The 50,728-nt window shown below is 60.9% G+C and carries 43 protein-coding genes and 1 tRNA gene (1 of these 44 cut by a window edge); 26 read left to right on the forward strand and 18 right to left on the reverse strand.

Annotation, left to right across the window (positions count from 1 at the left end; all coding sequences use genetic code 11):
* From N3J91_02665 to N3J91_02680, 4 genes are all read right to left on the reverse strand, one after another.
* On the reverse strand, window positions 1-2,321 hold the 5' portion of the coding sequence (locus N3J91_02665) for an ATP-binding protein (GenBank protein ID MCX8155352.1). It extends 364 nt beyond the left edge of the window; the window shows 2,321 of its 2,685 coding nt (coding positions 1-2,321); the start codon lies at window positions 2,319-2,321; its stop codon lies beyond the left edge, outside the window.
* Window positions 2,322-2,325: 4 nt separating this feature from the next.
* Window positions 2,326-3,747, reverse strand: coding sequence for a class I SAM-dependent methyltransferase (locus N3J91_02670; protein MCX8155353.1), 1,422 nt, complete (start codon window positions 3,745-3,747; stop codon window positions 2,326-2,328).
* Between the two features lie 33 nt (window positions 3,748-3,780).
* Window positions 3,781-4,938, reverse strand: coding sequence for an outer membrane protein transport protein (locus tag N3J91_02675; protein MCX8155354.1), 1,158 nt, complete (start codon window positions 4,936-4,938; stop codon window positions 3,781-3,783).
* Window positions 4,939-5,023: 85 nt separating this feature from the next.
* Entirely contained in the window at window positions 5,024-6,337 is a 1,314-nt protein-coding gene (locus N3J91_02680) for a beta-lactamase family protein (GenBank protein ID MCX8155355.1), read from the reverse strand.
* Between the two features lie 114 nt (window positions 6,338-6,451).
* Here N3J91_02680 and N3J91_02685 point away from each other — a divergent pair, with 114 nt between their 5' ends.
* Window positions 6,452-6,715, forward strand: coding sequence for a septum formation initiator family protein (locus N3J91_02685; GenBank protein MCX8155356.1), 264 nt, complete (start codon window positions 6,452-6,454; stop codon window positions 6,713-6,715).
* Here the strand turns inward: N3J91_02685 and N3J91_02690 are convergent.
* The gene (locus N3J91_02690) at window positions 6,712-7,197 is read right to left on the reverse strand and encodes an SRPBCC family protein (GenBank protein ID MCX8155357.1); all 486 of its coding nucleotides are present in this window, start codon (window positions 7,195-7,197) and stop codon (window positions 6,712-6,714) included. The genes N3J91_02685 and N3J91_02690 overlap by 4 nt on opposite strands.
* 25 nt (window positions 7,198-7,222) lie before the next feature.
* Window positions 7,223-7,774: a MarR family winged helix-turn-helix transcriptional regulator gene (locus N3J91_02695; protein MCX8155358.1), complete on the reverse strand. Its 552-nt coding sequence runs from the start codon at window positions 7,772-7,774 to the stop codon at window positions 7,223-7,225.
* 68 nt (window positions 7,775-7,842) lie between these two features.
* Between N3J91_02695 and N3J91_02700 the strand changes: the two genes are divergently transcribed.
* The 12 genes from N3J91_02700 (at window position 7,843) to N3J91_02755 (ending at window position 23,340) form a co-directional block, all read left to right on the forward strand.
* Complete coding sequence (locus N3J91_02700) at window positions 7,843-10,227, forward strand: PQQ-like beta-propeller repeat protein (protein ID MCX8155359.1); 2,385 nt, start codon at window positions 7,843-7,845, stop codon at window positions 10,225-10,227.
* Window positions 10,228-10,425: 198 nt separating this feature from the next.
* Window positions 10,426-12,009 (forward strand): PQQ-binding-like beta-propeller repeat protein, encoded by a 1,584-nt coding sequence (locus tag N3J91_02705; GenBank protein MCX8155360.1) that lies wholly within the window; start codon window positions 10,426-10,428, stop codon window positions 12,007-12,009.
* 5 nt (window positions 12,010-12,014) lie between these two features.
* Window positions 12,015-12,260: a DUF3311 domain-containing protein gene (locus tag N3J91_02710; protein MCX8155361.1), complete on the forward strand. Its 246-nt coding sequence runs from the start codon at window positions 12,015-12,017 to the stop codon at window positions 12,258-12,260.
* Window positions 12,257-13,927, forward strand: coding sequence for a sodium:solute symporter family protein (locus N3J91_02715; protein MCX8155362.1), 1,671 nt, complete (start codon window positions 12,257-12,259; stop codon window positions 13,925-13,927). Before N3J91_02710 ends, N3J91_02715 begins: the two co-directional genes overlap by 4 nt.
* Before the next feature lie 26 nt (window positions 13,928-13,953).
* Window positions 13,954-15,036: a hypothetical protein gene (locus N3J91_02720; GenBank protein MCX8155363.1), complete on the forward strand. Its 1,083-nt coding sequence runs from the start codon at window positions 13,954-13,956 to the stop codon at window positions 15,034-15,036.
* Between the two features lie 2 nt (window positions 15,037-15,038).
* Complete coding sequence (locus N3J91_02725; GenBank protein MCX8155364.1) at window positions 15,039-16,529, forward strand: aldehyde dehydrogenase family protein; 1,491 nt, start codon at window positions 15,039-15,041, stop codon at window positions 16,527-16,529.
* Entirely contained in the window at window positions 16,529-17,707 is a 1,179-nt protein-coding gene (locus N3J91_02730; protein MCX8155365.1) for an iron-containing alcohol dehydrogenase, read from the forward strand. The genes N3J91_02725 and N3J91_02730 overlap by 1 nt, the downstream gene beginning before the upstream one ends.
* Before the next feature lie 68 nt (window positions 17,708-17,775).
* A complete protein-coding gene (locus N3J91_02735; GenBank protein ID MCX8155366.1) occupies window positions 17,776-19,032 on the forward strand; it encodes a PQQ-like beta-propeller repeat protein in 1,257 nt (418 codons plus the stop codon).
* A gap of 200 nt (window positions 19,033-19,232) precedes the next feature.
* A complete protein-coding gene (locus N3J91_02740) occupies window positions 19,233-20,285 on the forward strand; it encodes a sugar phosphate isomerase/epimerase (protein ID MCX8155367.1) in 1,053 nt (350 codons plus the stop codon).
* Window positions 20,286-20,338: 53 nt separating this feature from the next.
* Window positions 20,339-21,484, forward strand: coding sequence for a Gfo/Idh/MocA family oxidoreductase (locus N3J91_02745; GenBank protein MCX8155368.1), 1,146 nt, complete (start codon window positions 20,339-20,341; stop codon window positions 21,482-21,484).
* Window positions 21,485-21,753: 269 nt separating this feature from the next.
* Entirely contained in the window at window positions 21,754-22,737 is a 984-nt protein-coding gene (locus tag N3J91_02750; GenBank protein MCX8155369.1) for a calcium/sodium antiporter, read from the forward strand.
* 108 nt (window positions 22,738-22,845) lie between these two features.
* On the forward strand, window positions 22,846-23,340 hold the full coding sequence (locus tag N3J91_02755; protein ID MCX8155370.1) for a hypothetical protein: 495 nt from the start codon (window positions 22,846-22,848) through the stop codon (window positions 23,338-23,340).
* Here the strand turns inward: N3J91_02755 and N3J91_02760 are convergent.
* On the reverse strand, window positions 23,337-24,977 hold the full coding sequence (locus N3J91_02760; protein ID MCX8155371.1) for a DUF2961 domain-containing protein: 1,641 nt from the start codon (window positions 24,975-24,977) through the stop codon (window positions 23,337-23,339). The two genes, N3J91_02755 and N3J91_02760, sit on opposite strands and share 4 nt — an antisense overlap.
* A 105-nt stretch (window positions 24,978-25,082) precedes the next feature.
* Here N3J91_02760 and N3J91_02765 point away from each other — a divergent pair, with 105 nt between their 5' ends.
* Window positions 25,083-25,721 (forward strand): class I SAM-dependent methyltransferase, encoded by a 639-nt coding sequence (locus N3J91_02765; GenBank protein MCX8155372.1) that lies wholly within the window; start codon window positions 25,083-25,085, stop codon window positions 25,719-25,721.
* A gap of 14 nt (window positions 25,722-25,735) precedes the next feature.
* Here the strand turns inward: N3J91_02765 and N3J91_02770 are convergent, their stop codons facing one another.
* The gene (locus N3J91_02770) at window positions 25,736-27,226 is read right to left on the reverse strand and encodes an ATP-binding protein (GenBank protein ID MCX8155373.1); all 1,491 of its coding nucleotides are present in this window, start codon (window positions 27,224-27,226) and stop codon (window positions 25,736-25,738) included.
* Between the two features lie 120 nt (window positions 27,227-27,346).
* Entirely contained in the window at window positions 27,347-28,165 is an 819-nt protein-coding gene (locus N3J91_02775; protein ID MCX8155374.1) for a carbon-nitrogen hydrolase family protein, read from the reverse strand.
* Window positions 28,166-28,228: 63 nt separating this feature from the next.
* Here N3J91_02775 and N3J91_02780 point away from each other — a divergent pair, with 63 nt between their 5' ends.
* The 4 genes from N3J91_02780 to N3J91_02795 all read left to right on the forward strand — a co-directional run bounded on the left by N3J91_02780 (window position 28,229) and on the right by N3J91_02795 (window position 32,564).
* The gene (locus N3J91_02780; GenBank protein MCX8155375.1) at window positions 28,229-29,533 is read left to right on the forward strand and encodes a hemolysin family protein; all 1,305 of its coding nucleotides are present in this window, start codon (window positions 28,229-28,231) and stop codon (window positions 29,531-29,533) included.
* The gene (locus N3J91_02785) at window positions 29,530-30,540 is read left to right on the forward strand and encodes a CNNM domain-containing protein (protein ID MCX8155376.1); all 1,011 of its coding nucleotides are present in this window, start codon (window positions 29,530-29,532) and stop codon (window positions 30,538-30,540) included. The genes N3J91_02780 and N3J91_02785 overlap by 4 nt, the downstream gene beginning before the upstream one ends.
* A 2-nt stretch (window positions 30,541-30,542) precedes the next feature.
* Entirely contained in the window at window positions 30,543-31,880 is a 1,338-nt protein-coding gene (locus tag N3J91_02790) for a hemolysin family protein (GenBank protein ID MCX8155377.1), read from the forward strand.
* Between the two features lie 99 nt (window positions 31,881-31,979).
* The gene (locus N3J91_02795) at window positions 31,980-32,564 is read left to right on the forward strand and encodes a DUF1080 domain-containing protein (protein MCX8155378.1); all 585 of its coding nucleotides are present in this window, start codon (window positions 31,980-31,982) and stop codon (window positions 32,562-32,564) included.
* Here the strand turns inward: N3J91_02795 and N3J91_02800 are convergent.
* Window positions 32,551-32,925, reverse strand: a complete 375-nt coding sequence (locus tag N3J91_02800; GenBank protein ID MCX8155379.1) for a YkgJ family cysteine cluster protein — start codon at window positions 32,923-32,925, stop codon at window positions 32,551-32,553. The two genes, N3J91_02795 and N3J91_02800, sit on opposite strands and share 14 nt — an antisense overlap.
* Window positions 32,926-33,051: 126 nt before the next feature.
* Here N3J91_02800 and N3J91_02805 point away from each other — a divergent pair.
* A tRNA-His gene (locus N3J91_02805) sits at window positions 33,052-33,129 on the forward strand.
* Window positions 33,130-33,132: 3 nt separating this feature from the next.
* Here the strand turns inward: N3J91_02805 and N3J91_02810 are convergent.
* Entirely contained in the window at window positions 33,133-34,326 is a 1,194-nt protein-coding gene (locus N3J91_02810; protein MCX8155380.1) for a LamG domain-containing protein, read from the reverse strand.
* Between the two features lie 323 nt (window positions 34,327-34,649).
* Between N3J91_02810 and N3J91_02815 the strand changes: the two genes are divergently transcribed.
* A complete protein-coding gene (locus N3J91_02815; protein MCX8155381.1) occupies window positions 34,650-35,816 on the forward strand; it encodes a hypothetical protein in 1,167 nt (388 codons plus the stop codon).
* 126 nt (window positions 35,817-35,942) lie between these two features.
* Here N3J91_02815 and N3J91_02820 read toward each other — a convergent pair whose 3' ends face one another.
* From N3J91_02820 to N3J91_02835, 4 genes are all read right to left on the reverse strand, one after another.
* Window positions 35,943-37,364: a right-handed parallel beta-helix repeat-containing protein gene (locus N3J91_02820; protein MCX8155382.1), complete on the reverse strand. Its 1,422-nt coding sequence runs from the start codon at window positions 37,362-37,364 to the stop codon at window positions 35,943-35,945.
* A gap of 12 nt (window positions 37,365-37,376) precedes the next feature.
* The gene (locus N3J91_02825; GenBank protein ID MCX8155383.1) at window positions 37,377-38,897 is read right to left on the reverse strand and encodes a hypothetical protein; all 1,521 of its coding nucleotides are present in this window, start codon (window positions 38,895-38,897) and stop codon (window positions 37,377-37,379) included.
* Window positions 38,898-38,908: 11 nt separating this feature from the next.
* The gene (locus N3J91_02830; protein ID MCX8155384.1) at window positions 38,909-39,700 is read right to left on the reverse strand and encodes a ThuA domain-containing protein; all 792 of its coding nucleotides are present in this window, start codon (window positions 39,698-39,700) and stop codon (window positions 38,909-38,911) included.
* Between the two features lie 138 nt (window positions 39,701-39,838).
* A complete protein-coding gene (locus N3J91_02835) occupies window positions 39,839-40,870 on the reverse strand; it encodes a sugar phosphate isomerase/epimerase (GenBank protein MCX8155385.1) in 1,032 nt (343 codons plus the stop codon).
* 179 nt (window positions 40,871-41,049) lie between these two features.
* On the opposite strand from N3J91_02835, the gene N3J91_02840 reads away from it, so the two are divergent.
* The 4 genes from N3J91_02840 to N3J91_02855 all read left to right on the forward strand — a co-directional run bounded on the left by N3J91_02840 (window position 41,050) and on the right by N3J91_02855 (window position 45,191).
* Window positions 41,050-41,658 carry a hypothetical protein gene (locus N3J91_02840; protein ID MCX8155386.1) on the forward strand — a complete coding sequence of 203 codons (609 nt, stop codon included), beginning with the start codon at window positions 41,050-41,052 and terminating at the stop codon, window positions 41,656-41,658.
* 47 nt (window positions 41,659-41,705) lie between these two features.
* Complete coding sequence (locus N3J91_02845) at window positions 41,706-42,083, forward strand: metallopeptidase family protein (GenBank protein ID MCX8155387.1); 378 nt, start codon at window positions 41,706-41,708, stop codon at window positions 42,081-42,083.
* 41 nt (window positions 42,084-42,124) lie between these two features.
* Window positions 42,125-44,290 carry a GH32 C-terminal domain-containing protein gene (locus N3J91_02850; protein ID MCX8155388.1) on the forward strand — a complete coding sequence of 722 codons (2,166 nt, stop codon included), beginning with the start codon at window positions 42,125-42,127 and terminating at the stop codon, window positions 44,288-44,290.
* 142 nt (window positions 44,291-44,432) lie between these two features.
* Window positions 44,433-45,191, forward strand: a complete 759-nt coding sequence (locus N3J91_02855; protein ID MCX8155389.1) for a ThuA domain-containing protein — start codon at window positions 44,433-44,435, stop codon at window positions 45,189-45,191.
* Window positions 45,192-45,234: 43 nt separating this feature from the next.
* On the opposite strand, the gene N3J91_02860 is transcribed toward N3J91_02855, so the two are convergent.
* The 3 genes from N3J91_02860 to N3J91_02870 all read right to left on the reverse strand — a co-directional run bounded on the left by N3J91_02860 (window position 45,235) and on the right by N3J91_02870 (window position 48,567).
* On the reverse strand, window positions 45,235-46,260 hold the full coding sequence (locus tag N3J91_02860; GenBank protein MCX8155390.1) for an aminoglycoside phosphotransferase family protein: 1,026 nt from the start codon (window positions 46,258-46,260) through the stop codon (window positions 45,235-45,237).
* A gap of 129 nt (window positions 46,261-46,389) precedes the next feature.
* The gene (locus N3J91_02865; protein MCX8155391.1) at window positions 46,390-47,493 is read right to left on the reverse strand and encodes an AAA family ATPase; all 1,104 of its coding nucleotides are present in this window, start codon (window positions 47,491-47,493) and stop codon (window positions 46,390-46,392) included.
* A gap of 21 nt (window positions 47,494-47,514) precedes the next feature.
* Entirely contained in the window at window positions 47,515-48,567 is a 1,053-nt protein-coding gene (locus N3J91_02870) for a phosphate acyltransferase (protein MCX8155392.1), read from the reverse strand.
* A gap of 84 nt (window positions 48,568-48,651) precedes the next feature.
* Here N3J91_02870 and N3J91_02875 point away from each other — a divergent pair, with 84 nt between their 5' ends.
* Window positions 48,652-49,446 (forward strand): M48 family metallopeptidase, encoded by a 795-nt coding sequence (locus tag N3J91_02875; GenBank protein ID MCX8155393.1) that lies wholly within the window; start codon window positions 48,652-48,654, stop codon window positions 49,444-49,446.
* Window positions 49,443-50,728, forward strand: a 1,286-nt coding sequence (locus tag N3J91_02880) for a PAS domain S-box protein (protein MCX8155394.1), incomplete at its 3' end; no start/stop codon positions are given. The genes N3J91_02875 and N3J91_02880, both read left to right, overlap by 4 nt.

Genomic DNA, 50,728 nt, shown 5'->3' on the forward strand with positions numbered 1-50,728 from the left:
AGCAAGTTGACCAGCACCTGCACCAACCGCACGCGATTGGCCCAGGCGGTGAGTTTCTCAGGCACATCCACCGTCATTTCCACGGTTCCCCGCCATTCATGGCTGAGAAAGCGCAGCGCCAGCTCGACGCACTGGCGGAGGGAGGTTTCATCGCTAACAGTGTCCCGCTCGTGCGCAAAGGGGCCCAGGTCGAGCACAATATTCTTCACGCGGTTGATGCCGTCCTCAATCTCCGTCAGCAACGTCTGCCAGGCGGCCCGGGTCTCGGGCGGCAACCCGGCCAGGCGCTGGCGCAGCGTGTACAATCCGGTGCGGGCGTAATTGAGGGGATTGTTGATCTCGTGAATGATGCCCGCGCTCATGCGGCCCAGCGCGGCCAGCTTTTCCGATTGCACCAACTGGGCCTCCGCCTCCTGCAACTGGCGATACGCCGCCTCCAGTTGCGCTTTCTGCCGCGCCAGTTCCCGGGCGTACAAATGGCCGGCCAGGAGGTTTTTCACGCGCAGATGCAGCTCCGTCAGGGAAAACGGCTTGGCCAGGAAATCCGTTGCGCCATCGCGCAGGGCATCCAGCCGGGTTTGATGATCCCCGTGCGCGGTGAGGAAGATGATGGGCAAAATGCGTGTGGCGGGGTTTTCGCGCAATTCCCGGCAGACTTGCAGTCCGTCCTTTTCCGGCATCATGAAGTCCAGCAACAACAAATCGGGTTGCAGACGCAGAGCCATCTCCACCGCCTGCCGGCCATCCACCGCCTCGGCCACGCGATAATGCGGACTAAGTTGGCGGCGGAGGAATTCCCGTAAATCCGGCTCGTCATCAGCCACCAGCAACAGCGGCTGGCTGCCCTCCGCCACCGGCGCAGGCGCGTTTTCAGAATCCGATACGTGATTCAGCGAGCTGAGCTCCGCCTGCCGGTTCAGGTTGCCGAGCCACTCCTCGGCCTTGGGTTCCTGGGGGTGGCGTCCGCCTGTATCCGCCGCTGCCAGGCTGGATTCCGTGGCGGGCAAAAACGGCAGGCGGACAGTAAAGGTGGTGCCCTGGCCCAGCCGGCTTTCCACCGCCACCGAGCCGCCCTGGACCTCCGTCAATTCCTTCACCAGGGCCAGACCGATGCCGGCCCCTTTGAACTTGCGCTGGCTGGACATGTCGGCCTGCCAGAAGCGGCTGAAAACGTTCGGCAAATCCTTCTCGGCAATGCCCACGCCGGTATCACGCACCTGCAGCACCAAATCGCGGTTCTCCCGCCGGGCCAACAACTCCACCCGCCCCCCCGTAGGCGTGAATTTCAGGGCGTTGAACTGCAGATTGAGCAGGATTTTCTCGAGCTTGTCCCGGTCCACCAGCACCCGTTGCAGCTCCGGCTCCACCACCGTGACGAGTTGCAGGTTGCGGCGTTCCGCCAGATGACGGGCGGCGGCGGCCAGCCCCTCAAGAAAGGCGGGCAAATCCACGGCGTCACGTTTCACCGGCAGGGTGCCGGCGTCCAGCCGCACCAGCTCCAGCAGATCATTGATCAGTTTTAATAGTCGCAGGCCGTTAGCCCGCATCAGGGTGAGTGTCTGGCGCAGATTGGGGTCCCCGCTCACCTCCGGGTGCTGCAGGACCTCCTCCAAAGCCCCCAGCATGATGGTGAGCGGAGTGCGCAGCTCATGGCTGATGTTGGCAAAAAATCGGCTCTTGTTTTCATCCAGTTCCAACAACTTGCGATTGTTCTCCTCGAGTTGTTTGCGGCTGAGATCCAGCTCGTAACGGTTGGCAAACTCCTTGAAGCGCAGCTCGCTCAGAAAATAACTGCCGGTGACAATGATGACTCCGGTTAGAGAGAGAAAATACATATTGTTGAAAAACATGCCGGTCTGGCGGTAGTCCCCATGTCCCAGGCAGGCCCCCAAATACATGATCAACACCATGCCCACCGCCACCAGGCTTTCGCGAAAGGTCCAGTGCAGCACAAAACCCAGCACCAGCACCACCAGATTCAGGCCGGCGTAATATGGGGAGGCCGCACCCTCCGTGCGGTAGATCATGTAGGCAATCGAAAGCGTGGGCAGACTCAGTAAAATCAAGCCCCACAGTTTATACCGGCGCTGCCCGCCGGGCTTCAGCATGATGATTAGGAAGAGCAATATCAGGAAGGAACACGCACACCGAATTAAGGCAAACTCGACCAGGTGTTGGGGATAGACAAACCAGTCCAGCAGAATGCCGAACGGCATGAGCACGATGCCCAGAATGCAGGCCACCTTGAAATTGTACACCGTGACCCCCCGCTCGTATTCTTCAAAGGCAGCGTGGATTTGTCTGGTATGCTCGTCCGGCATGGCTTCAGGGGGCGGGCTTGCGCACCTCCAGCATCAGGTTGGTGCCGGTCAAATCGCTGACCACCCGCGCGGCTTCAGGCGGGGCGGCCGCCGGTTTGAGCGCCAGCATTTGTTTGGGATCGCGGTAAATCAGGCGCCAGTCCAACAGGTACTCCAGCATGTGCCGGAATGGCTGGCAGGGAAAAACGTTGGTGGCCACCAACAGCCCGCCGGGGGCCAGCCACTGGTAAAACAGATTCATCAACTGTTGGCAGGTGCGGTCCGGCAGATAGTCAAACAGCCCGGCGCAATAGACCAAATCATAGCCGCCGCCCGCCTCGGCGGCGCCGCTTTTGCCCGCCTCTTTGAGCAGGCTCATCACTGACTTCTTCACCAACTGCAGACGACATTGCCGTTGATGCTCCTGGCGGGCCTTTTCCAGCACCTGTTGGGCGTGTTGGATGGTCTCCTGATTGAAATCGAGCAGGGTGAACTCCGCCCAGTCACTCAAGGCGCTTTCCCGCAAAAAATTTTGGATCTCGTGCGCCGGCCCGCATCCAAGGTTGAAAATGCGGGCGCAGCGATGCTGGAGGGAAACGCGGGCCGTTTCCTGCACCAGTTTTTCGGTCAAAAAACGAATGCGGTTGCGGTGGGCCTGCGAGGGATACTGGCGCAGCAGCCATACATTGACGGCCTGCGCATAGAGGGAAGGCCCCTCGTAGGGCGGGCGCATGATCATGTTCACCATCTCGTAGTCGCCCGCGTAGCCCAAAGGCTTGACGTAGGTGCGATGCCCGAAGGGCGAACACAAAAACAGGGGATGCAGCAGCCGGCGGCACAGGCTTTGGTGCGCCGGGTGTTCCTCGGGCGTGAGGCGCGCGGTGATTTCCTCAAAGCGCTCGTGCAACACATTGACCGACTGCACCACGGGCGCGTCCAAATTTTCGATGATGGCCTGCATCCGTTGCGCACGGGCCGCCGGCGGGAGCGATTTAAGCCCTAGTTCCACCTCCTCCAGCCAGAGGCGCAAATGGGTCAGAAGACTGTGCAAATCGCTGAGCACCACCTTGTATTCTGGGCGCAGCGCATAGAGTTTCTGCCATTGACGCAGGAATTCCTCAAAGTTGAGCGGTTGCTCCGCGCCGGTGGGGGGCACGGTGAGTTTGCCTTCAAACCAGTTCTCCGCCAGGGTCACTTCGCAGACCCAGGTGTTGCCGTTGTGCACGGCGCTGGTGACCACCGCCCGCCCGGCATTAAGCTCCTTGCCGTTGATGAACAGGCGCAGCGGATCCAGCACCTCAGACAATCGCAGCGTCAGATGCGGATCGCCTGTTTCAAACACCAGCCGCGTGCCCCCCAAATGCGATACCGCCCCGCGAACCTCCTGCCCTTGGGCGGCGCGGCCGGCCACCTGCCAGGGTTCGACTGTTGTTGCTGTGGCACTCATAATCCCCCACGTCAGAACATGCAGGTGCTCAATTCAAAACCGCCATTGGAAAGATAATACCACCGCATGACTGGTGAAATCATAGCGTCCATCGGCGTTTTGGCCGGCGGCGGAGACGGCACTACCGCGCACCGTGTGCGGCGGACCATACCCAAATTGATAGGCCAAATCCAACCCGGCACGCTGGCCCCGCCAACTGGCGCCGAAGGTGATGAAATGTTTGTCCGTATCTGCCACCAGCGGATTGAAAAAGGCGTCCGGCATGCAGCTTTCATTAAAAATATATCCGGCGCTAAGGCTCCAGCCCTTGTCCAGGTAGCGCGTCACTCCCACTTCATAATACCAACTGGAACGCCAGTTCAAAACAAACGGCGGCAACGGAAAAGCCTGATCCAGGCTGACCTGGTTGACGCGGCTCCATTCAGTGAAATCGGCATTGAATTCAAGATTCCATTTTTCTGTGGGGCGGTAGGAGATACCCATGACCACATTATGGGGAATGGGAAAACGCAGGCGCGCATCCAGGTGGCTGTATATCGGAATCAAGTCTGTATAACCCTCATAGGCCATGGTGGTGCGGCTGCGGTAGGCTGCGCCCAACGCCAGTTTGGCATGGGGTTGCCACCGCCAGCCGGCGGTATATCCCACATCCTCGTCATCGCCCTTGAAGCGAAACACATCACCGACATCCACGGGAAACACCCCTTGCTTCAAGTCCACCCGGGAATAGTTAAACGTGGGCCCCGCCGCCACAGACATGCCGGGCAGCACTTCCACGGCGATGACCGGATGGGCGGTCATATATTTCATTTTACTTTCCAGTGCGATGCTGCGAAAACCGGTGTCCTGCGCCCACTTCAACCCCAGCCCGTAGGGCGAATAAACACCCAAGCCAAAAGTCACCGGCCACTTTTCCAGCCCATAGGCTGCGAAAACCTGGGGCACCACATGCCACTTGCTCTGGTTTTCAAACCGACGCCCGTTGGCCTCAAAGCCGGGGGCCAGATAGATGTTGTAGCTGCCTACGCGCGCTTGCAGGCCTTTGAGCTGGGTCAGCCCTGCCGGGTTGTAATAAATGGCGGAGGGATTGTCCGCCGTGGCGGCAAACGCTTCGCCCCGGCCCGCGGCGAAGGCGTCCTGAGTGGAAAGCCGGAAACCAGCAGCCCAAACACCACTTGGAACAAGGACCATCGCCAGACATAAGCTGGAATAATGGCGTAGTTTCATCGGGGAGGAACTGTTTCATTTTTGCGGCTTTTTAGCAAGCCCAAGGGAGTCAACCCGGTGCGCTGGACAATCGCGGAAATTCATCGGTGTCCGGCCATTCCCTGACTTCTGCCGCCGCCCGGTGCAGCAGCCCGTCAATTTCTACGTCCGGCAGGCCTTCCTTTTCGCGCCGCTGGTTGAACAGGACAGCCCAGGCCATGCCCCGGCTGAGGTTGACCCAGAGCGTGAATGTGCCCGGCAAACTGCCGCTGTGCCAGAAATTGTAGCCGCGGGGGTCCCGGGTGGGGCGCACCAACCAACCGCACCCATAATAAACCTCGTTCACTCCGCCGCCGGCCTCACGGGCCACTGGCGGGGCAGGAGGAGAGACCATCTCCTGCCACCATTGCGGTTGGAGCAGGGCGTTGTCCCGGCGCAGGAGTGCCGCCGACAGGCGCATCAAATCCACAGCCGACCCAATCCATCCGCCGTGGGCGTCCATGGCCTCCAGGCAAAAGGAGCCATAGGGGGCGGATACAGGCGAGCTGATGCCCGCAAACACGCTGGGGGCCGTGCGCTGGTCGGCCATGTAATAACGGGCTTCCGCCGGGTGGGCCTGGTCTATCAGTGAGCGTCCCAATCGCAGGGAATGCAGGCCCAGGGGAGCCAGCACATCGCGGCGCACCCAGGCCTCGTAAGGGTGGCGGGTGACGGCTTCAATGATGCGGCCCAGCACGCAATAACCGAAATTGGAATAGGCATAACGTGTGCCGGGATCAAAATCCAAAGGGCGTCCGAGCATGTAACGTATGATATCCCTTGGACCGGGAGGCGAGGGGACTCTGCAAGCCTTGGCAATCGTCTCCGACATGAACATGGGATCACCACTTTGATCACGATCCCAGCCGCCCGTGTGCTGGAGCAATTGGCGGATGGTTATACGTTCCAGCCGGGGATCGCGGGTTTTCCCGGGCAGAGGCGCCAGACCCAGGCGTTCAAAGGCGGGTTCGTCCAAAGACAACCGCCCGGCTTGGGCCAGCCGCAGGATGGCCAGGGCGGTAATGGGCTTGGAGAGACTGGCCAGCCGAAACAACGTGGTAGGGCGGGCCGGGATTTGATCTTCGCGGTTGGCATAGCCGTAACCCTGCGCGTAAATCAGGCGTCCCTGTTGCAGGATCGCCAGCACCCCTCCGGGAATCTGCCGGGCGGCCATGAATTGTTCCATGCAGCGGTCGAACGGGGCCAGGGGAGAAAGCCCCTCGCCTCGCACCCAGGCTGGCACACCCAGGGAGGCCAGCGTGGCGCACAGAAATTGACGGCGCTTCATGCCCCCTCCCGCCGGGGACGGTTTGGGTGAACGTTTGGGGAGATTGGAAGCACCCATACAAAAAAATGAACAATTAATAAAAATTATATTTTCTTTTTTCAGGAAAGGCATTAAAAACATCGCAGCCCAATGAACGCTAATGTAGGCATTTGGGGCGCATTAACCCGCTTAATGATGTGGTTGTTCGTCGTGGCCGTGGGGGCTGCGGTGGCGATCACTTATCATCCTTTGCTCAAACAAAATGAGCGCATGCGGGCCGTTATTTTCCAACTGGATCAACAAATCCAGCAGGAGGAGGCCGAGCAAAAACGGATGCGCGCCGCCATCGAGGCCATGACCAAGGATCCGGCCACCGTGGAGCGACTGGTGCGGGAGAGGCTGGGTTATGCCAGGCCCGGCGAGACGGTGATTCGCTTTGAGGAAGCCAATCGCTAAGCCCGCTGCTCGGCTTGCTCGTCCGGCATCGGCAGGGAGGAACTTCCAAAGATTTGGGCAATGATCTGCTGCCGGTAGCTGAATATTTTTTCCAAATCCCGGCGTACCCACAAGGGATGAAGCAGCCAGCCGCCCCACACGGCATAAGTCACCTCGTCCACCAGCCGCGTGGAGGTGCCCTCCGCGTAAAAACGATGCTCGTGGCGCCACAAGCGGTAAGGCCCCCGGCGCTGTTCGTCCACGAAACGATGCGGCGGCTCCCAGACGGTGATCTCACTTTGCCAGCGCAAAGGGAAGCCGTGTAGTTTTAATTGATAATCAATCCTCAACCCCGCCCGCATTTCCAAATCGGTGGAAAGAATGGAGAAATGCAGCCAGGGCGGGGTGATGCGCTCGAGGTTGCGGGCATCGGCAAAGAAGGGAAAGACCTCCGGTAGCGGCCGCGACACCGTCTGTTCCACCTGGAGCTGGTAGGTTTTCATGCACTGGGGTTCTCGCTCTTGGGCTTCATGGGGAACCTGTGCTGGACTGAGCAGAGGACATCTCCCGCTTCTCCTCGGCCGTTTCCTGGGCCGTAAGAGCGGCCGGCGACAACTGGGCTGCACGGCGGCAGGCATCCGCCACCTTTTCCAACTCAGCCAGGAATTTTTCCCGGTCCGTTTCCGGCAGCGAGGACAGCACTTCCGCCTGCAGGGCCAGGGCCACCCGGCGCGCCTTGAGGAATTGACGACGGCCGGGGGGCAATAGGCGCACGCGGCGGGCGCGGCGATCCGTGGCTTCGGGGCGGCGCTCAATCCACCCACAATTTTCCATGCGGCGCAAAAGGGAGGCAATGGTGTTGGGATCGCTGCTCATGGCCAGCACCAGGTCACTTTGCCGCATCCCCGCGCGCCCGCCTTCATAGAGCGTGCGCAGGGCGGTGTATTGATCCGGAGTCAGCCCCAACACCGCACACCGGCGACGGAAGGCCTGATTCAGGCTGAACCAGGCACGGCGCAAAAGAATGGGCAGCCGCCGCGGGGGCGGTTTCTCTGCTTTGGTCGGGCAATTATTACGCACAGGTAATAATTATTTGCGGATGCGCGAAACGCAATACATTATTCGATACTAAAATATAGAAAAGAAGTATGCTTAATGACTTTGCGAGCGCAAATAAGACCAGCCTTGGACGCGGCCGGGGCTGGGCACGCCTCATGTTGACGGCCGGGTTGATATCCGGGCTGCTTGACCTGTCCGCAGCCACCGGCTGGCTGGCCTGGCGCGGTCCCGAACAAACGGGCGTTTCTCGCGAGACCAACCTGCCGGAGAAAATCGTGTTGAATGGCGAAAATCACCTGTGGACGGCGGATTTCCCCGGCAAGTCCACGCCGGTCATCGCGGATGGGCGGCTCTATATCATGGGTTACTTGGGGGAGGGGCCGGATCTGCAGGAGGGGGTGGCCTGTTTTGACGCCGAGACGGGGCAGAAACTTTGGCAGCGGCTCTATAATGACTACCTCAGCGATACCATTTATTTGCGTTATGCCACAGCCAGCCCGGCGGTGGACCCGGAGACCGGCAACATCTATTCCCAAGGGACTCAAGGCCTGCTGAGCGCCTTTGACCGGGATGGCCGGGTGCTATGGCAGCATCATTTGATGGAGCTGTTTGGCCGGTTGACCTTCCCCAACAGCCGCACTGCCTCGCCCCTGATTGATGGGGAGCTGGTGATCGTGCGCGGCATCACCGCCAACTGGGGAGCCCAAGGTCCCGGAGGCGATCGCATCTACGCTTTCGACAAGCGGACGGGCGAGCCGGTGTGGGCCAGCAGCCCGGGGGGGCGGCCCATGGACAACTCGTTCTCGCATCCTGTCCTGGGATGGTACAAAGGCTACCGCGTGCTCTACACGGCCTCGGGTGATGGCAGCGTGGTCTGCGTGAATGCGCGCACGGGCACGCCCTTCTGGCGGGTGCCGTTGTTCAAGGCGGGCATCAACGCCACCGTGCTGGTCCACAACCAGGACAAGGTGATTGCCGTCTTCGGCACGCCCTATGAATTGGGCCAAATGGTGGCGCTAAAGATTCCCGACATGGATCCGGCGGCGGCTTCCACCAATGGGGTGAAGGAATATCAACGCGCCGACCTGGAATTGTGGAGTGCCGACATTTCCTCCTCCACCAGCTCGCCAATCCTGGTGGGCGATACAGTGTACATCGTGGCCGAGAAAGGCGATTTGTGCAGCGTGGATGCCCGCACCGGCACAGTGCACTGGAAATTGAAGCTGGGAATTGAACAACGTAACTCGTGCCCCCTCTTCGCGGATGGCAAGCTTTACGTGCCCATTTTGGACGACCCGGCCGGCAAAACCGAGAGCCAGGGCGAGGCGGGCACTAAAGGCGCATTTTACATCGTGCGCCCCGGCCGCACAAATGCGGAGATTCTAACCCATCTGGAATTGGACGGGCGTTGCTTCGGCTCGCCGGCCGTGTACAAGGGCCGGGTTTACGTGCAGACGGCCAGCAAACTTTATTGCTTCGGGCCCAAGCAGCCATCCGCCCTGCCGCCGCCCCCACCGGAACCCGCCTGGCCGGCGCCCGGGCCGGCGGCCCAACTCCAAATCATCCCCAACGAAGTGCTGTTGCTGCCCGGTGAAATGAAGTCCTTCCGTGTGCGGGTGCTCGACGCCAAAGGTTTCGTGGTGCAGGAGCAGGTGGAGTCCAAGGCGGTCAAATGGACGCATTATGTGCCGCCCACAGCGCTGGTGCGGGCCACCCTGAACGCCACTTTTGACAGCGAGGGCCGACTGGTGGCTGCGCCCACCAACACCACCAGCGCGGGCGCATTTCAGGCCGAATGGAACGGCCTGAAGGGGTATGCGCGCGGACGCATCCTGGCCCGGCTGCCCATGTTTGAAGACTTTGAAAGTTTCAGCCTCAATTATACCACCACCAACACCATGGAGTCGCCCACGCCCTTTGCCTATCCGCCGCTGCCGTGGATTGGGGCGCGCACCAAATTTGAAGTGCGCGAAAAGGACGGCAACAAGGCGCTGGTCAAGACGATTGACAACAAGTTTTTCCAACGGGCGTTTGTGTTCATTGGGCGGCCCGAAATGCGCAACTACACCATTGAGGCCGACGTGATGAGCGAAGGTAACCGGCGCAAGATGTCGGATGTGGGGGTGATTGCGCAGCGGTATCTAATTGTCCTCAAGGGCAACGAACAGAAACTCGAAATCAACTCCAATCTGGAGCGCCTGCGCGTGCCGCCCACCGGCAGCCCGCCCAATTTTGCCTGGTCGGCCAACACCTGGTACCGCTTGAAGGCGCGGGTGGATAATCTGCCGGATGGCAGCGGCATTATTCGCGCCAAGGCCTGGAAACGTGGGGATCCGGAGCCGGAGGCATGGACCTTGGAGGCGCGCCACGCCACGGCGCACACTTCCGGTTCGCCGGGGTTGTACGGTTTTTCTCCGCAGGAAATGCGCGTGTACATAGACAATGTGCGCGTAACGCCCACGGAGGGGAATTAAGCCGCCGCGGGACACCCTGGCTGGGCCTGCAATGATGCCAATCGAAGCTACCATGTTAAGCATCCCTAACCACGACTGCAGCTATGAAAGCCGGGCAACCAGCAGTGGGGACTCGTGCGCCCCTGCTCGGCGGGAGCGGGGGAGGGGCCTTGATTCATTTTCACACATTCCTTTCAAACCTCTCAGTTAGTGTTTCCTATGAGCACCATCCATTATGACGTGAATAATTCCCTGGCGCTGGGGCTGGCCATCCTTCTGGCTGCCGGCGCGGCCCTGGCCCAAAAACCCACGGACTGGCCCCAATGGGGCGGCCATGATCCGGGGCGCAACATGTATTCCCCGGCCAGGGGGCTGCCCGACGTGGTCCATCCTGGCAAGGCGCCGGAGAAGAATGATTATTCGGGCGCCAAGAACCTCAAGTGGGCCGCCCGCCTGGGCACGCAGAGCTATGGCAACCCCACCATTGCCAATGGCCGTGTCTTTGTGGGCACCAACAACGATGAGCCGCGCGATCCGCAGCACAAGGGGGACCGCAGCATCCTCATGGTGTTTGACGAAAAAAACGGCGAGTTCCTGTGGCAACTGGTCATCCCCAAACTGGCCTCGGGCAAAGTCAATGACTGGGAGAGTTTGGGCCTGCTCAGCTCGCCCACCGTCCAGGGCAATCGGGTGTACATCACCACCACCCGTTGCGAGATGATGTGTTTGGATGTCGAGGGCCTGGCCAATGGCAATGACGGCCCTTATCAGGACGAAGCCCAGTACGTTGTTGGGCCGGGCAAGCCCAAGGCCACCCTGGGACCCAAGGACGCCGACATCATCTGGGTCTTTGACATGATGGACGAGCTGGGCGTTTTCCCGCACAATGGCTCCAACTCCTCCCTCCTCCTTGTGGATGATTTGGTGTTTGGCTGCACTTCCAACGGGCAGGACTGGACCCACTCCAACGTGCCTTCGCCGCTGGCGCCCAGTTTGGTGGCGGTGAACAAGATCACCGGAAAACTTGCCGGCGAGGACGTCGAAAAAATTGGCACCCGCCTGTTTCATGGCCAGTGGAGCTCGCCCTCGGCGGGCAAAGTGGGGGAGCGAACCCTGGTCTTTTTCGGCGGCGGTGACGGCATTTGTTATGCCTTTGACGCCAAACCGCGCAAGGACGGTGAGGATTACCTTTTGGAGCTGGTGTGGAAGTTCGACTGCAACCCGCCGGAATACAAGATGAAGGATGGCAAACCCATCAAATATCCCGATGCGGACGGCCCCAGTGAGATCAACGCCACGCCGGTCTTTTACAAGAACCGCATCTATGTGGCCATTGGTCAGGATCCTGAACATGGCGAGGGAGTGGGCCGGCTGGTGTGCATTGATGCCACCAAGACAGGGGACATCACGCAAAGCGGCTTGATCTGGGATTACAAAGGCATTCATCGGAGCATTTCGACCGTCTCGATTGATCCGCAGACCGGGTTGCTGTTCATCGCGGATTTTAGCGGCCTGCTGCACTGCCTCGATGCCGAGACCGGCAAACTGCAGTGGACCCATGACGTGAAGGCGCACGTGTGGGGATCCACCATGGTGGCGGATGGCAAGGTGTACTTGGGGGATGAAGATGGGGATTTGCTCATCATGGCCGCCACCAAGGAAAAGAAAATCATCAGCGAGGTGAACCTCGGCGCGCCCATTTACAGCACGCCGGTGGTGGCCAATGGCGTGTTATACGTGGCCACCCAGACCCATCTCTTCGCCTTTGAACGTCAGGACACAGTAGCTCGCCGCACGGAATAACTGGCATGCGTAAAAAACTTCTTCTCGGGGCGTTTCTGGTGGTAGTCTATTTGCTACACCAGGATTTTTGGAACTGGCGTAAAATTGAACCGCTGATTTTCGGCTTTCTGCCCATTGGGCTGGCTTATCACGCGGGCTATTCCATCCTCGCCTCCATCACCATGGCGGTGCTGGTGAAGTTCGCCTGGCCGGCGGAATTGGACAAAACCGAGGCGCAGTTGCCTGAGAGCAGGGAGGGCAGGGAATCATGAATCCGGCCATTATCGTTTTCATCTACCTCGCCATTGTTTTGTACATCGGCATCTTCGCCTTCCGCCGTGGCAAGCAATCGGGGGAGGATTATTTTTTGGCGAGCCGCTCACTGGGGACGTGGGTATTCCTCCTTTCTTTGTTTGGCACCAACATGACCGCCTTCGCCATTTTGGGCAGCAGCGGGCTGGCCTATCAGCGCGGCATCGGTGTGTACGGCTTGATGGCCTCCGCTTCCGGGTTTGTCATCCCGCTGACCATTTTTTTCATCGGCACCCGGTTGTGGGCACTGGGCAAGAAATTCGGGCACATGACCCAGGTGCAATATTTCCGGGACCGCTGGGAGTGCGGCCATATTGGCACTGCCATTTTTGCGCTGACCGCATTGATGCTGGTACCCTACATCATCATTGGGGTGATGGGCGGCGGACAGACCCTCGAGGCTATCAGCACGGTCATGGGGCCGGACAAGAAGCCCGTCATGGTGGAGGTGATGCGCGGCGGGCAGACCGTGCTGGAGCCAAAACATCTGGTCAGCTATGAGGTTGGGGGCGCCATTGTGGCGCTGGTGGTGATGAGCTACGTCTTCTTTGGGGGCATGCGCGGCACCGCGTGGGTGAACACCTTCCAGACGGTCATGTTTTTGTGCTTTGGCACGCTGGCCTTTATCTTGATCGGTCGCAACCTGGGCGGGTTTGAGGAAATTATTCATAAACTGGCTGCCAACCCCAAAACCGCCCCGCTGCTGACGCGGGAGCGCATCCCGGTGGAGGAATTCTTCAGTTATACCTTCATCCCGCTTTCCTCCATCATGTTTCCGCACATTGCCATCATGTGCATGACGGCCAAAAAGGCCTCGTCGTTCAAGCGCACCGTCATTTTCTATCCCATTTGCATCATGCTGATCTGGCTGCCGAGCGTGTTTCTGGGCGTGGTGGCCGCCGGTCAGTTCCCCGGCCTCAAACCAGGGGAAAGTGACGATGTCATTTTGCGCCTGTTGTCGGCCAATACCTCGCTGGCGTTGTCCGGCCTGTTGGGGGCGGCCATCATGGCCTGTGTCATGGCATCCGACAGCCAGATTCTCGCCTTGTGTACCATGTTCACCGAGGATGTGTTTGCCTATTACGGCGGCAAGCAGCGGTTTGGCGACAAGGTCCAGGTGTGGACCGGCCGGGCATTCGTGGTGGGGGTGACGGTGGTGGCCTACCTGATTGCCATCGAATTAAAGGACAAAGCGGGCATTTTCGAACTTGCGATTCGCTTCGCCTTTTCCGGTTTCGCGGCGCTGGCGCCGGTGATGCTGGCAGCCTTGTTCTGGAAACGCAGTACCAAATGGGGCGCGCTGGCGGCAGTGATCTGGGTGGCAGCGTCCATGGTGGGCACCTACTGGTTGTTTGAATACAGCATTGACCTGGCTCCCAAACCGGGCCAGCCTCCGGTGCCCATCTTTCCCGAGCTGGGCAATCTCTTCCTGCGCACGCCGGGCAATGTGACCATCTATGGCTACCTGCCCGTGATGTTCATGGTTTTGGGCTCGGCGGTCATGATGGTGGTGTTTTCCCTCCTGACCAAACCACCCTCTGCGGCCACTTTGAACAAGTATTTTCCGCCGAAACAGAATGCCTCCGCCCCTGTCACGCCACAGGCCGAGCCGGTGGCCGCCGCCTGAATATTTAATCACTCGAACTGCAAACTATGACCACGGTATCTGCTCAAGACATGGCCCAGGCGCAAGCGGCGCTGGATGCGCACACGCGCCAGATGATTGAATGGCATTTTTCGCCCGAAACCGGCTGCCCGTTCTGGTTGGAATGGGCCAGGCGCGCGGGGTGGGACCCCCGTCAGGAAGTGCGCACGTTTGCGGATCTGCTGGCGCGTTTCCCCCACTTTCAGGACGAATGGCTACGCGATCAACAGCCCGAGGTCTGGGTGCCGGCCGCTTATCGCGGGCGGCCCTACAACATTTTTGAAACCGGCGGCACCACCGGCATGCCCAAGCAGCGCATCGGCTGGGATGACTACAAAATTGATTACGAGGAGTTTAGCGCCAAAATTTCCGATGAGCATTTCCCGCGCGGCGGCGCATGGTTGATGGTCGGGCCCACCGGGCCGCGCCGCCTGCGGCTGGCGATTGAACACCTGGCCAATTATCGCGGCAGCCCCTGTTATTTCGTGGATTTGGACCCGCGCTGGGTCAAGCGGGTGATTGCGCAAAAGCAATTCGAAATTGCCCGTGCCTACATGGAGCATGTGGTGGAGCAGGCGGTGGTGTTGATGAAACACCGCCGGATCACGGCGCTCTTCACCACTCCCAAGTTGCTCGAGGCACTCGGCGAAAAGATCAATTTGTGGGAGGCTGGCATTCGCGGCGTGTTCTGCGGCGGCACTTCCATGCCGCCGCAACAGGTGCGCTTCCTCGTCGAGGAGGTGTTGGAAAACCGCATTGGCTTTTACCCCACTTACGGCAACACCCTGATGGGCTTGGCGGCCAGCGTGCCGCTCACGCCGGAAGATCACTACTCCATCACCTATTACGCGCCGCAGCCGCGGGCGGTCTTGCGGGTGGTGCACCCGGAAAACACCGCGCAGGTGGTGCCTTATGGGGAATGGGGGCGGGTGGAGTTGACCACCATGACCCGGGAGTTTTTCATGCCCCGCTTTCTGGAGCGTGACGAGGCCATCCGCCGCCCGCCCCGGCCGCCATACGCCTGGGACGGCGTGGCGGAGGTGCGTCCTTTTGGGGCCATGCAAAAGCAAATTGTGGAAGGAGTGTACTGAGCATGAGCGCACCTTCACCAAATGCTGTCCCCCACCTTCCCTGCCTGCGGTGGGGCCGCAGTTATGCCAGCCTGGAACTGAACGAGGTTCGGGATTGCCGCAGCGGGGCGGTGCGCGCGCGGGTCAGCGCCGTCAACGCCGGTTTGTTGCGCAAAGATTTCAAACGCGCCGCCGAGGGCCGTGCCGCCCTGCGGCGCTTCACCACGGCGCAGTTGTTGGAGATTTGCCGCCGCGCGGGTGAGGCGTTTTTGCACGCGACGCTGCCGCTGGGAGATCAGGGACAGCATCAGTCCCCGGAGGATTATGTGGCCACCTTGAGCGCCACCAGTGGTCTGCCGCACGTGCTGGTCCGACGCAACATGCAGCGCATCCACCAGGCACTGTCGCACATGAAGGATGTGTTAAACGGGCTGACCCGGGGTTTGCCCGCGGAGGTGCTTGATCGGGGCTGGGGCAGGGTGGCCGGTTCAATGTGCGCTTATCATGCCGTGACCGAGGTTCTGGGCGTGGTCATGCCGAGCAACTCCCCCGCCGTGAACAGCCTCTGGCTGCCGGCCATCGCCTTGAAAATCCCCGTGTTGATCAAGCCGGGGCGGGAAGAACCGTGGACGCCTTATCGCCTGATTCAAGCCTTCCTGGCAGCGGGCGCGCCGCCCGAGGCGTTTGGTTTTTATCCCACCGACCATGAAGGCACGGCAGAAATCTTGCGAAGCTGCGGACGTGCCTTGTTGTTTGGGGATCAAAATACCACCCAGCCTTATGCCAACGACCCACGCATCCAGATCCACGGTCCGGGATACAGCAAGATTTTATTGGGCGGGGACGAGGTGGAGCGCTGGTCCCAGTATCTGGATTTGATGGTGTCCAGCATTGCGGATAACGGCGGGCGGTCATGCATCAACGCCAGCGCCGTTGTGGTGCCGCGTCATGCTGATGCAATTGCCGCGGCTCTGGCCGAGAAGCTGGGGCCGGTGGGGCCGTCCGCGCCCGAAGACCCGGCCGCGCGGTTGTCGGCCTTTGCCAACCCCAAAATGGCCGAGGCCATTGAGGCCACGATTGAGGAAGGGCTTAAAACCCCCGGCGCCGCCGACGTGACGGCGCTCATCCGGCAGGGGCCCCGGCTGATGCACCACGAGGGGGCGGTTTATTTGCGCCCCACCATCGTGCGCTGTGAGAGTTTTCAGCACCCCCTGGCCAACCGCGAGTTTCTCTTTCCCTACGCCAGCGTGGTGGAAGTGCCGCAGGCAGAAATGCTGGCGCACATCGGCCCTTCGCTGGTGGTGACGGCCATCACCCGCGACACCGGCTTTCAGCAGGCGTTGCTGGATTCTCCGCTCATTGAGCGCCTCAATCTCGGTCCCATCCCCACCACCCGCATTGCCTGGGATCAACCGCATGAGGGCAATTTGTTTGAGTTTCTCTACCGGCGGCGCGCCCTGGAAATTGAAGAACTGCCCGCGGCGGGGGTTGTCACCACGGGAGGCTGTGCCTGATGGGCAACCTGCTGCAGGAGCTTGCCGACCGGCTGGCGTTTGATTGGCAGCCGCGCACACGCATGATTTACGGTCCGGGCTGCGTGGAAAGGGCAGGGGAGGTGGTGCGCACCCTGCCGGCCGCACGAGTGCTGCTGGTAACGGACCCGGGCGTGGCGGCCGCGGGGCATGCGGATCGTTTGCAAAACATTTTGCGCGCCGCCAGTGTGGAGGTGGTGCGCTTTGATGAGGTGCGGCCCAATCCCACCACCCGCTGTGTGGAGGCGTGCGTGGAGCGGGCCCGGGCCGGCCAGATAGATGCCTTTGTGGCCTTGGGCGGTGGCAGTGCCATGGACACCGCCAAGGGCGCCAATTTCATCCTGACCAACGGCGGGCGCATGCAGGATTATTGGGGCGTGGGCAAGGCCACCAAACCAATGCTGCCTCTGGTGGCCATTCCCACCACCGCCGGCACAGGCAGCGAAATGCAATGCGCTGCCCTCATTGCGGACGAACAAACCCACCAAAAAATGGCCTGCCTGGATCCCAAGGCGGCGGCAAGGGCCGCCCTGTTGGATCCTGAACTGACTCTCTCGCAACCCGAGCGTGTCACCGCCTGCACGGGCCTGGACGCCATTGCTCATGCCGTGGAGAGCATGGTGACCCGCCCCCGCAATGCCATTTCCCAACTTTATTCGCGCGAGGCCTTCCGGCTGGCGGCCCAGGCCTTTCCGCAGGTGTTGCGCGAGCCGCGGGACATCACGGCCCGCGGGGCCATGCTGCTGGCGGCGGCCTTTGCCGGCACGGCCATCGAAAACAGCATGTTGGGCGCGGCCCATGCGGCCGCCAACCCGTTGACAGCCCGCTTCGATTTGACCCATGGCCATGCCGTGGCGCTGATGCTCCCGCCCGTGGTGCGCTTTAATGCCGGGGAGGCGGCCGTTGCTCGAGCCTATGCGGAATTAGCCCGCTTGGGAGGGATGGGAGACCTGGCTGAAGAACTGGCCGTAGCCCTGGAGCAATGGCGGAGGATGGCTGGACTGTCCCCCTTGGGCCAGGCCTGTCCGGAAGCCGCCAGCCAGGTGGACCTCCTGGCGGCCGAGGCGGCCCGCCAGTGGACGGCCCAATTTAACCCCCGGCCGTTGACGATCGCCGATTTTGGGGCACTTTACCGAAAGGCGCTGGCTGTGGGCTCCTAAACCGTGGCAAAAATGAATGACATGCGGCGCTGGGTGGTCTAAAGAGTGCGCACGACATTTTAACCATTATGAAAAAAACCAGCATGACTTCCTCGCTCCTGGTTCTTACCGGCACGCTATGCTGCTTTCTGCTGGCGCAGGCCGCCGATTGGCCTCAATGGCGCGGCCCCCACCGTGATGGCCTTTCGCCGGATACCGGCCTGCTCAAGGAATGGCCGGCGGATGGCCCGCCGCTGGCGTGGAAGGCGACAGGGATTGGCGAGGGCTATGGCACCGTGGCCATCGTGGGCCAGCGCATTTATGTGCAGGGCGACAAGGGCGACAAGACCTATTTGCATGCGCTGAATCGCGCCGATGGCAAGCTGCTTTGGAGCACGCCGTTCGGCAAGTCAGGCGCACCCGGTTGGGGCGGTTTCGCCGGACCGCGCTGTACCCCGACAGTGGACGGCAACCTGGTCTTCGTGGTGGCGCAGTTTGGTGAGATTGCCTGCCTGGACGCCCAGTCGGGTAAGATTCTGTGGCAGAAGGATTACGAAAAAGACTTCCAGGGGGTGCGCCCCGAATGGGGCTTTGCGGCCTCGCCGCTGGTGGATGGTGACCGCGTGGTCTTCGCGCCGGGGGGCAAGCTCGGGAACATCGTGGCCCTCAACAAGCAAAACGGCGAGCTGGTCTGGCGCAGCAAGGATTTCCAGGATGAACACCATTACGCCTCCCTCATCCCGGTCGAGATTGGCGGTGTGCGGCAGTATTTGCAACTGACGGCCCGCAGCATCGCGGGATTGGCGGCGGCCGATGGGGCGTTGTTGTGGCGGGCGGATCGCCGCGGCGCCACCGCGGTCATCCCGGACCCGGTTTATTATGACGGCCATGTGTACGTCACCTCTGGTTATGGCATCGGCTGCAACCTGTTCAAGATTACGGCCGCCGGTGGCAAGTTTTCCGCCGAGCAGGTTTGGGCCAACAAGGTGATGGTCAACCATCACGGTGGGGTGGTGCGGTTGGGAGAGTATGTCTATGGTTTCTCTGACGGCAAAGGGTGGACCTGCCAGAACTTCAAAACGGGCGAGGCCACCTGGCAGGAAAAGGAGTTCGGCAAAGGCTGCCTGGTCTATGCCGATGGCCACTTGATCATCCGGGAGGAGCGCAAGAGCAAGGGGTTGGTGGCCCTGCTGGAAGCCAATCCGCAAACCTACAAGGTGAAAGGCAAGTTCACCCCGCCCGATCAAAGCGGCAAGGAAAACTGGCCGCATCCGGTGGTGCTGGATGGCCGGCTCTACCTGCGCGACCAGGACGTCTTGCTGTGCTATGACGTCAAAGCCAGGTAGCCCCTGAGACCTGGCCCTGCCCGTTTTTCCCGGGACGGAGAGAGGACGCGGAAACGCGTCCTCTCGCATTTTCCCGTTGCCTTCTCCGGGCGCCTTGGGCATCCTCGCGTGCAGCAAGCACACAGCACACGCATGGAAAACCAAGCGTGCCATCGCACCTTTTTAGTCAACGTCATGGATTTTGACGCAAGGCAAAACTTATGAGCGAACACGTCAACAATTACCCCAAACTGCACAATGCCATGTGGCCCGGCCTGGTGGGCAAAGGCAGCCCCGGTGCCGAGCCGTGTATTGACCTCGACACCATGCTCGACCTCACCGCCAAAGCGGAGGTGGACGGGATCAAGTTTGATGGCGTGGACATTTTCCTGTTTGACCCGCACATCAACATTGACGCCAGCGATGACGATCTCAAGCGCATCGCCGACAAAATTGCGGCCAAGGGCCTGGTGGTCGGCTCCGTGGTGGCGCCCATCTGGCCGCCCACCGGGGGCGGCTCGGCCATGGGCAGCGAGGAGGAACGCAAAAAATTTGTCGGCCAGGTGGCCAAGGGCTGCCGCATTGCGGCCAAGTTTCGCGAGTTGGGCATCCGTCCTTACGGCGTGGTGCGCATTGATTCGGCCTGCAGCGTGACCGACTGGGACAAGGACCCCAAAGGCAATACCAAGAAGATCATCGCCACCTTCAAGGAAGCCGCCAAGGTGGCCCGGGACCATGGCGAGCGGCTGGCGGCCGAGGGCGAGATTTGCTGGGGCGGCATGCACAGTTGGAAATACATGCTGCAGGTGCTGGAGGGCGTGAACATGCCCAAATATCTCGGCTTCCAGGCCGACATGGCGCATACCTTGTTGTATGTGCTCGGCTACAATGCCCCGGAGCATCGCCTGGTGCCGGCCAACTTCCGCTGGGAGCCGGAGGTTTTTCACAAGGCCATGAAAAAGCTCACCAAGGCCCTGCGGCCGTGGACGATTGATTTTCACGTGGCCCAAAACGATGCCACCGTCAAAGGCTCTGGGGAGCACGAAAAAACCGGCAAACACTGCATGGCCACCGATCCCAACGGCAAGCTCAACATCGCCCGCGACGCCGGCTACTGGATGCGCGACGAGCAGGGCCGGGTCACGAGGAAGTTCAAGCACATCTGCTGGGACGGCTGCATGTTCCCCAACGAGGTGATGATGCGGCAACAGACCTGGAATGACATCCTGGCCGCCATGATCCAGGTGCGCGACAACCACGGCTGGAAGGCCTGACCGTGCTGGCCGGAAACGACGCGAGGACAACCCCTTTTTAATCAACGCGAAATATGAAACCATTGAATGTAGCAGTCATTGGATGCGGCTTCATGGGCCGCGCACACACCAACGCCCACCGCAAGGTCTGGAACTTTTTTGATGTTCCCTACCGGCCGGTGCTCAAGGTCATTTGCGACGTCAACGAAGAGCGGGCGAAGAAATTCGCCGAGCGCTGGGGCTTTGAGGGCTATGAGACCGATTACCGCAAGGTCATGCAGCGCGACGATATTGACCTGGTGGACATCTGCCTCCCCAACAACTTCCATGCGGAGGTGGCCATCGCCGCCGCCAAGGCGGGCAAGATGATCATCTGTGAAAAACCGCTGGCCCGCGACGGTAAGGAGGCGCAGGCCATGGTCAAGGCCGTGGAAAAAGCCGGGGTGGCCAACTTTGTGTCCTTCAACTACCGCCGCATTCCCGCGGTCACGCTGGCCAAACAACTGATTGATGAAGGCCGCTTGGGCCGCATCTTCCACTATCGCGCCAAGTTTTTGCAGGATTGGACCATCTCCAAGGACGTGCCGCAGGGCGGCGATGCCCTGTGGCGGCTGGACGTCAAGGCGGCCGGCAGTGGCGTCACCGGCGACTTGTTGGCGCACTGCATTGACACCGCGCTCTGGCTCAATGGCAGCATTGAGAAGGTCAATGCCATGACCGAGACCTTCGTGAAGGAGCGGTTGCATCAGCTCACGGGCAAGGTGGAAAAGGTGGGCATTGATGATGCCTGTGCCTTCCTGGCCCGCTTCAGCAACGGCTCCCTGGCCACCTTTGAAAGCACCCGTTACGCCCGCGGCCACAAGGCGCTCTACACGTTTGAAATCAACGGCGAGCATGCCTCCATCGCCTGGGATTTGCATGATGCCCACCGCCTGCAATGGTTTGATCATCGGGACCAGGGCAAGGTGCGCGGCTGGCGCAGTATCCATGTCACCGACCACGGCGGCGATCACCCGTACATGGACAAGTGGTGGGTGCCCGGCCTGATGATTGGCTTCGAGCACAGCTTCGTGCATCAGCTCAATGACTTCTTCGTCGGTGTCGCCAATGGCAAACCGGCCAGTCCCACCTTCAAGGAAGCCCTTGAAACCCAGTACGTTTGCGATGCCGTGCTCAAATCGGCCAAAACTGGCCGCTGGGAAAAGGTGAAAAAAGTCTAGCCCCACTTCTGTCTGGGACCAGGCGTGATGGCACACAAGCACGCGGTCATCAGGCAGGGATAACCGATTGCCGCCGGGGGTGACGCCCGCTTTCGCCCCCGGCGGTTTTGTTTTAATCAACAGCCGGGGACGCTCATCTTTGCTGCCTCCGGCTTTGTTCAGCAAGGCACCGTGGGCTTTCCTGTGAGCAGGTTGCCCAAGTTTGCCGATGACCGCGATAACGGAGGTTTCTTTGGCACGGGCGGCTCGCTGTGCTAATACATTGAGGCATGATGGTTGACCTGGCCATGTTGTTGGGCGGGCTGGTGCTGGTGGTCAAAGGTGGCGATTGGTTTGTGGCTGCCGCCACACGCATTGCCGAGTTTCTGCGCATGCCCCGGGTGGTCATTGGCTCCACGTTGGTGAGCCTGGCCACCACCACCCCCGAGTTGGTGGTCTCCGTCACCGCCGGCATTAAAGGTGAGGCGGGGCTGGCCGTGGGCAATGCGGTAGGCTCAGTGCTTTGCAATATCGGACTGGTTCTCGGCGTCACCGCCGCCATCAAGCATGTGGACATTCACTGGCGCGCGTTGCGCGTGCCGTTGCTGGTGATGATCGGACTGGGGGTGCTGGTATTTTTGTTGTCACTGGATCAGCGCCTCGCACGTGCCCAGGGGGCCCTGTTGCTGGCCTTGGGGGCGGGGTACTTCATTCTGGATTTTGTCCGAACTTACCGGGACCGCAAACCAGAAGACCTCATGGAGGCGGAGGCGATTGAAAAGGAGGTCCAGGCCGCGGCACGTTTTCTGGAGACGAAAACCGGTGCCGCTGTTCAATTCATCACGGGGGCGCTGGTGGTGGTGCTGGGCAGCCGCCTGCTGGTGGACGGCGCGGTCAGCGTGGCGGGCAAACTGGGCATTCCGTCCATTGTGGTGGGTTTAACAGTGGTGGCCGTGGGCACATCCCTGCCTGAGTTGGTCACGGCCATCACCTCCGCCCGCAAACAGGTCTCGGACTTGTCGGTGGGCAACGTGCTGGGCGCCAACATCGCCAACCTGACACTCATCCTGGGCGCGGCGGCGGTGTTTCAGGATATTGCCGTCAATCGGGCGACCTTGTGGTTTAACCTTCCGGCCATGCTGGCCATGATGCTGCTCCTGGCGGTTTTTCTTCGCTCGGACCGGCGGGTTTCCCGGCGGGAAGGACTGGCCCTGATGATGCTTTATGGCCTTTACTTGGCGGGGGTGGTGCTCTTAACTCTGGCTGCCCGTTAGTCCCTCCGGTCTGCTACCCCAGACTCGTTCAACCGCCGGCAGGGATTTCCCAATCCTTTTTGGCTTTATTCCCTCCCCGCTTTACGGCAGGCTTAATTGAGACATCCTATGCGTTTGTACACCACCACCGAAACATTCTTGGCCAACCTGCCCTACGCCATCATGGTATTGACCGGCGGCGCGTTGCTGGCCGTGGGCTTCGGAGGAGGGCCGTGGGCTTGGGTGGGCGCGGCAGCTTACGCGCTGTATGGCCTGGGCGGCTCTTTGTGGACGATGATTTTTATTTGTCCCTATTGCGCCTATTATGCCACCCGCGGCTGTCCCTGCGGCTATGGCATGGTGGCCGCCCGGCTGGTGCCCAAGGCGGAGCGGGAATGCTTCGCGGAAAAATTCCGCAAACACATTCCAGTGCTGGTGCCTCTCTGGCTGATTCCGGCGGCGGTGGGCGGCTGGCTCCTGTGGCGTCAATTTGATGCCACGCTCGCCGTGCTGTTGGCGGTCTTTGTGGTGGACGCTTTTGTGCTCCTGCCGCTTTTTTCCCGCCGGCACGGCTGCTCGAAATGTCCGCAAAGAGAGACCTGCCCGTGGATGGGTAAGGCCTAGTTATAGAGTTGCGGCGCCTTCCGCCAGTCCTTGTCCTTGTCGTGGCCGTAGGCCTGAACGCGGGGCCGCCTCTCACGCAACCGCACTGATTCCAGCCCAAGGAAACACCCCTGGGATTGGGGATTCTGGCCCACGGCCTCCAGGCGCAACACGTATTGGCCCGGCTCCGGCCAGAAATCCAGCAAATGAAATTCGCGGGCGGCGACTTCGGCGGAATAAAAATCGAGCGGCCCGCCCAGTTTCACCCCATTCAGATAGGGCTGATAGCGGCCAAAATCATAGGAAGTCGTCCCGCGCAGCAGCAACCGTAGCGGTTCTTTGTTGGTGATGGTGAACGGAATTTCCACCCAGGCATTGCTGGCGGACGGCGGGCGGTAAAGCATTTGCGGCGTCTCATGCACGGCCAGCCGCTGGCTGATGGCGTCACCGGCACCATGATAAGCGGCCGCCAGGAAGTTGCGCGCAAACACCGTGATGCGCTCCAGACTGGGCAGCCGGCGCTCGCGGGCGTGGGGCGCTCGTGCGGCAAAAGTGGGCGTGCCGGTCTGATACCAAAATGCGACGCTGGAGATATCATCTTCGCGCTCATTCCAACTGGTGGATTTGTAGTCAGGATTTTCATCAGGGGAGATCCAGCCATAGTGTTCGAAAGCCACCTTGATGCCTTTTTGAAACACAATGGGATCCGCCAGGTGCCAGCGGTACGCACTGGTATGCCCGCCCACAATGCCCCACTGATCAAAATACGGCACGCCAAAGAATGGCGTGCTGGTGGTTTTGAGTCCCCAGGCCGAGAGAAAGTAATCCTCGGTGCCCGTCCCCCAGATGGAGGGCGCAGTTTCTCCATCAATCCATATTTTTTCGTCGCCCTCGCCAAACCACGCGGGGCTGCGGGTGCGCACGCTTAAAACGGTGCCCACGTAGTGACCGCGTCCGCGCGTCTCCAACACCACATAATCCTGGCCGGACGTGGCGGGGTATTCCTGCCGGTATTGCGCGTAAAAGTAGGGCGTGTTGGCGGGCAGCCGGTCCAGTTCGATCCAATCAATGTTGTAATACAGCAGACTGATCGGCTTTTCGCTTTCATTAACGATTTCGATGCGGGCGGATTTGCGAAACGGCATGCGCCAGAAGCAGTTGTAGGAATCAGCATCCTCCACCACCACGGGCAGGCTGATGACCTCCCGGCGTTCGCCAAAGGCGTTGGCGAAGAAATCACCCACCGGTGCCTCAACCGCCGGGCGGGGATGACCATCCCAATAAATGCGCAGCAACATTTCCTGATGATTGGCCGAGCCTTGGGGGGCCCAGGCTTGCGGCTCGGGGCCAAGAAAGGTGAACCAAATATGAGTGATGACGCCCGGTCCCTTCACGTTCATGACTACCTGGGTGGCCCCCGGCGGGACACGAAAATTGTCAAAATTGCTGCGTTCATCCTTGTCAGCCCGCGGCGGCGCCTGAGGGTCATATTTCCCATCCGGGCCGGCGCGCATGGTGGAAGTAGCCCGCCGGCTGCGGCCGGGCTGAAGTTGTATCAGGTCATCCAGCAATGCCCCCCAAAGCGCTGAAGGCACCGACAACCAAAGCATCAGGGATAAACACCATCCCCATTTGGCGAGGTAAAATCGTGTCTGCATAAGCGGTGAAAACCCATCCTAAGCCACCCGGGGGAAAAGATAAAGGCAAACTGGCATTTCCATGCTTGATAAAACCGGTGGAGCAGCGGAATATCCAGCCCACCTATGAGCAAAACGCAGATGCTATTTTTGACCTTGTGTGCTTTTCTGGCGGGAGCCATGACCCTGGCAGCGGCGGATGCCCGTCCCACCGATGCTGAACGCGAGAAGATGTTGAAAGAGTTCAAACGCATCCCCTTGAACACCACGGAAGGCGACGCGATGTTTCTGCGCGTCCTGGTGCAGTCGCGCAATGCCCAGCGCGGGGTGGAGGTCGGCTCGGCCACCGGTTACGGCGCCGTGCAGATGGGGATTGGTTTTGAGCGGACAGGTGGCAAATTAATCACGGTGGACATTGATCCCAAAATGGTGGCGGCCACCCGGGAAAACTTGAAAAAGTTTGGCTTGGAAAAGACCGTAACCGTGGTGGAGGGCGATGCTTTGCAGGTGCTGCCCAAATTGGAGGGCACGTTTGATTTCGTGTTTATTGACGCTCTTAAACGGGATTATTTGAAGTATTTCAAGGCCTTGGAGCCCAAATTGCGTAAGGGCGCGGTCATCGTGGCGGACAATGTCATCAAAAGCGAACGCGAAATGACCGATTTTCTGGCCTACTTCAAGGATAATCCTAATTATGATTCCGTGACCATCCGGGCCTCGATGGAAAAAGATGACGGGATGCTGGTGATCTTCAAGGTGCGTTAAAGCCGCAAGGCGCCTTAAAGCGAGAGCACGTGCCGCACCTTGGCCAGCAATTCCTTGCTGGTGAAGGGTTTTTGCAAATAAAACTCCTCGTCCTCCGTGGCCGGCCGCACAAAGCCGCTGGAGTAGATGATGCGCAAATCCGGGGAGATGCGGCGCAGGTGTTCGATCAGCTCCCGCCCGCCCATGCGCGGCATGACCAGGTCGGTAATGACCAGATCAATCTTTTCACTGGCGTTTTGTACAATCTCCAGGGCTTTCTCCCCGCAATTCGCGGTCAACACCCGATAACCAAAGGAGGAGAGCACCATTTGCGCCATCGTCAGCACCAGGTCCTCATCGTCCACCATCAAGATGGTCTCGTTGCCACGGAGGGCGGCTTTATCAATGAGGGTATCGCGAATGACCCGTTTGCTGGCCGGCAGATAGACGCGCACGGAGGTCCCTGCCCCGGGGGTGCTGGAGATGGCCACGCTGCCGCCATGATTGGTAATGATGCCATACACCCACGCCAGCCCCAGTCCCCGATGGCCCTTTTTGGTGGTGAAAAACGGCTCGAACACCCGCGGCAGCACCTCCGCGGGAATGCCCGGCCCGTCATCTTTCACTTCAATTACGAGGTAGGCGCCCGGCGACAGTTGCACGCCCTGGTCATGGGTGGCCTCGCGCAATTCCAGATTGCGGGTGCTCACGGTGATGGAGCCGCCATCCGGGGTGAGGGCCTGTACGGCATTTTCCAGAATCTTCACCAGCGCCTGCTGCATTTTTGCCTCGTCGTAGGTGGCGGTGAAGGGATGCGACTCGAATTCGGCCTTCCATTGAATGTTGGGGGCGGTGCCAGGCTTTTGGAATAACTCCATGGCCCGCCGGAGCAGCATGTTCAGGTTGCCCACCGTCTGGCTGCGGCTGTCTTTCTCCTGGCGGCTGAAGGCGGCCAAGTCATTGGCAATTTCCGAAGCTTTTTCCGCCGCCTTTTCCGCCTCCACCAGGCTGCCCCGCCAGGGATGCGCCGGATCCATCTGATCCAGAATGTGGCTGATGTGCACCAGGATGCTGGTCAGCGCATTGTTAAAATCCAACGCCACCGTGCGGGTCAATTGCAGGGCGCAATCCAGTTTCTGTTTGTGAGCCAGGGCCAAATCAGCAGCAGACTGGCTTTCGCGCTCTGGACGGCCGGCCGCGACTTCGGGGGGAAGCTGGAAGATGAAGTATTTTTGGCCGTCCCTGACGGTGTGACAAATGAGCACATTGAGCGTGGCCACACCGCCCCCGCGGATGCGCAAACGCAATTGGTTCTGCGAAGGAATACCCCGCTCCAGGCGGGCCAGGAATTGCTCGGCTGACAATTCATTGCCCGGACCCCAAATGGAAGAGAGGTAGGCCGATTCCAGCAGGCTGCCGAACAAGGCAGTGCACCCCTGGCTGGCACGGCGGATGACCCCCTGGGCATCCACCGCGAAGGCCGGCCAGGTGGCATTCTCTAATCCAAAATTAAGGTCCGCTTTCATGCGCCCTCGAGTTCAGCTTATCGGCAGATTTGGGTGGCGGCAAAAATTATTTTTCCTGCGCTCCTGCGGGAGTGGTTATAAGGCCGAAAAATGCTGACAACGCATCTTGTTGCCGCTGAATTACTTCGCCATGGAGGGGTCAAACCAGGGCCTTGGACGGGCGGCAACCCGGATTGTGGCTGTCAGCAGGGCTTCCGCTTCCACACCATAGGGGCCTTGCAATGCCACCTCCCCATCCGGCCGCACCAGCATGGAAGATCCAATACATTTTCGCCCGGCCCAAGGTCCGGCCGTAATGGGGCCGACGTTGCTTACGCCCGCGATCCACAAACCGAACTCCCTGGCGACAGGCCCGTAGCTTTCGCGCCAGAGACGTCCGTACGGCTCGCGCCGGGGATCATGATCCGCCGGCACTGCCCAGGCGCAGGGGCTGAGGATGACGTCCGCTCCCATCAACCCCAAAGCCCGGCTGAGCGCCAGCCCCGGGGCGAAGCCATCGGCGCAAATCATCAACCCAAGGCGCCCGAAAGGTGTCGGGGTCACCTGTAGCCGGTCGCCCAACCCGTATAGCTCATGGGCAATATCCAGCTCGTTGATTTTGCGATGATGCAACAGCACGCGGCCTTCTGGATGAACAAGGATGGCACTGTTGTACAGTTGATCACCAGCACGCTCCACCAGCCCTGCACAGACATAAAGGCCCAGTTCCCGGGCCATCCGGCATAAAAGCGCGCTGGTCTCCCCTTGGGGGATTTCCTCAGCGGCTTCTCTGGCTGCCGGATGAGTCCAACCCGTGGTGAAGGCCTCCGGCATAACGGCCATCTCGGCGCCCTGTCGGCGGGCTTCACGCAGCCAATGGCAGGCCCGGGCAAGGTTGCCGGCTTTGTCCCCCGGCATGACATGCATTTGAATCATGGCCAGGCGGAAAGTGGTGCTCATCTCCCTCATGGTGACGGGATGTCCTTCCCCGGGCAAGTCAATTGCCGGCCCCAGCCAGCAGGGATGAAGCCGCCAATTTTTCTTTTTCCCGGCTCGCTGGTGGGCGATAGTGGGGCCATGGTCTATGTGGTTTGCGTCACATTGCTGCTGTGCGCGGCCGCCAGTTTCTTTTTTGCCGCGGCGGAGGCGGCGCTGTTCAGCCTGGGCCGCTGGAGGGTGCGGCAGATGGCTGCGACGCAGCCGGAGCAGGGGCGGCTGATCGGCCGGCTGTTGGAGGCCCCGCAGGATTTGCTGGCGACCATGGCGCTGGGCAACACCTTGTGCAACGCTCTCATGGTGGCCCTGGTGGCTGGCTCGGGCGTGGAATGGCGGGCGCCCACCTGGCTGGCTTTGGCGGCCTTGCTGGTTCTTCTGCTCCTGGGCTGCGAACTGGTTCCCAAGACCTTGGCGGTGCGCGAGCCGGAAAGGTGGGCCTTGCGTGTGGCAACGCCGATGCACTGGCTCATGCGGGTGACGCGGCCTTTCCGGCAACTGGCCCGCTGGCTCAACCGCGGCATTCTGGCCGCCGCCGCCCGGCGCTCGATTGTGCCCACCGCCGGCATCACCGATGAGGAATATCGGGAGCTGGTGGAAATGGCTTGCCAGCAAGGCACGCTGGGCGCGTCGGAAAAGGAAATCATTCTGCAAATCATCGGCCTCGACCGGCGCACCGTGGGAGAGGTGATGAAGCCACGCAGCCGCATGGCGGCCATTTCGGATGACGCCACGCGCGAGGAGATGCTCGAGGCGGCCCGGCGGCATCGCCATCAGCGCCTGCCGATTTACGATGAATCACCCGATACCATTGTCGGCATTTTGAACACCCGCACCCTGCTCCTCAATCCCGACGTGGATTTGGCGGAGGCGGTTGAGTTTCCCTCGTTCGTGCCGGCGAGCATGAATTTGCTGCATCTTTTCAAAAGCCTGCAACGCCAGCGCCGCGGGCTGGCCATTGTGCTGGATGAATTCGGCGGCACGGCGGGCATCGTGACGATGGAGGATATCCTGGAGGCCATTGTGGGCGACTTGCGCAATGAGGGGGAGGCAACCGGATTTGTCATGGAAAAACTGGGGCCGCATCGCTGGCGGGTCAATGGCACGATGCGGCTGGAGGATTTTCAACGGGAATGCCCTGAATTGGGCGATTATCCGGGTGTGGAAACGCTGGGGGGGCTGGTAGTGGCCTTGCGTGAAGTGGTGCCCGCGGTGGGGGAAATCGTGGAGTACCACGGTCTCCGGTTGACTGTCACGGCGGCCGATGAGCGGCGCGTGCGCGAGCTGCTCATCGAGCGGTTGCACCCCAACCGGGGGAAAGGAGGCCAGTCATGAGCACCGGTGCCTTGCTGGCTTTGCTGGCCCTGACGCTGGCGGCCTCATTTCTGTTCTCCGGCATGGAGGCGGGCGTGCTGGGATTGAACCGCCTTCGGCTGCGGCAGCTCCAGCGCCAGGGCAACCGCCGGGCCCAATGGTTGCAGGCATGGCTGGAGCAGCCGGAACCATTTTTGTGGACGATCCTGGTTGGCAATACGCTGGCCAATTTCGGCGCCGCGGTGTTGTGGGTGCTTCTGTGGCAACGCGGCCTGGCCGGCCTCGACTGGCCGCCGCTGGCGCGGCAAATCCTCTTCTGGCTGGGGTTCCTGGCGGGGGTGTTTGTGTTCTTTTATGGTTTGTGCGATCTCCTGCCCAAGGTCATGTTCCGGCTGTTCCCCACGCGGTTGTGCCTGCTGCTGGCGCCCCTCTTCAATGTCGCCCGCGGCCTGCTGGCACCTCTGGTCAAGCTGGTGACCTGGCTGGCCGAAGGGCTGGCCCAACGTTCCGGCGGCCGCCGGTTCACAGGACGGCTGTTTGCCAGCCGGGATGAATTGCGGTACTTCGTGGAGGAACACGCCAGCAGCCTGACCACCGAAGAACGCGCCATGATCCAACGGGTCCTGGATCTGCAAAACCGCCGGGTACGGCAACTGGCCATTCCCCTCAGCGAGGCCGTCACCACCGAGGCGCAGGTCCCCTTGCGCGAAGCGTTGCATCAGTGTCGCGAGCATGGCGTGTCCCGGTTGCCGGTCTGGCAGGGGGAGGGGCAGGCGCGCCGTGTGGCCGGTATCTTGAGTTTGCGGGCGGTGTTGTACCGCTCCGATCTCAACCCGGATAAACCGGTGAAGGATTACCTGCGCCCGGCCATGTATCTGGATGAGGACCTTTCCCTGGAGGCCGCGCTGGGCCGCATGCAACGCGCCGGCGAGCGCGTGGCCATTGTGCTGGACGCCCGGCAGCGGGAGGTGGGCGTGATTTTCCTGCAGGATATTCTGCGCGCCATTTTTGGCGAGGTGCAATTGTAACCATGCCCGGCGTTGAAACCATTTTCGATTACGGCTGGCGCATCCTGGCGGTGCTGGTGCTGGTGTTTCTTAATGGCTTTTTCGTGGCGGCGGAGTTTGCGCTGGTCAAGGTCAGGGATACCCAACTGGATGCCTTGATCAAACGTGGCCAGCGGCGCGCCTTGAGCGTGCGGCAGGTGATCAGACGGCTGGACGCCTCCCTGAGCGCGTGTCAACTGGGCATCACCCTGACCTCCCTGGGGCTGGGATGGATTGGGGAGCCGGTATTCACGCGGTTGTTGATGCCGCTGCTGGATTTTTTCAACGTCACTGAACACTGGCGGCACTGGATCAGCTTCATGGTGGGATTTACCGCCATCACCTTTTTGCACATCACCGCCGGCGAACAGGCGCCCAAATGGCTGGCCATCCAAAAGCCCCTGCCGGTTTCCTTATGGGTGGCCGGGCCGTTGCAATGGTTTCACCGCCTGTCCTATCCCTTCATTTGGGCGCTCAATCATGCCTCCCAATGGATGCTGCGTCAGGCCGGATTGCAGCCGGTGGCGGAGGGCGATCAGGCCCATTCGGATGAAGAGCTGCGGCTGCTGCTCGCCACCGGCCATCGGCGGGTGGATTTCAGCCGGGAGATTGTGCTGAACGCCTTTGATCTCAAACGCCGCGTGGCCCGTGAGGTGATGCGGCCGCGCCAGCAAATTGTGACGCTGGACATCCATGCCACCATTGCCGAGTGTCTGGAGGTGGTGGAAAAAACGCGTTATTCGCGTTTCCCCCTGTGTGAGGACGGCGAGGTGGACAAAACGCTGGGCGTTTTGCACATCAAGGACCTTTACGCAGCACGCAAACTCGCCGCTACCGGCAAGGACCTGCTGAAGTTCGCGCGTAAAATGCTTTACGTGCCACCCACGGCGCGGTTGGAAGGGTTGTTGCACACTTTTTTGGAGCGAAAATGTCACATGGCACTGGTGGTGGATGAATACGGGGGCGTGCTGGGGCTGATCACGCTGGAGAATATCTTGGAAGAGCTGGTAGGCCAGATTCAGGATGAGTACGACCAGGAAAAACCACTGGTCTTGCAAAAGGCGGAAAATGTCTGGGTGGTGGATGGCGCCCTGCCGTTGCATGAGCTCTCTGAACTGGCTGGCGAGCCGCTCACCGGCGAAGGCATTGCCACCGCCAGCGGCTGGATCACACAGCGACTGGGGGGATTTCCCCAAGCCGGCGATTCCATCACCCTTTCGCAGTGCGAAATTACCGTGACCCAGATGGACGGCATGCGCGTGGCGGCCTTTCAGCTCATACGCCGTCCACCGTCCTCCCCGGAAGAGTCTTCCCCGGCTTGAAAACGGGTGGGGGCCTTCATTTGTGCAAGGCGGGGATTCCTGCTTGGGCCATGGCGGCGCTTGACGAAGCCGGGCAAATCCAACTTAATCAGGCCTTGTATGAAACACACCACGTTGCAACGGCATTTTTGGGCGTTAAGCATTATCCTGGGGCTTACCGCGTACAGCACCCAGGCGGCCAGCGGCCAATGGGTCAATCTCTTCAATGGCAAGGATTTGACGGGATGGATTCCCGTGCATGACGTCAAACCGGAAGTGGTGGAGGGCAACCTGCAAATTCACAAGGGCATGGGCTGGCTGCGCCTGGAAAAGCAGTACAAGGATTTCATCCTGGAGTTTGAGTGGCGCGCTTATGAGGAAGACTACGACAGCGGCATTTACATGCGCGCGCCGCTGGACGGCAAGCCGTGGCCGGATGCCGGTTTCCAGGTCAACTTGCGTTACAATGCCCTGGGCGCCCTGGTCAAAAACCGCAAAACCATCGTTCCCGCCGAAACCCCTAAGCTGCCCATCAATAAATGGCACAAGATGCGCATCGAGGTGCGCGGCAACAAGGCCAAACTGTTCATCAATGACGAGCCCAACTGGGAAACGGATCTGATTGACCGCCCCGAAGGCTACATCGGCATCCAGATTGAGGACAAGAAGTTCGATTTCCGCAACATCCGCATCATGGAGCTTTAAGGGGGCCTGCCGTGGGGGCGGCGGTGATGGGCGGGGCGCCCTGCCAGACCGGTTTGGCCTGACAACGCCGCATCAACTCCGGTCCTGCCTGCCAGCCGTTGGGGAAATCGCGGCATTGACGGGGCTTTACCGGGTGGACCACGCAATCCTTGCCTTTCAAGAAAACACACGCTCCGCCCGCCTCCTCCGTCAGGGCCAGGCCGCGGCGGTCCTGGCGCAGGCGGGTGAACTGCCCGATGAACGCCGCCTCGGTGAGGGATAAAAAGGCCGCCATGGCACGGATTTCCTCCTCCGACACTTTGACCTCGCCCGGCCATTGGCAGCAGGCGGCGCATCGCTGGCATTCCCAAAAAATGCCCATGGCTTCAACATGCCAGAACGGCAGGCGAAAGCCAAATCCCGACCCGGGCGGCGCGGCAGGCAGGTTGAAATTGACGGCTTGACGGGGCGGGGGGGCCGCGCCTAAATTGCTGCCGAGCTTTGGGTGGTGATAGTAGCTCAGCCTGGTTAGAGCCCCAGATTGTGGATCTGGTTGTCGCGGGTTCAAATCCCGTCTATCACCCCATTTTCATTTCCACCCCGCCGGCAACGGGATCGGCGCGCGCAGGGCCGCCAGCCGTTGCAACTCGGCTTCGGTCAAGGCCCGGTTGAACACGGCCACGCCGCCAATCCATCCCGTAAAGCCCACGCCGCGCGAGCTGTGGATGACCCGCCCAATGGTGAAGGGGCCGCCGCTGCCGTCGTTTTTGGGGGTGTAAATGTCATGCGGAAACCACCACGGATTCAGGCGCAGAGCGGTCAGATCGCGTTGGGTTTCCTGCCAAAGCCCCCCCGCGGCCCGGCGCAGGGTCACCTGCACCCGGGTGTAACGGTATTCGCGCAGCTCGATGCGTTCCTCCGGCGTTTCAGACAAAATCTTCACCCAGACCGGCGTGTCTTCGGGCGGGTTGTAGTATTGGTCTTTGGGGAAGGTGGAGTCTTCTTCCGGTTCCTTTTCCGGGGTGCGGGCGTAATGTCCCTGCAGGTAGGCCTCGTAGGCGGAAACGAGCAGACGGTCCTTTTTCGGATTTTCCAGCCAGCGGTCGCCGGCCCTGCCATTCAACCATCCAGTGATTTCATTTTTCTCGTTGTCAAAGGTCATGGCAAAACACTGCCAGGCGGCGTCCAGAACATCCGGGGGAGAATCACCGGGCACAGCCGGTGAGCGCTCGGCCGAGTTGCACTTGTGCAGCGCGTATTTATTGCGAAATGAGCTGGCGCCGTTTTCGGAGACATGACCGCAGGCGCTGCCCTCCACGTTCAAGCCGGCGAAAAGGCCGTATTGGCGCTGGCCTCGCTGCACTTTTTGGATGGTGGCTGTTTCCGGCTGTTTGAGGTCTGTGCCTTCATGCCAGATACCGGCCAGCGCATGATTGCCGCTTTCCCGAATCGCCCACACCACCACGCTGACGGATTTACCGGGACCTTTGATGTCCAGGGACGAATCATGGAGGCGTGCGCGTGGCACAAAAAGAAACGGCCGGAAATTCGGGTCTGTTTCTTTGACGATGCGAATGGCGTTGCCAAAGGGGCCGCGGCCCAGAAGGGGAAAGTCAGCATAAGTGGCCTCGCGTCCCTGGCCCCAAAACTCTTTGACGTAGTTGGCGGCATCCAGGGGGAAATGGTTGGTGGCGCCGGGGGGCACGTGAGCGATAAACCGTCCCTGGCCGTTGGTTTCGCGCTTCACAAAATCCCAGAACGCGACGCAGCCGGGGATGCTCATGACCACGGCCACGCGCTGGGGTTGGGAACTCGGAGGGGGTGGCCATTCAGCGGCTCGTACCACCAGCCCCTGAAGAGTGCAGAAAAGCCAAAGGCATACAGCCGCCACAGCTCTGGATGCTTGTTGTTGATGCATATCAAATCATGGCAACAAGTTGAGTGCCTGCTTCCTGTTGCGCCTCCATTTTTTTCATCCCATGCACCGGGACAAGCACGAAAAGAAAGAGACTCGGCTGCGCGACGGCCTTCCGGTGGCGACTGGCTGGGACCTCCGCTGGCAGGTGAGGCTTGCGCCGAATCTTTGGGTTTGAGAGTCTCACAGGCATGAAAAGCCCCAAATTCCCTGTCCGCCTTCTTTGCTGGATCAGCCTGGTTTTGTGGTGGTTTGCCCACCCTTGGGACGCAGCTTCGGCAGCCGGCCCCAAGAAAGTGCCTGTGATCGTGGTGACTGACCTTTATCATCCGCCTCAGGATGTGGGCGACAATTTCGATCTGATAGCCGCGTATGCCCTGCCGGAGGTGGACTTGCGCGCGGTGATTCTGGATGTCACGGAGGGTTTTCGCAAACCCGTGGCGGACGTGCCGGGGATGTATCCTGACCGAAATGGACCGCGCGATCCGGGTTTCATCTCAGTCCTTCAGCTTAATTTTATTTTCAATCGCCACATTCCTTGCGCCGCAGGTCCCTTCACCATGATGAAGACACCGGCAGATAAAATGGAAGCCGTGCCGGCGTTTCAGCAGCAAGGCATTGAGCTGATTCTCAAAACTCTGCGCGAAAGCGATGAACCCATCGAAATGGCGTCCTTTGGCTCGGCGCGTCCCATTGCGGCAGCCTACAATCGTCAACCCGAACTTTTCCGCCGCAAGTTGCGCCGGCTTCACCTCTCTGCCGGGGCTTCCGAAGCCGGGGTGGAGGAATGGAATGTGCAACTGGATCGGCAGGCCGTGGTCTGTCTCTTGCGTTCCAAACTGCCCGTGGCCATCTACCCGTGCTCGGGCGGCAAGGATGGTTATTCCTCGCACAACAGTTATTGGAAACTGCCGAACTTGAATTTCATCGAACAGATGGATCCGGCGCTCAAGGCCTATCTGGCTTATGCTTTTGGCAGGCTGCATCGCGCGGATTTTCTCCGCGCCGTGCAAGCGGAGGTGCCGGCAACCTGGCGGCCCGAGCAACTGGCGCAGCCGCACAATGTATGGGAGACCGCCGTTTGGCTGAATATTGCCCGGCGCAAACTGGTGCGACGCGAGGGCGCATGGCGCATCGTGCCGGCGTCCGAGGTGCAACCCCACGATACGGTGTTGCCCAACGAGCTGCGGCCATGCCATCTGCAAGTCAAAGATAATGGGGAGTTCAGTTTTGAGATCACTTCAAAGTCTTCCAATTTTTCGATTTATGATCGCGGGGATCCCAGGCTGAATGAAACGGCGCTTCGTGAAGCTCTCCCTGCGCTTTACTTGTCGTTCAAACCCTCGAAGGCCGATTAGACCACCTTTCGCAGGAAAAGCAGCAGACCGGGACCGCGGACACAGGAAAAACGAGCATCAGCGGGCGCGGCATCAGGGGCGATGGGGCATGCCTGCGTGCGCAAAAATCCTTATCCGTGGCTGCGGTTATTGGCGCGGTGGGGGGGTGGCCTTGCGCACGTCCCAGCCGTTGACGAGATATTCGCCATGGACGCCGCATTCAAATTGCAGCGGTTTTTCCAAACCTTGGATTTTTCCCGTCTGGGGATTGGCAAGGCGGGGGGCATCGGACACGTTGATCAGGCGGTTGTTCTCGATCACGGCGCCATAACTGGGCTCGTTGCGCAGCAGCGGGCGGGGCTGGCCGATGCACTCGATGAGGTTGTCGCGAATAACGATGGTTTTGAAGTCGGACTCTGGATTGAAGCCAAACAAGCCCTCCTTGCGCGGGGTGGTAGTGGTGCGAGCAATGATATGGTTGTTGCGGACTTCGAGCCGGGCATAAGGCTCGTTCATCCAGATCACGCCCCGCCCGGGGTTGCTGATCAAGTTGTTGTGAAAGAGCGCCGGGCCTTTGGCGGCAACTTGGCCAAAAGCGGAGATGAGGTTGCCGTGGTCCTTTTGAGGATCGAAATCGAAGAGGTTGTGGCTGATTTCCACCCCGTTGCGCACAAATTCGATGGAATAGCTGTCGCGCATCCAGTTGTGATGAATGTAGAAGGTGCGTCCGCTGGCTGGCACCGGCCCGCCGGCATATTTGGGAATGGAAATGGTGCCGTGGCAGACATTGTGGTCAATTTCCACGTCTTCATCGTTTTCAAACGGAAACTCCAGGGAAAAATTGACCTCGATGGTGTTGTGATGGATGCGGCAGCGCCTGGCCTGCCGGACTTTGACGCCGTAATATTCATCGGCGCTGCCCATCTGGGTGCGGAGAAAACGATTGTGAGCGATTTCGTTGTCGGCCATCCAGACCGCAAATATTCCGCCCCCCGTGATGCCGCCCTTGATGCCCGGCTCGCCGCGGTTCCAACGTCCGCCGGCGTCAATGAACTCGCAATCGTGAATCCTGGAATGACGCAACAGGAACGTGCGGATGCCCGACCAAAGCGTGTCCTGAATGCGCAGATGGTGAAGGTGGATGTGCTGGTTGTCCCAGCCATAGATGGCCCCGTGCAACTGCGGGCCGCGGAGGGTCAGATCGGAGAGGGTGATGTTGGTGGCTTTGTCCCGCAGACGGATCAGATAGGCCGTGGTGTCCAGACCGACATTGGTCATCTCCGGATCGGGCAGGGTCTTGGTGGACGGTTTCCAGGAAGCGACATGAGTAAGCACCGTGCTTTCCCGTCCGGCTCCTTTAAGCGTTACGCCTGATTTCAGCTCGAGCGGCGCTTCCAAGGCAAACGTGCCGGCCGCAATCTGAATCGTGTCCCCGGCTTGGGCCTTTTGCACCGCCTCCATCAGGGCGGAGACCGTTGCCACCGGGCCTGCTGCGAAGGCGGAGCAGACGAACATCGTTGTAATAGAAATCAAAAACGCGAAGCCTTTGGCGCATCGGTGCAAGCGCATGATGAAGGCAAATCAGTTTATGGATGCAAGTTTGACTTCCACGCCCCAGTCGCCGTCCTCCAACCGGCGTCCCGGGCGTCCGCCTTCGTCCTTGTTATTCCATCCCCAACCATAGACACGGTAGGCGTCCTCGGATTCTTTGCGCCAGCTCAAGGGCTTGCCCGAAAGACAATCAATCGGCAGGGCAGGCAGGAATTGGGGGACAAGCTCTTGCAACTGGTTGGGCAGGCGTCCCCGGGCCAGGCGATGGCGCTCTAAGGCGCAGGCCACCAGCAGTGAATCGCCCAAGACCTGCCAGCGGGCCACCTTGACGGCGCCATTGTAGAGTGCGGGCATGAGTTGGCGGATTTCCAGGCCGTAGGGGTTGCCCGTTTCGTCTCCAGCGGACACATTTAATGCCTGCAGCCGATCCCGGTCCATGCGCCGGGCCGGTACGTTCTCCGCCGGTAAAACCTTCTCCTGGTAGAAGTGGACCAACTCCACCAGGTTACGGTAGTAAAGTCCGCGGGGCAGCAGTTTCATGGCCCGGCGGCCGGCGGTGGTCAGTTCTGATTCGTCGGGTTGTGCATGGACTTGTCCCCGGCTCAGCAGGTCGGTTTGATGCACGGCAAAGTTGCGCTCGCCGCGCAGAACGGCGGCAAACTCCTTCAGATATTCGCGCCGGCCCAAATATTGCGTCAGCCAGGTCAGTTGGGCGTCGTTCCACCGGCGTTGGCGCAATCCTTCCAGGACGGCATCCACCAGAAGCTGATCGGTGGCAAGGCGCACCAGCAGGGAAACCAGCAAAGGATCCGACTGAAGGGTGTCGCTGACAAAGTAACCCAGTTGCAGCTCGGCGAAGGCCTGGTCCACCTGGCCCAGATGCAGGAGGGCCAGAATCCGCAGCTCAAGGGTGGCCACCAGACTGCGGCATCCCACCAGATGGGGATAATGCACAGCTCCGCCCAGCTCATAATGCAGCGGGTAACGGCAGGTGGGGCGCGATTTCATGGCCTCCTGCAAGGCCTGAATGTCCGCGTCGTAAATGCTCAAGGCGGTGCGCACTACTTGGGCCGGGGACGAGCCGGCGGGCGCCTGCGGAAAGGCGCGATGGCCGGTGTAATAGGCGGCCCAGCGCTCCAACAGTGTGCCTGCACCGTCGCTGCGCACCGGGCCGCTGGCGCCGCGCCGCCGCTCGGGATCTTCGGCGCCCGGCGCAAAGAACCAGCGCTGGGTGCCGTTGGTGATGCTGGCTGCTTCGGGCGTAAACCACCGGGCAATGAGGGGATGCCGGGCAAAGTTTTTTTCCTCCGGCACGGCCGCGGGAGCCAGAGCCTGCACGTCAAGTTTCTCTCCCTGGGCTTCAAGCTGCGCCTTGTACCCCTGCCAGTGGCGCCAACTGCGCCAGCTTTCCCATTGCAGATAGAGATACCAGCCGGCCACTACCAAAATTACCAGGCCGGTGAACCCCAGGAGCAGCTTGAACCACAAGGGGCGTTTTCCTTTGGCCGGGCCCGGGGAGGCGGGCGGGGGTGATGCAGGTGTTTCGCTCATAACCAATGGATCTAACGCACGGCGGGCAGCCCGGCTGCCCAGGCACATCCACGACGCAAAAGCTCGCCCACGGCCACCTGGTTGGTGTAGGCCTGCGCATCATGCCCCAGCACGGTGTGGAAGACGCGGCCGCGGCCTGGCTCGAGGATAAACGCCATGGGGTAGTATTGCTGGTCCACTTTCGAGCGCGCATGTGCCAGCACACGAATGGGAGGGTTGCCGGTCAAACAGGTGTACAACTCGTCCACGGTCTCAAACGCCTGCAGGCCGCGGGTGATGGGATGGGTGGGATCAGCGATCTCCACGGTGAATTTTCCATGCGGGTCATGCTGGCGTCCGCCGTCCGGTCCGAACCAGACCCGTCCGGCGAGGGTCACAAATTCGGGCCATTCGTTATACCAGGCGCCGCAGGCAAAATGAGTCATCATCATGCCTTTGCCGCCGGTCACGAAGCGCAGCAGGTTGGTGCGCGCCGCCGGGCTGGGGCCGTTGGTCTGCCAGTTTTGGAAATGGAGGAGCACCACGTCATACTGCGCCAGTTGGGGGGAGGCTAGGGCTTCGGGGGATTCCACAATGCACACCCCCAGGCGTGGGTCTTGTTCCAGGATTTTTTTCAGCACGGGAGCCGTTTGGCGCCAGAGATGGCCCGGATAATCCACGCCGGTGACCAGCAGGACTTTGGCGGCTTGGGGGGGCGGCTCCGGCAGGGTGATGGGGGCTGCCCCCAGCAGGGTGACGACACCGGCCATCCCCACAGCCAACCACCCGGCCCGGCGGAAGATGCCCCGGATTGGATTTTGCATGGCTTCATCAGACCGTGATGGGCGCTCCAAGTCAATCCTGAGTTCCACCGGCAGCGTACCAGCGGGGTACCGGAAAAGCAAAACCCCGTTTCCGGTTCAGGAAACGGGGTTGAAGGGCAATATCCGACAAGCCCGGCTTTAGGCGCCCATGCCGTCCTCGAACGAGCCGGCGGCGGCGGGCCAGCAAAGATGATCGCGCACGTAGGCGATGCCGTTGGCACTGGTGTAGTCCAGGTCTTTGTGCGCGCTCTCGGCCTCGACCACCAGCGGGGCGGTGGGGCGGTTCATGACCTTGCAATAACGGGAAGGATAGCCGATGTGGATGAGCAGCTCGGCGTAACGTTGCATGTTGATATCGCCGCTGGGCAAATCCACAAACTGCATGGCGCGGCACGGCCAGTTGCCGTTCATCATGCGCAGCGGCAGGCCGGGCCGGATGACAAAGTTTTTGATGTGGGCGGCGTACACCCGCGGCCCCACCTTGAGGAAGCGGGTCTCCCAGCTTTCCCCTTCCCAGCAGTGCGACGGGTCGGCATTGACGGCGAGGCATTTGTCGCCGTCGCAAATCTGCACCAGCATGTTGAAGTCATCGGCGCACATGGCGGCGGTGCCGGGATGGATTTCGTGGCAGAGGTAAATCCCCAGTTCGTTCGCGTGCTTGCGGATTTTGGCGGTCTTTTTCACAAACCGCTCCTGGCCTTCCTTGATGAGGTCATAGCCCGGCCCGGCCCAGAAGCCCCACGGATAACCGCTGGCCACTTCCCAACCAAAGGCCACCCCCCAGAAGGTGGGCAGGATTTTAACGCCCAGTTCGGCGGCCAAATCCATCAGCTTGAGCAGGTAGTTTTCCGCCCATTTTTCAATTTCCTGCGGGGACTTTTTGGCCACGTCCGCCGGAATGAAAGGACGAATGGACGGGCTGCCCGTCCAGGCGGTGGTGTGCACCCACAGGGGGCAGTGGCAGGAGATGCCGTCCAGCGTCATGCCGCGGGATTCAAAGGTTTCCTTGATTTCCTTGGCGGACATGAAGAGCTTGCCGCCCTGAAGCATGTAATTGGACGGCTGCGCGCCGGTGGCGCCGGAGGCCTTCGCGTAGTCCAGAAACTGGGCCAGGGTTTTTGCGCCGTGTTGGGCGCCCTCGATGCTGGGATGATAAACGGATTGAGCCATAAGTCTTATGTTTGCTGCGTTAATTGTGCCTGTTACTGATAACGGTTTGGCCGTCCCTTTGCCAAGCAAAAATGGCAGTAGGCGGGATTTTTATGCCTGGGGACGACCGGCGGCGGGCCTGCAAGGGGGGCTTGCCAGCAGAGGGGGAGGGGAGTATCGTTTTAGTGGTCAACAACCTTATGAAAGCCAACCGCCTCGCCAAGTATTTCGGTCCAAGTGTCCTGAGCCTGGCCCTGACCTGCGGGACGGCCAGCCCGTCGCCAGCGGCCACTGCTCCCGCTGCAAAACCCGCCCCCAATCCGGCGGCCGCCTGGGCCAAGGCCAAATTGGAGTTAAACGAGAACATTCGTGCCATCAACCAGATCATGGCCACGCCCGGGCTGCAACTGGTGGGCATGGACAACCTGGCGCGGCAGACGGGGGTGGCGGCCGATACGATCGAGGCCACACGGCGCAAGAGCGCCATGAGTTACGGGGACCTGGCCGCCGGCTTGTTGCTGGCCAAGGCCGCCAACGTGCCATTCGAGCAGATCAAGCAGGAGCGACGCGGCCGTAGTTGGGCCGATATTGCCGCAGCCCGGCGCATTGCGCTGGCCGGGGTTAATGAAAAGCTGGCCGCGGTCAAGCTGGCGGTGGATCAATTTGTGGCCAAACACCAGGAGGATGAAGCCAACCGCGCAATGGCCGAGGAGCGGCGCATGATGCGCTTGCACGGTGTGCCGCCTCCTCCCCCACCGCCGCCCCCACCGGCCGAGCTGCCTTCCCAGCCCCGGCCGCCGGAAAGATAACCTTTTTGCGACCGGGAGGGGATTCAGGGTTTTTAACGCTCGTGCTTATGCCCGAATGGGAATGGTTGGTGCAGGTGGCGGAAGCGGAGGTGCGCCGCACCCTAAAGGCCTTGCCAGCCGACCTGCGGCAGGCGGCGGCGGCGCTGCCGGTCAGTTATGAACCGATGCCCGCCGCAGCCCTTATTGAGGAAGGGTTGGATCCGGATACCCTGGGGTTGTTTGTGGGGGGAGATCATGACCAGGAGGAGCATACGGTGCTGCCGCCGCGCATCATTCTTTATTTGGAGAATATCTGGTTGATGGTGGAGGACGAGGACGGAGGCGAGCGGGAATACCGGCAGGAGGTTCGCACCACCCTGCTGCACGAGCTGGGGCATTATCTTGGCCTGGATGAAGAGGAATTGACCGAACGCGGCCTGGAATGACGGACTTGCCACCGCGGCGGGGAATGTGGTGTGGTGGAGGCATGCGCAATTTCATTTTGGCCTGTGGCGGCTGGTTTTTGGCGCTGGCGGGGGTGTTTGGCGCACCGGCCCCGGACATCTTGATCGCCGACTTCGAGGGCACCAATTATGGGGCATGGACGGTGATGGGCACCGCCTTTGGGCCGGGGCCGGCGGAGGGTACTCTGCCCAACCAGATGGCGGTGCGCGGGTATCAGGGCCGGCGATTGGTCAACAGTTTTTATGGCGGTGATGCCAGCACCGGCACCCTCACTTCACCTCCATTCAGAATCGAGCGTTCTTATGTGAAATTCCTCATCGGCGGAGGGGGCTTTGCCGGCGAAACCTGCATGAATCTGCTGGTGGACGGGAAGGTGGTGCGAACGGCCACCGGCCCGAACACGCGTCCGGGCGGCAGTGAGGAGTTGGATTGGCAAAGCTGGGAGGTGCGCGAGTTTTTGGGCCGCACGGGCAGGCTGGAGATCGTGGATCGCGCCACCGGCGGGTGGGGACACATTAATGTGGATCACATTGTGCTTAGTGAGACGCCTGCGCCGCAGTGGCGGGAAAACGTGCAGCGCACCATCATAGCCGAGAAACGGTATTTGCATTTGCCCGTGAAGAACGGCGCCCCCAAACGGTGGGTCAGCCTGCTGGTCGAGGGGCGGGTGGAGCGGGATTTTGACCTGGAATTGGCGGATGCGGCTCCGGACTGGTGGGCTTATGTGGAGTTGCGGCCGTTTGCCGGGAAGAGCGTGGTGGTGCAGGTGGATCGGCTGCGCGAGGATTCGCAGGCCCTGGCCTTGATGGAGCAGGGGGATGAACTTAAGGGGACGCATCCGCTGTATCGCGAGCCGTTGCGCCCGCAATTCCACTTTTCGGCGCGGCGCGGGTGGCTCAACGATCCGAATGGTCTGGTGTATTATGGGGGCGAGTATCACCTCTTTTTTCAACACAACCCTTACGGCTGGAATTGGGGCAACATGCACTGGGGCCACGCCATCAGCCGGGACCTGGTGCATTGGGAGGAAATGGGCGAGGCCTTGTATCCCGATGCCCTGGGCACCATGTATTCCGGCTCGGCGGTTGTGGATTACCGCAATGACGCGGGGTTGAACGCGCCCCAGGCCCCGGCCCTGCTGCTGTTTTACACCGCGGCAGGTGGGGAGAACCGCCTGTCACGCGGACGGCCCTACACGCAATGCCTGGCCTACAGCACGGACCGGGGCCGGACGTGGATTAAATACGAGCGCAACCCCATTCTGCCCAACCTGACGCCGGGCAATCGCGATCCCAAGGTGATTTGGCATGAGGCTTCGCGGCAGTGGATCATGACGCTTTACGTGGAGACCAACAAAGTGCACTCCATCTTTTTCTTCGGCTCCAAAAACCTGCGCGAATGGACTTACCTGAGCCGCACGGATGGCTTTTTTGAGTGCCCGGACTTTTTCCCGCTGACGGTGCCGGGGGAGCCAGGGCGTTCGCTGTGGCTGCTCACCGGGGCCAGCAGTGAGTACATGCTCGGCCAATTTGACGGCACCCGTTTCACAGCCGTGACTCCCAAGCTGCCCGGCCATCAGGGCCGGGATTTCTACGCCGCCCAGACGTACAGCGACATTCCCGCCAGCGACGGCCGACGCATTCAGATTGGCTGGCTGCGCGCCCCCTCGCCGGGCATGCCGTTTAACCAATGCATGAGCCTGCCGCTGGAATTGAGCCTGGCGGTCACTCCCGAGGGCCCGCGGCTCGCCATGTTGCCCGTGCGCGAGCTGGTCAGGCTGCGCGGGCAACCCGTCACTGCCGGCCCTGCTGAATTGGCAGCTGGCGCCACAAATCCGCTAAGCGCGGCACGGGGGGAATTATGGGAGGTGCGGGCGGAATTTGAGCCTGCTCCGGGAGCGATTTTCGAGCTTAAAGTGCGCGGGGCGGAGATTCTTTATGATGCGCAGCGGCAGGAATTGCGGGTAAATGGACATCGGGCCCGGGCACCGTTGCGCGAGGGGCAGCAGCGGCTGGCGATATACCTGGATCGCACCACGGTTGAGGTTTTTGCTTCGGATGGCCTGACGTATGTGCCCATGCCCTACATTGCCAGGGCGGAGGAGCAGGGAGTGGAGGCCAGGATGCAGAGAGGACGGGCGAAATTTTCCACGCTCACGGCCTGGCCGCTGCGTTCGATTTGGCCGTGAAGATTTGCTCATGAGCCTGGCTCAAGATTGGGCCCAGGGGGCATGGCCCTGGCAGGCGCATGTGGGTACCGGAAGGCGATGAAGGGGTGGGCGGGGTTATTTTTACTTCATCAGCATCAACGGATTGCAGTATAGTAACGCCATGAAACACCTGGCTGCCTGTTTGATGTTGGGTTGGATGCTATTGCCTGCTTTTGCCGCGCCTGTGTTGATTGTGGCGGATGAATTTCCTGCCATGCAGGAGCTGGCCCGGCAGCTCAAGGAGCAGGAAGGGTTGGACAGCCAGTTGGTCAAACAAACCGAGATGCCCGCCGATCTGAAGGCCTTTCAAGCGGTGGTGGTTTATATTCATGGCAAATTGCTGCCCGGGCCGGAGAAGGCCATGGTGGAATATACCCGGGCGGGGGGCAAGTTGGTGGCGTTGCACCATAGCATCAGCTCTGGCAAGCGCACCAACGAGCTGTGGTTTAGTTTTCTGGGGGTGGATCTACCCAAGGGGGAGGTCACGCAGGGGGGGTACCAATGGACGGAGGGGGTGACGCTGGACATTGTGAATCTGGCCACCAATCATTTTGTCACCTCCCATAAGGTGACCTACCCATCCACCGGCCGGTTTAATGATGCGGCGGGAAACAGCCGGACGCTGCCGTTGTTCACACTCCATGAGTCCGAGGTGTACCTGAATCACAAGCTGACGGGAGAGCGCACGCTCTTGCTGGGATTGCGTTATACGGATAAAAAGACCGGGCGGGAGTGGCATCAAACGCATGCCGGCTGGATTAAGCCGGCGGGCAAGGGCATGATTTACTATCTGATGCCCGGGCACAGTGTGCTGGAATTTCAGGATCCGGCCTACGTGCGCATAGTGCTCAACGCCATTATCCATCGGGCCGGTAGTTAATCTGTTGGCGCCCGGGCGCCGGTCTTTGGGTGAGGGTGGCAGGTTAGCCCCGCCACCATTGGGGGTGTGCAAGGTCGTGCAGGGCAGCATCGGCTGCCTGCCGGGTCTGCCGGCGGGCGGCGGCAGGGGGCGCAGGTTGGGGGGCCTGCAACAGGGGGGGGCAAATCTGCTGAAAGCGGCTAACAGGCAGCAACAGGGCTGTGCGTTGCAGGGTGGCGGATTCGGCGCCCAGCAGGCGCACAGCGGCGGGCACGAACGCCTCCCACAGGTTAAGGGGGAGGGGAAGTTCCCATTGGGAGAAGACGCCCGCCAGCCACCAGGCCGGGTCATCCCAACCAGCGCCATCGAAGTCAAAAAAAACCAAATGGCCGCTGCTGGTGCGCAGGGCTTGATGCAGTCCCCAGTCCGGCGCGGATAACATTCGGCTTTGAAGGGGGACCGTTTGTTCTGGGTTCAGGCCTGCCTTTTCGGCACGTTGCAGGACCACCTGCGAAACGAGCTGCCAGGCCGGCTCGAGGCGGGTTGTCAGCCCTTTGGCAAATTTGCCTATGGCAAGCCCTGATACTGTTTGCTGGACCAAACGGCCAACGGCCTCCAACCGCTCATGCAAACTGAAGCAGGCGCCGGCGGCGGGGGGGAAGGCCCGTCCCGCCGCGGCCGGCCGGGCACGGTTGAGGGCAGACAAAAAAGCCAGTAAATCAGCACAAAGGGGCGTTTGCAAATCATCACGGGTGAGGCGTACGCCATCCACCCACTTGAAGAGCGCGAAGCGCTCGCTGGCATGCCATAGTAGCGGCTCGGGCAGGCGTTGGGACGCAAAAGGTCTGAGCAACTCATAAAAGGCCTGCTCGGTAAGAAAACGTGCGGTGGCGCCCCGCTGCTGGCCATACCATTTCAGAGCAAAGTCGCCGGCGGAGCTGCGGACGTGGAAGACGCGATTTGGGAAGCCCGTTGGGAGCTCCTGGCAGAGACTGTCGGCCGGCAGACCGCTGCGCTGAAGCAGAGCGCGAAGCGGCGGCATTTCGCTCTTCGCGGTTGGAGGTTTTTGGGTGTGTAATTGTTTGCCCATCTTGCGCGGGCGTATTTTATCACATCCCGCCGGGCGTATGACAAGAGGGGGGCCGCAAGGATGGCGCACGGCCCTGGCAGGGGAGGTTGGCTCTGGCGGGAGAGGTGGACCGCAGCAGAGGAGGGATGCTCAAGCAGGCTCCAGGGCACGCAGGATTTTAGGCACATCCACATGCCGGCCAATCAGATCGCGAATGAGATTGATTTTTTCCCAGTCATCCGGGCGGGTTTTGACCACCAAATCATGGATTTTGGAGGTGACGGTGTAACTGTCCCCCTCAGCGAGCAGCACGGGGAAGGGCATCTGGCGGATGACCTCGCGAACGGTGAGATCGGGTTTGAACTCGTCCACCAGCACAATACCTGCCGCGCCAATGGGGGCACCGGCGTCCAGGGCGGCGGCGAGGGCCAGCAGAATATCCTCCCGATCGCCCGGGACAATGGCCAGGACGCCGGGTTGAAAGCAGCGCAACGCATGGTGGACACTCATGGCGCCGATGATGAGATCGTGCACCAGGGTCTGCATGGGGCGGCCTTCGTTGAGGAGCTTGGCGTTCAGCTCCTCCATGATGGTGGCAATGGAGGGGCGGGTGAGGATGGGCAGATGGGGCAGGACTCCAAGTAATTCCAGCCCTTTGCGGGCCAGGCCGCGGCGGGCGAAGTCGCTGATGTAATCGAGTTTTTCGGGCAGCACTTTGTTGATGATGACACCGATGATTTCGACGCCTTCCTTGTCAAACAGGGCCTTGTTGAGCGTGACTTCGTCAATGGGCTTGCCGATGCCGCCGCGGGACACAATGATGACCTTGGCGCCGAGGACGCGCGCCACCTGGGCGTTGGACAAATCAAACACGGCGCCCACGCCCGCGTGGCCGGAGCCTTCGCAGAGGACAAAATCTTTTTCCCAGGCCACGCGGTCAAAGGCGCGCTGGATTTTTTGCACCAGGGCATCGTTGTTGGCGCTTTCGAGGTAGCGCCGGGTAAAGTCCGGCTCCACGGCAATGGGGGACATGTCCACCAGGGGGCAGTTGAGCTTGTACACGCTGTCCATGAGGACGGTGTCCTCGTCAATTTTCTGCTCGGCGATTTCCACAAAACGCTGCCCCACCGGTTTGATGTAGCCGATGCGGGGATAGTAGCGTTGCAGGGCGGCCATGAGGCCGAGGCTGGTGGTGGTTTTGCCGTCGTTCTGGCGCGTGGCGGCAATGAAGACGCGCGGTGTGGTCCGATTCATGAGCATGAACTGCAGCAGGGCTTATTCACCGGGGATGTGGTCGCCTGCGTCAGGATAAAGGGATTTATAATCGATGGCCTGGACGCCCACGATCGCCGCCACCCCGAGAATGTCGTGGGCATTGGAGCCGCGGGAGACATCAGCCGCCGGCCGGTCCAGACCCAGCATGATCTGGCCGTAGGCGTTGGCCCGGGCGATGTGCTGGACGAATTTGCTGGCGATGTTGCCGGCGTTGAGGTCGGGGAAGATGAGCACGTTGGCGCGGCCGGCCACCTTGCTGTCGGGCAGTTTGCGCCGGGCGATGTCAGGCACCAGGGCGGTATCCGCCTGCAATTCGCCGTCGAAATCAGCGTCCAGGTGGTGCTCCTGCGCCTTGCGGATGGCGAGGGCGGTGGCGGCTTGCATTTTGCCCACCGAGGGATGCATGGCGCTGCCCTTGGTGGAGAAGGAGAGCATCGCCACGCGGGGGCGAACATTCAATAGTTTGTGGGCCAGTTGGGCGGTGGTCACGGCAATATCCGCCAGTTGCTCCACGGTCGGCTCGGGGATGACGCCACAGTCGGCCATGAACATGACGCCTTCCTCGCCGAAACGGGTGTCTTCCACCTCCATGATCATGCAGGAGGAGGCGGTGGTGAAGTGCGGGGCGACTTTGATAATTTGAAAGAGCGGGCGCAAGACGCTGCCGGTGATTTCATTGGTGCCGGAAACCAGCCCATCGGCCTGGTGCATGGCCACCATCATGGAGCCGAAATAATTGGGGTTGAGCAGGGCCGCCCGCGCTTCTTCAAACTTGATGCCCTTGGAGCGCCGCAAGGCCTCGAAGCGCCGGGCGAAATTATCCAGGTCCTCGCTGGTGGCGGGGTTGATGATGCGGATGCCCTCCAGATTAATGTTCAACTTTTCCGCGGCTTCCTTGATGGCGGTGCGGTCCCCCAAAAGGATGGGCGCCCCCAGCCGGAGGGAGCGGAACTGGCGTGCGGCTTGCAGCACGCGCGGCTCGGTGCCCTCCGGAAAAACAATCCGTTTGGGGTGCCGTTGCAGTTTTTCGATGAGACTGCCTATGAATCGCATGACGTTGTACTAACCAACCTGACGGATTGGCGCAAGCCACAAAGGCGGCTTGAGCCAGAAGTTGCTTTGTGCTTAGCTTAAGGCATGAAGATGTCACCGGTGAACAATCCAGCAGTCTGGCTGGCGCTGGCCATGGCCGGCTGGCTGGCCGGCTGCACGACGGTGGGGGAGACGGGCCGCCGCCAGTTGATGCTGCTCACGCCCGGGGAGGAAATGACCCTGGGGCTGACGAGTTTTGAAAAACTCAAAAAGGAGCTGCCCATCAGCCGGGATCCGGCGCTGAATGCCATGGTGCAGCGGGTGGGCCGGCGCATCGCCGCGGTGGCCCAACTTCCCAATGCCCAGTGGGAATTTGTGGTCTTTGAAAGCAAGGAGGCCAACGCCTTCTGCCTGCCGGGAGGCAAGATTGGCATTTACACGGGGATTCTGCCCATCACACAGAATGATGCCGGGCTCGCGGCGGTGATGGGACACGAAGTGGCGCATGCCACCGCCCGGCATGGCGCGGAGCGGGTGAGTGAAGCGGTGGCCCTGGAGGCGGCGGGCAAGGCCCTGGGGGCCTCGTTGTCCGGCAGTGATCCCAAAGTGCAGGCGGCGGCCATGACGGCTTATGGTTTGGGGGCCACGCTGGGGCGGACGTTGCCGCACAGCCGCAAGCAGGAGGAGGAGGCGGATTATATTGGCCTGAAATACATGGCGCGTGCCGGGTATGATCCGGAGGAGGCCATTCGCTTCTGGGAGAGGTTTGCCGCCTATAATCGCCAGCAGGGAGGCGGCGGCCCGCCGTGGTTTTTGCGCACCCATCCGCTGGACGAAAAGCGCATCGCCAAACTGCGCGAGTGGCTGCCGGAAGCCCGCGCGGAATACCGCCCGCAATGAGCATGTCTGCCTCCGCCTCGCCTGCCTCTGCCACCCCGCGGCCCTTGCGCGTGTTGGTGGTGGAGGACTCTGAATTCGACGCCCGCGTCATGCTCAACGAGCTGCGCATGGGGGGGTATGAGCCGCATTACAAACGCGTCGAAACCGCCGAGCAGATGCGCGCAGCCCTGACGGAGCAGACGTGGGATGTGGTGCTGGCGGATTATCATCTCCCCGAGTTCAGCGCCCCCAAGGCCCTGCAACTGCTCCACGAGCTGGGGCTGGATATTCCTTTTGTGGTGGTTTCCGGCGGCATCGGCGATGACATCGCTGTGGAGTGCATGCGCTCGGGGGCGCATGATTACCTGATGAAGGGGAATCTCGCGCGCCTGGCGCCGGCGGTGGAGCGCGAGCTGCGCGAAGCCAAGGTGCGGGCCGCCCGGGCCGAGGCCGAGCAGCAGATGCGCGAGAGCGAGCTGCGCTACCGTCTGCTGTGGGAGACATGCCCGGATGCCGTTTTGTTGATGGATGCCAACGGCTACATTCAGTTTGCCAATCCCGCGGTGGAGACGGTGTTTGGGTACAAGCCGGTGGAGTTGCTGGGGCGCAACGTCACGTTGCTGCAGCCGCCGGAGCTGCGCGAGGCCAATCCGCTGGCCTTTGTGGAATACGTGCGCAGCGGGCGCCGCCAAAGCGGGTGGATGGCGTGTGAGACGGTGGGGCTGCGCAAGGATGGCCGGCGGGTGATCATTGAAATCAGCGCCAGTGAAATGGTGTTGCAGGGCCAGCGGCGGTATGTGGGTTTCATTCGCGACATCACGGAGCGCAAAAAGGCCGAGGAGGCCCTGCGTGCCCGGGAGCAGGAAATGCAGGTGGCGCGTGAAATCCAGCGGCTGCTTTTTCCCGCCAGCGCCCCGCAATTGGAGGGATTTGACATCAGCGGCGCCTCGTTTCCCGCGGATGCCGCCTGCGGCGATTATTTCGATTATCTGCCCATGCCTTCAGGCCGGTGGGGGCTGGTGGTGGCGGACATCACCGGTCATGGCGTCGGGCCTGCGCTGCTCATGGCGGAAACCCGGGCCTACCTGCGATTACTGACCCGGAATCGGGAAAAGGTGGAAGAAATATTATCACTGGCCAACCGAACGTTGGTCGAAGACGTGGGCAACGAGCGTTTTGTGACGCTGGTTTTGGCGCAACTGGATCCGCAGGCGCGCACGCTGGTTTATGGCAGCGCCGGTCATCCGGCGGGTTATGTGGTGGACGCGGCCGGGCAGTTGAAAGCCACGCTGCGCAGCACCGG

Source organism: Verrucomicrobiia bacterium (assembly GCA_026414565.1).
Classification (GTDB): domain Bacteria; phylum Verrucomicrobiota; class Verrucomicrobiia; order Limisphaerales; family Fontisphaeraceae; genus Fontisphaera.

Excerpts from the sequence above, each read along its gene's own strand:
- N3J91_02670 (MCX8155353.1), bottom strand. The coding sequence starts at position 3,747 with ATGAGTGCCACAGCAACAACAGTCGAACCCTGGCAGGTGGCCGGCCGC.
- N3J91_02675 (MCX8155354.1), bottom strand. The coding sequence starts at position 4,938 with ATGGTCCTTGTTCCAAGTGGTGTTTGGGCTGCTGGTTTCCGGCTTTCC.
- N3J91_02680 (MCX8155355.1), bottom strand. The coding sequence starts at position 6,337 with ATGGGTGCTTCCAATCTCCCCAAACGTTCACCCAAACCGTCCCCGGCG.
- N3J91_02685 (MCX8155356.1), top strand. The coding sequence starts at position 6,452 with ATGATGTGGTTGTTCGTCGTGGCCGTGGGGGCTGCGGTGGCGATCACT.
- N3J91_02690 (MCX8155357.1), bottom strand. The coding sequence starts at position 7,197 with ATGAAAACCTACCAGCTCCAGGTGGAACAGACGGTGTCGCGGCCGCTA.
- N3J91_02700 (MCX8155359.1), top strand. The coding sequence starts at position 7,843 with ATGCTTAATGACTTTGCGAGCGCAAATAAGACCAGCCTTGGACGCGGC.
- N3J91_02705 (MCX8155360.1), top strand. The coding sequence starts at position 10,426 with ATGAGCACCATCCATTATGACGTGAATAATTCCCTGGCGCTGGGGCTG.
- N3J91_02710 (MCX8155361.1), top strand. The coding sequence starts at position 12,015 with ATGCGTAAAAAACTTCTTCTCGGGGCGTTTCTGGTGGTAGTCTATTTG.
- N3J91_02715 (MCX8155362.1), top strand. The coding sequence starts at position 12,257 with ATGAATCCGGCCATTATCGTTTTCATCTACCTCGCCATTGTTTTGTAC.
- N3J91_02720 (MCX8155363.1), top strand. The coding sequence starts at position 13,954 with ATGACCACGGTATCTGCTCAAGACATGGCCCAGGCGCAAGCGGCGCTG.
- N3J91_02725 (MCX8155364.1), top strand. The coding sequence starts at position 15,039 with ATGAGCGCACCTTCACCAAATGCTGTCCCCCACCTTCCCTGCCTGCGG.
- N3J91_02730 (MCX8155365.1), top strand. The coding sequence starts at position 16,529 with ATGGGCAACCTGCTGCAGGAGCTTGCCGACCGGCTGGCGTTTGATTGG.
- N3J91_02735 (MCX8155366.1), top strand. The coding sequence starts at position 17,776 with ATGAAAAAAACCAGCATGACTTCCTCGCTCCTGGTTCTTACCGGCACG.
- N3J91_02740 (MCX8155367.1), top strand. The coding sequence starts at position 19,233 with ATGAGCGAACACGTCAACAATTACCCCAAACTGCACAATGCCATGTGG.
- N3J91_02745 (MCX8155368.1), top strand. The coding sequence starts at position 20,339 with ATGAAACCATTGAATGTAGCAGTCATTGGATGCGGCTTCATGGGCCGC.
- N3J91_02750 (MCX8155369.1), top strand. The coding sequence starts at position 21,754 with ATGATGGTTGACCTGGCCATGTTGTTGGGCGGGCTGGTGCTGGTGGTC.
- N3J91_02755 (MCX8155370.1), top strand. The coding sequence starts at position 22,846 with ATGCGTTTGTACACCACCACCGAAACATTCTTGGCCAACCTGCCCTAC.
- N3J91_02760 (MCX8155371.1), bottom strand. The coding sequence starts at position 24,977 with ATGCAGACACGATTTTACCTCGCCAAATGGGGATGGTGTTTATCCCTG.
- N3J91_02765 (MCX8155372.1), top strand. The coding sequence starts at position 25,083 with ATGAGCAAAACGCAGATGCTATTTTTGACCTTGTGTGCTTTTCTGGCG.
- N3J91_02770 (MCX8155373.1), bottom strand. The coding sequence starts at position 27,226 with ATGAAAGCGGACCTTAATTTTGGATTAGAGAATGCCACCTGGCCGGCC.
- N3J91_02775 (MCX8155374.1), bottom strand. The coding sequence starts at position 28,165 with ATGAGCACCACTTTCCGCCTGGCCATGATTCAAATGCATGTCATGCCG.
- N3J91_02780 (MCX8155375.1), top strand. The coding sequence starts at position 28,229 with ATGAAGCCGCCAATTTTTCTTTTTCCCGGCTCGCTGGTGGGCGATAGT.
- N3J91_02785 (MCX8155376.1), top strand. The coding sequence starts at position 29,530 with ATGAGCACCGGTGCCTTGCTGGCTTTGCTGGCCCTGACGCTGGCGGCC.
- N3J91_02790 (MCX8155377.1), top strand. The coding sequence starts at position 30,543 with ATGCCCGGCGTTGAAACCATTTTCGATTACGGCTGGCGCATCCTGGCG.
- N3J91_02795 (MCX8155378.1), top strand. The coding sequence starts at position 31,980 with ATGAAACACACCACGTTGCAACGGCATTTTTGGGCGTTAAGCATTATC.
- N3J91_02800 (MCX8155379.1), bottom strand. The coding sequence starts at position 32,925 with ATGGGCATTTTTTGGGAATGCCAGCGATGCGCCGCCTGCTGCCAATGG.
- N3J91_02810 (MCX8155380.1), bottom strand. The coding sequence starts at position 34,326 with ATGAGCATCCCCGGCTGCGTCGCGTTCTGGGATTTTGTGAAGCGCGAA.
- N3J91_02815 (MCX8155381.1), top strand. The coding sequence starts at position 34,650 with ATGAAAAGCCCCAAATTCCCTGTCCGCCTTCTTTGCTGGATCAGCCTG.
- N3J91_02820 (MCX8155382.1), bottom strand. The coding sequence starts at position 37,364 with ATGCGCTTGCACCGATGCGCCAAAGGCTTCGCGTTTTTGATTTCTATT.
- N3J91_02825 (MCX8155383.1), bottom strand. The coding sequence starts at position 38,897 with ATGAGCGAAACACCTGCATCACCCCCGCCCGCCTCCCCGGGCCCGGCC.
- N3J91_02830 (MCX8155384.1), bottom strand. The coding sequence starts at position 39,700 with ATGCAAAATCCAATCCGGGGCATCTTCCGCCGGGCCGGGTGGTTGGCT.
- N3J91_02835 (MCX8155385.1), bottom strand. The coding sequence starts at position 40,870 with ATGGCTCAATCCGTTTATCATCCCAGCATCGAGGGCGCCCAACACGGC.
- N3J91_02840 (MCX8155386.1), top strand. The coding sequence starts at position 41,050 with ATGAAAGCCAACCGCCTCGCCAAGTATTTCGGTCCAAGTGTCCTGAGC.
- N3J91_02845 (MCX8155387.1), top strand. The coding sequence starts at position 41,706 with ATGCCCGAATGGGAATGGTTGGTGCAGGTGGCGGAAGCGGAGGTGCGC.
- N3J91_02850 (MCX8155388.1), top strand. The coding sequence starts at position 42,125 with ATGCGCAATTTCATTTTGGCCTGTGGCGGCTGGTTTTTGGCGCTGGCG.
- N3J91_02855 (MCX8155389.1), top strand. The coding sequence starts at position 44,433 with ATGAAACACCTGGCTGCCTGTTTGATGTTGGGTTGGATGCTATTGCCT.
- N3J91_02860 (MCX8155390.1), bottom strand. The coding sequence starts at position 46,260 with ATGGGCAAACAATTACACACCCAAAAACCTCCAACCGCGAAGAGCGAA.
- N3J91_02865 (MCX8155391.1), bottom strand. The coding sequence starts at position 47,493 with ATGAATCGGACCACACCGCGCGTCTTCATTGCCGCCACGCGCCAGAAC.
- N3J91_02870 (MCX8155392.1), bottom strand. The coding sequence starts at position 48,567 with ATGCGATTCATAGGCAGTCTCATCGAAAAACTGCAACGGCACCCCAAA.
- N3J91_02875 (MCX8155393.1), top strand. The coding sequence starts at position 48,652 with ATGAAGATGTCACCGGTGAACAATCCAGCAGTCTGGCTGGCGCTGGCC.